51 protein-coding genes, 1 pseudogene and 1 riboswitch (1 of these 53 running past the window's edge) are annotated in these 56255 nt (G+C 70.4%); of the genes and pseudogenes, 16 read left to right on the top strand and 36 right to left on the bottom strand.

What is annotated here, in order from left to right:
* Positions 1 to 246: 246 nt before the first annotated feature.
* The 3 genes from ABZ876_RS26160 to ABZ876_RS26170 all read right to left on the bottom strand — a co-directional run bounded on the left by ABZ876_RS26160 (position 247) and on the right by ABZ876_RS26170 (position 2631).
* Positions 247 to 636 (bottom strand): hypothetical protein, encoded by a 390-nt coding sequence (locus ABZ876_RS26160; protein ID WP_361785909.1) that lies wholly within the window; start codon positions 634 to 636, stop codon positions 247 to 249.
* A 276-nt stretch (positions 637 to 912) separates the two neighbouring features.
* Positions 913 to 1257 (bottom strand): MerR family transcriptional regulator, encoded by a 345-nt coding sequence (locus tag ABZ876_RS26165; protein WP_361785912.1) that lies wholly within the window; start codon positions 1255 to 1257, stop codon positions 913 to 915.
* A 912-nt stretch (positions 1258 to 2169) separates the two neighbouring features.
* Entirely contained in the window at positions 2170 to 2631 is a 462-nt protein-coding gene (locus tag ABZ876_RS26170) for an ATP-binding protein (protein WP_361786298.1), read from the bottom strand.
* Between the two features lie 686 nt (positions 2632 to 3317).
* Here ABZ876_RS26170 and ABZ876_RS26175 point away from each other — a divergent pair.
* Entirely contained in the window at positions 3318 to 4292 is a 975-nt protein-coding gene (locus ABZ876_RS26175; RefSeq protein WP_361785915.1) for an L-threonylcarbamoyladenylate synthase, read from the top strand.
* A gap of 78 nt (positions 4293 to 4370) precedes the next feature.
* Here the strand turns inward: ABZ876_RS26175 and ABZ876_RS26180 are convergent, their stop codons facing one another.
* Positions 4371 to 5012, bottom strand: coding sequence for a carbonic anhydrase (locus ABZ876_RS26180; RefSeq protein WP_361785918.1), 642 nt, complete (start codon positions 5010 to 5012; stop codon positions 4371 to 4373).
* 379 nt (positions 5013 to 5391) lie between these two features.
* On the opposite strand from ABZ876_RS26180, the gene ABZ876_RS26185 reads away from it, so the two are divergent.
* A complete protein-coding gene (locus ABZ876_RS26185; RefSeq protein WP_361785920.1) occupies positions 5392 to 6651 on the top strand; it encodes a SpoIIE family protein phosphatase in 1260 nt (419 codons plus the stop codon).
* A 244-nt stretch (positions 6652 to 6895) separates the two neighbouring features.
* Here ABZ876_RS26185 and ABZ876_RS26190 read toward each other — a convergent pair whose 3' ends face one another.
* Together ABZ876_RS26190 and ABZ876_RS26195 are read right to left on the bottom strand one after the other, a co-directional pair.
* Complete coding sequence (locus ABZ876_RS26190; protein WP_361785923.1) at positions 6896 to 7492, bottom strand: cation transporter; 597 nt, start codon at positions 7490 to 7492, stop codon at positions 6896 to 6898.
* Between the two features lie 43 nt (positions 7493 to 7535).
* Positions 7536 to 7844 (bottom strand): hypothetical protein, encoded by a 309-nt coding sequence (locus ABZ876_RS26195; protein ID WP_361785926.1) that lies wholly within the window; start codon positions 7842 to 7844, stop codon positions 7536 to 7538.
* Between the two features lie 195 nt (positions 7845 to 8039).
* On the opposite strand from ABZ876_RS26195, the gene ABZ876_RS26200 reads away from it, so the two are divergent.
* Positions 8040 to 8777 carry a hemolysin III family protein gene (locus ABZ876_RS26200; RefSeq protein WP_361785929.1) on the top strand — a complete coding sequence of 246 codons (738 nt, stop codon included), beginning with the start codon at positions 8040 to 8042 and terminating at the stop codon, positions 8775 to 8777.
* Between the two features lie 96 nt (positions 8778 to 8873).
* Here the strand turns inward: ABZ876_RS26200 and ABZ876_RS26205 are convergent, their stop codons facing one another.
* Positions 8874 to 9212 (bottom strand): MerR family transcriptional regulator, encoded by a 339-nt coding sequence (locus ABZ876_RS26205; RefSeq protein WP_361785932.1) that lies wholly within the window; start codon positions 9210 to 9212, stop codon positions 8874 to 8876.
* Positions 9213 to 10309: 1097 nt separating this feature from the next.
* Here ABZ876_RS26205 and ABZ876_RS26210 point away from each other — a divergent pair.
* Positions 10310 to 10669 carry a hypothetical protein gene (locus ABZ876_RS26210; protein ID WP_361785935.1) on the top strand — a complete coding sequence of 120 codons (360 nt, stop codon included), beginning with the start codon at positions 10310 to 10312 and terminating at the stop codon, positions 10667 to 10669.
* An 85-nt stretch (positions 10670 to 10754) separates the two neighbouring features.
* Positions 10755 to 12016 (top strand): annotated as a pseudogene (locus ABZ876_RS26215) (IS30 family transposase).
* 72 nt (positions 12017 to 12088) lie between these two features.
* On the opposite strand, the gene ABZ876_RS26220 reads toward ABZ876_RS26215, so the two are convergent.
* The 4 genes from ABZ876_RS26220 to ABZ876_RS26235 form a co-directional block, all read right to left on the bottom strand.
* The gene (locus tag ABZ876_RS26220; protein ID WP_361785938.1) at positions 12089 to 12415 is read right to left on the bottom strand and encodes an SCO5918 family protein; all 327 of its coding nucleotides are present in this window, start codon (positions 12413 to 12415) and stop codon (positions 12089 to 12091) included.
* 50 nt (positions 12416 to 12465) lie between these two features.
* Entirely contained in the window at positions 12466 to 12867 is a 402-nt protein-coding gene (locus tag ABZ876_RS26225; protein ID WP_361785941.1) for a CBS domain-containing protein, read from the bottom strand.
* A 45-nt stretch (positions 12868 to 12912) separates the two neighbouring features.
* The gene (locus ABZ876_RS26230) at positions 12913 to 14409 is read right to left on the bottom strand and encodes a DEAD/DEAH box helicase (protein WP_361785944.1); all 1497 of its coding nucleotides are present in this window, start codon (positions 14407 to 14409) and stop codon (positions 12913 to 12915) included.
* A 358-nt stretch (positions 14410 to 14767) separates the two neighbouring features.
* The gene (locus tag ABZ876_RS26235) at positions 14768 to 14971 is read right to left on the bottom strand and encodes a cold-shock protein (protein WP_014145516.1); all 204 of its coding nucleotides are present in this window, start codon (positions 14969 to 14971) and stop codon (positions 14768 to 14770) included.
* A gap of 463 nt (positions 14972 to 15434) precedes the next feature.
* Here ABZ876_RS26235 and ABZ876_RS26240 point away from each other — a divergent pair, with 463 nt between their 5' ends.
* Complete coding sequence (locus ABZ876_RS26240) at positions 15435 to 15914, top strand: hemerythrin domain-containing protein (RefSeq protein WP_361785947.1); 480 nt, start codon at positions 15435 to 15437, stop codon at positions 15912 to 15914.
* A 396-nt stretch (positions 15915 to 16310) separates the two neighbouring features.
* Here ABZ876_RS26240 and ABZ876_RS26245 read toward each other — a convergent pair whose 3' ends face one another.
* Positions 16311 to 17639, bottom strand: coding sequence for a TRAM domain-containing protein (locus tag ABZ876_RS26245; RefSeq protein ID WP_361785949.1), 1329 nt, complete (start codon positions 17637 to 17639; stop codon positions 16311 to 16313).
* A gap of 121 nt (positions 17640 to 17760) precedes the next feature.
* Positions 17761 to 19812, bottom strand: a complete 2052-nt coding sequence (locus ABZ876_RS26250) for an APC family permease (protein ID WP_361785952.1) — start codon at positions 19810 to 19812, stop codon at positions 17761 to 17763.
* Between the two features lie 194 nt (positions 19813 to 20006).
* On the opposite strand from ABZ876_RS26250, the gene ABZ876_RS26255 reads away from it, so the two are divergent.
* Entirely contained in the window at positions 20007 to 20678 is a 672-nt protein-coding gene (locus tag ABZ876_RS26255; RefSeq protein WP_234513984.1) for a TrkA family potassium uptake protein, read from the top strand.
* Positions 20678 to 21355: a TrkA family potassium uptake protein gene (locus tag ABZ876_RS26260; protein ID WP_361785955.1), complete on the top strand. Its 678-nt coding sequence runs from the start codon at positions 20678 to 20680 to the stop codon at positions 21353 to 21355. The genes ABZ876_RS26255 and ABZ876_RS26260 overlap by 1 nt, the downstream gene beginning before the upstream one ends.
* Before the next feature lie 248 nt (positions 21356 to 21603).
* Here the strand turns inward: ABZ876_RS26260 and ABZ876_RS26265 are convergent, their stop codons facing one another.
* From ABZ876_RS26265 to ABZ876_RS26295, 7 genes are all read right to left on the bottom strand, one after another.
* A complete protein-coding gene (locus ABZ876_RS26265; protein ID WP_361785958.1) occupies positions 21604 to 22356 on the bottom strand; it encodes a DUF3159 domain-containing protein in 753 nt (250 codons plus the stop codon).
* 3 nt (positions 22357 to 22359) lie between these two features.
* Positions 22360 to 22758, bottom strand: a complete 399-nt coding sequence (locus ABZ876_RS26270; RefSeq protein WP_361785961.1) for an OB-fold nucleic acid binding domain-containing protein — start codon at positions 22756 to 22758, stop codon at positions 22360 to 22362.
* Between the two features lie 64 nt (positions 22759 to 22822).
* A complete protein-coding gene (locus tag ABZ876_RS26275; protein ID WP_361785964.1) occupies positions 22823 to 23506 on the bottom strand; it encodes a response regulator in 684 nt (227 codons plus the stop codon).
* Positions 23503 to 26046: a sensor histidine kinase KdpD gene (locus ABZ876_RS26280; RefSeq protein WP_361785967.1), complete on the bottom strand. Its 2544-nt coding sequence runs from the start codon at positions 26044 to 26046 to the stop codon at positions 23503 to 23505. The genes ABZ876_RS26275 and ABZ876_RS26280 overlap by 4 nt, the downstream gene beginning before the upstream one ends.
* A 233-nt stretch (positions 26047 to 26279) precedes the next feature.
* Positions 26280 to 27047: a DUF3710 domain-containing protein gene (locus tag ABZ876_RS26285; protein ID WP_361785970.1), complete on the bottom strand. Its 768-nt coding sequence runs from the start codon at positions 27045 to 27047 to the stop codon at positions 26280 to 26282.
* Position 27048: 1 nt separating this feature from the next.
* A complete protein-coding gene (gene dut, locus ABZ876_RS26290; protein WP_361785973.1) occupies positions 27049 to 27564 on the bottom strand; it encodes a dUTP diphosphatase in 516 nt (171 codons plus the stop codon).
* Positions 27561 to 28145: a PaaI family thioesterase gene (locus tag ABZ876_RS26295; protein ID WP_361785976.1), complete on the bottom strand. Its 585-nt coding sequence runs from the start codon at positions 28143 to 28145 to the stop codon at positions 27561 to 27563. Before ABZ876_RS26295 ends, dut begins: the two co-directional genes overlap by 4 nt.
* A gap of 58 nt (positions 28146 to 28203) precedes the next feature.
* On the opposite strand from ABZ876_RS26295, the gene ABZ876_RS26300 reads away from it, so the two are divergent.
* A complete protein-coding gene (locus tag ABZ876_RS26300) occupies positions 28204 to 28665 on the top strand; it encodes a DUF3093 domain-containing protein (RefSeq protein ID WP_361785979.1) in 462 nt (153 codons plus the stop codon).
* A gap of 40 nt (positions 28666 to 28705) precedes the next feature.
* On the opposite strand, the gene ABZ876_RS26305 is transcribed toward ABZ876_RS26300, so the two are convergent.
* The 4 genes from ABZ876_RS26305 to ABZ876_RS26320 form a co-directional block, all read right to left on the bottom strand.
* Positions 28706 to 29605: a hypothetical protein gene (locus ABZ876_RS26305; protein ID WP_361785982.1), complete on the bottom strand. Its 900-nt coding sequence runs from the start codon at positions 29603 to 29605 to the stop codon at positions 28706 to 28708.
* A 13-nt stretch (positions 29606 to 29618) separates the two neighbouring features.
* A complete protein-coding gene (locus ABZ876_RS26310; protein ID WP_003993510.1) occupies positions 29619 to 29915 on the bottom strand; it encodes a DUF4193 domain-containing protein in 297 nt (98 codons plus the stop codon).
* A gap of 393 nt (positions 29916 to 30308) precedes the next feature.
* Entirely contained in the window at positions 30309 to 31541 is a 1233-nt protein-coding gene (locus tag ABZ876_RS26315; RefSeq protein WP_361786301.1) for a HAMP domain-containing sensor histidine kinase, read from the bottom strand.
* Between the two features lie 5 nt (positions 31542 to 31546).
* On the bottom strand, positions 31547 to 32200 hold the full coding sequence (locus tag ABZ876_RS26320; protein WP_234513723.1) for a response regulator transcription factor: 654 nt from the start codon (positions 32198 to 32200) through the stop codon (positions 31547 to 31549).
* Positions 32201 to 32627: 427 nt separating this feature from the next.
* Between ABZ876_RS26320 and ABZ876_RS26325 the strand changes: the two genes are divergently transcribed.
* Positions 32628 to 32801 (top strand): hypothetical protein, encoded by a 174-nt coding sequence (locus ABZ876_RS26325; protein ID WP_234513720.1) that lies wholly within the window; start codon positions 32628 to 32630, stop codon positions 32799 to 32801.
* A 136-nt stretch (positions 32802 to 32937) separates the two neighbouring features.
* Here the strand turns inward: ABZ876_RS26325 and ABZ876_RS26330 are convergent, their stop codons facing one another.
* Positions 32938 to 33756, bottom strand: coding sequence for an inositol monophosphatase family protein (locus ABZ876_RS26330; RefSeq protein ID WP_361785987.1), 819 nt, complete (start codon positions 33754 to 33756; stop codon positions 32938 to 32940).
* An 8-nt stretch (positions 33757 to 33764) separates the two neighbouring features.
* Positions 33765 to 34892 carry a ferrochelatase gene (locus tag ABZ876_RS26335; protein WP_361785990.1) on the bottom strand — a complete coding sequence of 376 codons (1128 nt, stop codon included), beginning with the start codon at positions 34890 to 34892 and terminating at the stop codon, positions 33765 to 33767.
* A 363-nt stretch (positions 34893 to 35255) separates the two neighbouring features.
* Between ABZ876_RS26335 and ABZ876_RS26340 the strand changes: the two genes are divergently transcribed.
* The 3 genes from ABZ876_RS26340 (at position 35256) to sepH (ending at position 39398) form a co-directional block, all read left to right on the top strand.
* Complete coding sequence (locus ABZ876_RS26340; RefSeq protein WP_361785993.1) at positions 35256 to 36494, top strand: MFS transporter; 1239 nt, start codon at positions 35256 to 35258, stop codon at positions 36492 to 36494.
* Positions 36454 to 37773, top strand: a complete 1320-nt coding sequence (locus ABZ876_RS26345; protein WP_361785996.1) for a D-arabinono-1,4-lactone oxidase — start codon at positions 36454 to 36456, stop codon at positions 37771 to 37773. Before ABZ876_RS26340 ends, ABZ876_RS26345 begins: the two co-directional genes overlap by 41 nt.
* A 587-nt stretch (positions 37774 to 38360) precedes the next feature.
* Positions 38361 to 39398: a septation protein SepH gene (sepH, locus tag ABZ876_RS26350; protein WP_361785999.1), complete on the top strand. Its 1038-nt coding sequence runs from the start codon at positions 38361 to 38363 to the stop codon at positions 39396 to 39398.
* A 152-nt stretch (positions 39399 to 39550) separates the two neighbouring features.
* On the opposite strand, the gene ABZ876_RS26355 is transcribed toward sepH, so the two are convergent.
* The gene (locus ABZ876_RS26355) at positions 39551 to 40396 is read right to left on the bottom strand and encodes a sulfurtransferase (RefSeq protein WP_361786002.1); all 846 of its coding nucleotides are present in this window, start codon (positions 40394 to 40396) and stop codon (positions 39551 to 39553) included.
* Positions 40397 to 40724: 328 nt separating this feature from the next.
* Here ABZ876_RS26355 and ABZ876_RS26360 point away from each other — a divergent pair, with 328 nt between their 5' ends.
* Entirely contained in the window at positions 40725 to 41528 is an 804-nt protein-coding gene (locus tag ABZ876_RS26360) for a VOC family protein (RefSeq protein WP_361786005.1), read from the top strand.
* A gap of 24 nt (positions 41529 to 41552) precedes the next feature.
* On the opposite strand, the gene ABZ876_RS26365 is transcribed toward ABZ876_RS26360, so the two are convergent.
* From ABZ876_RS26365 to ABZ876_RS26380, 4 genes are all read right to left on the bottom strand, one after another.
* On the bottom strand, positions 41553 to 42203 hold the full coding sequence (locus ABZ876_RS26365) for a thymidine kinase (protein WP_361786008.1): 651 nt from the start codon (positions 42201 to 42203) through the stop codon (positions 41553 to 41555).
* A gap of 92 nt (positions 42204 to 42295) precedes the next feature.
* Complete coding sequence (locus ABZ876_RS26370; protein WP_361786011.1) at positions 42296 to 43486, bottom strand: nucleotide pyrophosphatase/phosphodiesterase family protein; 1191 nt, start codon at positions 43484 to 43486, stop codon at positions 42296 to 42298.
* On the bottom strand, positions 43486 to 44073 hold the full coding sequence (locus tag ABZ876_RS26375) for a DUF5998 family protein (RefSeq protein ID WP_361786014.1): 588 nt from the start codon (positions 44071 to 44073) through the stop codon (positions 43486 to 43488). Before ABZ876_RS26375 ends, ABZ876_RS26370 begins: the two co-directional genes overlap by 1 nt.
* Before the next feature lie 51 nt (positions 44074 to 44124).
* Positions 44125 to 46929 carry a GNAT family N-acetyltransferase gene (locus ABZ876_RS26380; protein ID WP_361786017.1) on the bottom strand — a complete coding sequence of 935 codons (2805 nt, stop codon included), beginning with the start codon at positions 46927 to 46929 and terminating at the stop codon, positions 44125 to 44127.
* 175 nt (positions 46930 to 47104) lie between these two features.
* On the opposite strand from ABZ876_RS26380, the gene ABZ876_RS26385 reads away from it, so the two are divergent.
* On the top strand, positions 47105 to 47386 hold the full coding sequence (locus ABZ876_RS26385; protein WP_361786020.1) for an HPr family phosphocarrier protein: 282 nt from the start codon (positions 47105 to 47107) through the stop codon (positions 47384 to 47386).
* Positions 47387 to 47621: 235 nt separating this feature from the next.
* On the opposite strand, the gene ABZ876_RS26390 is transcribed toward ABZ876_RS26385, so the two are convergent.
* The 4 genes from ABZ876_RS26390 to ABZ876_RS26405 form a co-directional block, all read right to left on the bottom strand.
* Positions 47622 to 48320, bottom strand: coding sequence for a GntR family transcriptional regulator (locus ABZ876_RS26390; RefSeq protein ID WP_361786023.1), 699 nt, complete (start codon positions 48318 to 48320; stop codon positions 47622 to 47624).
* Positions 48321 to 48519: 199 nt separating this feature from the next.
* Complete coding sequence (locus tag ABZ876_RS26395) at positions 48520 to 49272, bottom strand: M23 family metallopeptidase (RefSeq protein WP_361786026.1); 753 nt, start codon at positions 49270 to 49272, stop codon at positions 48520 to 48522.
* Between the two features lie 12 nt (positions 49273 to 49284).
* Positions 49285 to 49464, bottom strand: a riboswitch (cyclic di-AMP (ydaO/yuaA leader).
* A gap of 235 nt (positions 49465 to 49699) precedes the next feature.
* Positions 49700 to 51088: a pitrilysin family protein gene (locus tag ABZ876_RS26400; protein ID WP_361786029.1), complete on the bottom strand. Its 1389-nt coding sequence runs from the start codon at positions 51086 to 51088 to the stop codon at positions 49700 to 49702.
* A complete protein-coding gene (locus ABZ876_RS26405) occupies positions 51085 to 52464 on the bottom strand; it encodes a pitrilysin family protein (RefSeq protein WP_361786032.1) in 1380 nt (459 codons plus the stop codon). Before ABZ876_RS26405 ends, ABZ876_RS26400 begins: the two co-directional genes overlap by 4 nt.
* A gap of 297 nt (positions 52465 to 52761) precedes the next feature.
* Here ABZ876_RS26405 and ABZ876_RS26410 point away from each other — a divergent pair, with 297 nt between their 5' ends.
* The gene (locus ABZ876_RS26410) at positions 52762 to 55218 is read left to right on the top strand and encodes a DNA topoisomerase IV subunit A (protein WP_361786035.1); all 2457 of its coding nucleotides are present in this window, start codon (positions 52762 to 52764) and stop codon (positions 55216 to 55218) included.
* Between the two features lies 1 nt (position 55219).
* Here ABZ876_RS26410 and ABZ876_RS26415 read toward each other — a convergent pair whose 3' ends face one another.
* Positions 55220 to 56255, bottom strand: the 3' portion of a protein-coding gene (locus ABZ876_RS26415) for a GTP-binding protein (protein WP_361786038.1). It continues 101 nt past the right edge of the window; only the last 1036 of its 1137 coding nucleotides appear in the window; its start codon lies off the right edge, out of view; the stop codon is at positions 55220 to 55222.

Below are 56255 nucleotides of genomic sequence, written 5' to 3' on the forward strand. Positions count from 1 at the left end.
GCCCACCTTCGGCAAGGGGCGGCGCGGCTTTCAGCTCGGGATGCGGATGACTCATACCCTGACGGTACCCGGAGAGCGGGACAGGGTGATCCACTACCTCCTCCCTACAGGGTCGGGGCACCACAACGGTGTCCGGGGACGATCTGATGACGCCGGCGGCCGGACAGGGAGGGGTCAAGGCGGGGTCCAGCCAAGGTGAGCTCAAAAGCCGCCACGAGATGATCTTGGAGTCCTGAAGGCGGCTGGTCAGGATGCGGTAGGCATCGCGCGGGCGAGCGGCGCCAGGTTTCCGTACAGGGCGGCGTGCAGGGCGGCTGCGCGTTCGCGGGCCCGGCTCTCGTCTGCCACGTCGTGCAGTACGAAGCAGACCGGCCCCGCGGAGGAGTCCGTGCGGATCTCGCCGGCGCGGATCATCTGGATGACCGCGGCGCGGATGGCGTCGTACACCGAGTCGGCGACGGCGTGCCGCGGGGCGGTGATCATGTCGGCCGTCACCGTCCAGTGCTCGCCCAGAGACTCGATGGCGACGAAGACGGCGTCCTGCTCCTTGGCCTGCCGGTACGCCGCTTCGAAGGCCGCCATGCCCGTCGCGCCGGGAATGAGGTCGGCGGGGTAGGGAGCCGGCAGCGGCTGCATGAGAACCACCGTGCCAGGCGCGCGGGACGGCACGGACGTCGACACGCCAGGCGTGTGCCTCACTGGGCCTGGCAGGCCGCCGATGGGCAACCGGCGTGCTGGCAGGGCTCCGGCCCGGGACTGGTGGAACCGTCTCGGACAGAGAAGGACCCCAGCGTGGTGATCGCCGGGGTCCTTGCCCTGCGGGAGTCAGGGGCGCTCGTTTCAGGGGCCGATGGTGGGGTCCGGTCGGTGGCGGGCCGGGAGCGCCGTCCGTGTCTTCGTGCCGGCGTCCGGTCAGGCTGAGGTCTTCGACTGCGGATCGGGGCCTTGTGTGCGCATTTGCTCGTTGATGCGCTGCGCTTCTTCGAGTTGGTCTTCGAGGACGATGATGCGGCAGGCGGCTTCTATGGGGGTGCCCTGGTCGACGAGTTCGCGGGCACGGGCAGCGATGCGCAGCTGGTAGCGGGAGTAGCGGCGGTGGCCGCCTTCGGAGCGCAAAGGTGTGATCAGGCGGTGTTCGCCGAGGGCGCGCAGGAAGGCGGGGGTGGTGCCGAGCATGTCGGCGGCCCGGCCCATGGTGTAGGCGGGGAAGTCGTCGTCATCGAGAGGGGTGACGGCGCGGGAACTGCCAGGGGGCATAGACCTCTTCTTCCGGGGGACGCGTCGGGGGGCCCGGGCGCCGTACTGGCACCCGGGCCCCGAGCTTTCAACACCATCTACCGGCGAACTGCGCCGGCCTTGTACGTCCGCAGGGTCCGCCTGGGAGGGCGGGACTGCGGGGATCGCGGATGCGTGACCGGGGACCACCTTCCAATCCGGGGCCTGCGGTACCCGGGCGGACTGCTTCCTCGCCCGGGCGATCCTGATGGCGTCTCGCTCCTTACCTTCGGTTACTCGGTGGTACTGCTGGGTACCGCGGGTACTGCTCACGACCCTCTTGGGCCGTGTCCTGCTTGACCTGCCGGCATGGCAGTTCGTGTCTGCCGTGCCCACTTCGACTTCCTGAGTACGCAAATACAGTAACCCAGCGACGGGCCAATGTCTACTGTCGTCACGACAGGTTTTCTCCATGGTCAGTGCCTGGAGTTCTTCCGCAGATACACACGGGTCAGGGCCTGGAGTTCTTCCGCAGATACACACGGAAGAGTGCTGTCCCGGGTTGCTTCCCGGCTCGGCGACCACATGCTGAGCCTGGAGGCACAAAACCGATCCAGGGCGGGGTGACAGCGCATGACCGCCATGGAGACCGGCCGTTACATCGGTACAGCCGTTGACGCTGAGATTGATCATGGCCCTGAGTTGAGGACTGCCGCCGCCCCCGGGCCGCCGAGGTACGCGCCGAACGGGCCATGGGATGATCTTGTCCCGTGAGTGATCCGCAGGGTTCCGGTGTGCGCGGAGGCTGGCCGGCCCGCTTCCATGAACGACGGCGGGAGGCTCGCCGCAGCAGGGGGGCCGCGGCGGCGGTCGCTGGAGGAGGCTGCCCAGCGGGCGGCCGACGACCTGGAGGGCCGGTAGACACCTGCGCCAGGTTCCGGCGCCCAGGGACGGTCACAGCAGGCCGCCGGCCGGATCTCCGCCGGGGTCGTCGGCCAGCACGATGGCGGCCCTGACTCGCTTGCCCACCGACTCGCGGCGCACCTCGAAGCTCTGGCACACGGCCATGATGATCTCCAGGCCGTGCTGCCCGACCCGGCCCGGGTCTGCGGGGCAGGCCGCGGGCAGTGTCGGGTCGGTGTCCCAGACGCTGATCTGGACGGCGCCTTCGCTGACCTCCAGGCCCAGCAGGCAGGGGCCGGGCGCGTACTTGTAGGCGTTGGTGACCAGCTCGCTGACGGCCAGCTGCACGGTGCCCATCACGGGGTCGGAGACCGGGATGCCGTGTACTGCCTGTACGTCGGCCAGGAAGCGGCGGGCCGCGCTGCGGGCCTCGGCGATCGGTTCGCTGCCCTCGAAGGCGAGGGCCGACAGTATCGGGCGGCGGGCCGGCGGCTGGTCCTCGTTTCCGTGCACCACTGGGCCCACATCGCCACCCTCATCCTCAGCAACCTGGTCAAGGCGCACGAATACCCCCGAAACGACATGGCACGCATCCGCAGGACCGGCCCCCGCCCGGCGTGACTTTCCTGTGGCAGTGCGCGTTGGACGGTGTGACACGCGCACTCCACCGGCCCTCCCGCCGGAACACGTGTGGTGACGGCCCCTTGATCCCGCCCGGCGGCAGGGGGCCGTCGTCGTGAGTGGTGCCGGGTGGTGGTCAGCGGCGGGGACGCCAGCGAGTGAAGACGCACTGGTCACTTCTGCGCGATCTGCGGCACCGTTGGCCCGCAGGCTACCGGTGTACGCGGCCATGTCGTCGTCGACGACCTTCGGATGAGCACCGTTGCCGGACGCGGTGAGCGGCAGGCTCTCGAACGGGTCTGACGCTGCCGATGGCCCGACCGTCAAGTCGGGGAAATGCGCAGGCCAGAGCAGTCTGCAGTGGAAACCGATGCCGTTGCAGCCTTTGCACATCCCGAAGTGCGGTTCACTCGGCCGCCGAACACACAGACGACGGTGAGGGGGTGGAGCGTGTCGCCGAGATAAGCACCAAGGCCACCCATAGTTGATCTTGAGCGGCCCGGGGCCGATGAGACCGCAGTTGGCGCTGAGATTGATCAAGACCGTCGCCGGTCCTTGACGCACCTAGGATTGCGAGGGTGACGGCAAGAACCAGTGACATCGAGAAGGCGGCCGGTGTGCTGCGCGCCGGGGGCCTGGTGGCTCTCCCGACCGAGACCGTCTACGGTCTGGGCGCCAATGCCGAGGACCCCGCCGCCGTCTCGCGCATCTTCCAGGTCAAGGGACGTCCGCCTTCCCACCCGCTGATCGTCCACATCGCCGGCGCGAAGCAGCTGGACGACTGGGTCCAGGACGTGCCCCAGGCGGCCCGCCTGCTGGCTGAACACTTCTGGCCGGGGCCCCTCACCCTGGTCCTGGGACGTGGGCAACGGGTGCCCCTGGAAGCGACGGGTGGCTTGGAGACGGTGGCCGTGCGTGTGCCCGATCACCCCGTCGCGCTCGCGTTGCTGTCGGCCTTCGGCGGCGGTGTCACGGCGCCGTCCGCCAACCGCTTCGGCTCGGTTAGCCCCACTACGGCGGACCATGTCCGTGCTGAGCTCGGCGAGGCGGTCGACTTCGTGCTGGACGGCGGCCCCTGTGAGGTCGGGGTGGAGTCGACCATCGTCGACGCCACCGGGGAGATCCCGAGCATCCTGCGGCCGGGCGGGGTGACGCGCGAGGACCTCGAAGCGGTGTTGGGGTGCCCGATCGCCGTCCCTGCGACGAGCCGTGTCCGGGTGCCGGGCCAGCATCCGTCCCACTACGCGCCGCATGCGCGAGTCGTCCTCGTCGAGCCGGAGAAGGTCATTGCCGAGGCGGAGCTGGCGCAGGAGCTGGGGCACCAGGTGGGCGTCTTTCTGCCTGCCTCCTTCGCCGACGCTCCGGTGAAGGCGCACGCCGTGGTGACGGTCCCGTCTTCGATGGCCGCCTACGCGCGCGGGCTGTACGGGTTCCTGCGCAAGCTCGACCAGCAGGGATGCGACCTCATCATCGCGTCCCTGCCGGTGGAGGAGGGGCTGGGACTGGCGATCGCCAACCGGCTTCGCCGCGCCGCCGGACCCCGGCCCTCATAAGTCACCAGTCGCTTCCCTGGTCGCCGCCTCCGCCAGTGACGGCCGTGGCCGCCTAGGATGCTGTGGGCGCTTCGGCGGTCACGATGCCGTGGTGACGGGTGCGTCGAGGCCGCGGGTCGCGACGAGGCGTGCAGTGCCGTCGGCCAGGCCGTAGCACAGGCCCACGACGGCGGCCTGTCCGGCGGCGACCTTCTCGGCGAGCAGCCGGGAGCGGTCCAGCAGCAGGTCGACGGTGTGCCGGATGTGCTCGTCCAGGATCTCCTCGCCCTTCACCCGGCCGGCGGCCCGGGCCGAGAGCACGCTGGGCGTCACCCGCTCGACGACGTCGCGCACGTAGCCGGCCGGCGCCACCCCGTCCTCCAGGGCGGCGCATGCGGCGCCGACGGCACCGCACGCCTCGTGGCCCAGGACCACAACCAGGGGACAGTTCAGTATGTCGACGCCGTACTCGATGCTGCCGATCACTTCCGGTCCCATGACGTGGCCGGCAGTGCGCACCACGAACAGGTCGCCCAGTCCGCGGTCGAAGATGATCTCGGCGGCCAGGCGGGAGTCGGAGCATCCGAACAGCACGGTGAACGGTCGCTGGGACGCGGCGAGCTCGGTGCGGCGGGCGGCGTCCTGGTTCGGGTGTTCGGGGATTCCCGCGACGAATCGCTGGTTGCCGGCCATCAGCAGTTCGAAGGCTTCACGGGGGGTTGCGGCCTGGGTCTCGTTCATGGCAGAAGCCTAAGGTCCGCCCTGCGGCGTCGAGCCGCCAGGTCCGCTCGTGCCCGAGCCGAGCGCGTCGCTGCTCCGCACCGTCCAGATGCCCCGGCGCCGGGCGATGTCGGCTTCGGTCTGGGTCCGCGGCCGGTGGCGGAGCTGGGCACCCCCGTAGGAGCAGGTCCCTGCGTGGAGCGGGGCGAAGATGTCACCGCGGCCGTGAAACCGTCGTTCGCTGTCCGTCCTCACGCATCACCCAACGGGGCGGGCCCCGGTCGGGGTGTACGCAGGCTGAGCGGTGCGCAGCGGCCACCTGACGCCACGAGCGGGCTCGGCGGGCGCGGGAGGTGGGCACTTCGTACATTGAAGGAGGGATCGACTGGCTGGAACGCGTGTGACACCGCAGATCGACTACGTGGCGCTGTTCGCCGCCCTTCCGAGCCCGTGTCTGGCGCTCGGCACGGACCTGGTGATCGTTGATGCCAACCCGGCGTTCTGCGAGGTGACCGGACGCGGCCGGGCCGAGCTGCTCGGGCAGTACCTCTTCGACGCCTTCCCGGACAACCCCGCCGATCCGGAGGCCGACGGGGTAGCGACGCTGAAAGCCTCCCTGCACAGGGTTCTGTCCAGCGGCCAGACCGATCACGTGGCGTTGCAGAAGTACGACATCCCACTCGCCGGCAGCCCCGGGGTGTTCAAGGAGCGCTGGTGGTCCGCGATCAACGTGCCCGTCCTGGGGGCGGACGGGCAGGTCGCCTGGATCATCCACCGGTCCGAGGACATGACCGACGTCGTCCGCGCCCGCCGCGCGGCGTACCTGCCGTCGGTCAGCCCTGGCCGGGAAGCCGCCATGGAGGCTGAGCTGTACGCCCGGGCGCGGCAGCTGCAGCAGCTGAACGAGGAACTGCGGCAGGCCCACGCCCGTGAACGACGGATAGCCGTCGCCCTGCAGGAGGCCATGCTGCACGTCCCGGACCTGACCGGGCACCCGGACGTCGCGGTGCGCTACCTGCCCGCGGCCGGATCACTGAACGTGTGCGGCGACTGGTATGACACGGTCGACCTGCCCGCGGACCGCTTCGCCGTCGCGGTCGGTGACGTCGTCGGCCACGGGCTGATGGCCGCCACCGTCATGGGCAGGCTCCGCAGCGCGCTGAGCGCCGCCACCCGCGCCGTCCACGGCCCCGCCCAGGCCCTGGAGGTCCTCGGGCTGTACGCCCGCTCGGTCGAGGGAGCCCTGGCCGCCACCGCCGTACAGGTCCTCGTCGACTGCCACGACCACCTGCTCATCTACAGCAGCGCCGGCCACCCCCCGCCCGTCCTGCTGCACCCCAACGGCACCTGCGACCTGCTCGACCAGGCCACCGACCCACCCCTGGGCGCTCGCTCCGAACACGTCCCCCGCCCCCAGGCCAACACCACCTACACCCCCGGCGACACCCTCATCCTCTACACCGACGGCCTGATCGAACGCCGCGATGAGGACATCGACACCGGCCTGATCCGCCTGATCTCCACCCTCGCCACCTGCACCGACTTCGGCCCGGAACACCTCGCCGACGCCCTCCTCGCGCGCCTCCACCTCACCGGCGGGGCAGGCGACGACATCGCCATGGTCGTCGTCCGCCTCAACGGAACGACCCGGCCGTCCTGACCGGGGCGCCGCCTTGGGGTCCCGCCGGTAACGCTGCTGGATTGAACGCCAAGGAGTGACCTCGATCCCTCGCCGCAGGTGGAGATGATGGCGCTTCAGAACACGATCGAGAACTCGAACGTGCTGCTGAACATGCTGAAGTCGGCGGGCTTGTAGGGCCTGTGAGGCTCTACGCTGGGCGGATCCGTCCCGGTGGCCTCCCCCGTGCCGCCGTGACGGCCTTTGTATGTGAGGGGGAGGTTGGTCAGTGCTGGGCGGCGAAGATCTCCCGTACCTCGCGGATGGCGTAGTAGACGAGCACGTACCCCGCGGCGGGGTCGGCCCACCAGAAGCCGAAGGCGGCGTTGAGGACCAGGCCGAGCAGGACTGCGGCGGCCAGCAGCCCGTCGATGAGTGTCACCCGGCCCTCGGTCTTGAGGACCGGGTTGTCCAGCGCGGTGCCGGTGCGGGCTTTGCCCGCAGCGAGGGCGAACATCACGGCCGCGGTGATGGCCGTCCATCCGATGCCCAGCGGTGAGTGGTGGGGGCGGTAGTCGGCGGCCAGCACCCAGGTGGATTGCACCACCAGATAGACGGCCAGGAGCGCGAAGCCGATACCGATCAGCTTCAGCGCGCGGCGCCGGCGGGCCTCGCCGGTCCCGGACAGTTCCCAGATCACCACGGTTGAGGCACCGATTTCGATCAGGGAGTCCAGGCCGAACCCGGCCAGCGCCACGGACCTGGCGGAGATCGCCGCGAGGGCGAGCACGACGATCCCGACGACGTTCCAGGCGAGCGTGGCGTACTCCAGGGCGAAGCCCCTGCGGAGCAGGGTGCTGCGGGCGGTGTCGGCAGTGGTCACCGGCCCGATTCTGACAGGCGGCTTGGTGGTCACCGGCCAGGGGTCATGCGTCATCGTCTTCGGCGAGGATGCGGTAGACGGTGGCGACCGAGGGGTGTTCGCCCTTGTTCTTGCCCGAGGTGATGACGAGCCTGCTCGCGATCTGCGGCACGGGCACCCCGTTGGCGCGCAGGCTACGGGCGTAGGTGGCCATGTCGTCGTCGACGGCCTTCGGGCGTCCGCCGTGACGGCCGCGCTCGCGGGCGGACGCCCGTCCTTCGAGGGACTTGTCCCGGACGTACTCCCGCGCGGACTCCGCCATGCCGGCGAAGAACGCGAACAGCGCGGCGCCGTGCCCCGAGGGGTCGTACACGCCCTGGAGGGGGCCGGTAAGGCGTTCGTGCGCGCTCGGGAACCTTGGTCCCTCCCATGGCTAGGCGGCTTACACGGCTTCCGCAGGCCCAGTTGGTGGCGAGACCGACCTCGGCGGACGCTGTCACGGGCAGGCCCTTAGCATGATCGGATGGTTGCCGATGATGCCCAGAAGAACGGGACAGGACGGGAAGTTGTGTCTGGGGACGCCGTAGCCGGTCTCCCCGGCGGATCACATCATGGCAATGCCGGGGAGGAGTTTCACCCGGTTGCCGACCTGGTCGAGTGGGCGGCCGACCTGGTCGAGCCGGTCAAGCCGAAGCTGCGTGGCTGGCTCCATGCCGCGATGGTCCCCGCCTCGGTGAGCGCCGGCATCGTCCTCGTCTGCCTGGCTCGTACCCAGCAGGCGGCCCTGGCCTGCACCGTGTACTCCGTCACCGCCTGCCTGCTGTTCGGGACGAGCGCCGTCTACCACCTGGGTACCTGGGGGCCGCTGGGCGAGGCCGTCCTGCGTCGCCTCGATCACGCCAACATCTTCCTGATCACCGCCGGGACCTGCACCCCTCTGGCCGTGCTCCTCCTCCCTCCGGACCGGCGAAACCTGCTGCTGTGGATCGTATGGACGGGCGCGCTGACCGGTATCGCCTTCCGCGTGCTGTGGGTCAACGCCTCCCGCTGGCTGTACACCCCCTGCTACCTGGCCCTGGGGTGGGCACCGGTGCGTTACCTGCCTGACTTCCTGCACACCGGCGGTGCGGCCGTGGTCACCCTGACTGTGACCGGCGGTCTCCTCTACAGCGCGGGCGCGGTGGTCTACGCCGTCCAACGCCCCGCCCCCTCGCCCCGCTGGTTCGGCTTCCACGAGGTGTTCCACGCCTTGACCGTGGCGGCCTTCACCGCGCACTACATCGCCATCTCCCTCGCCGTCTACTGACGGGGGAACCGTTCGGACACGAGAACCATCTCTGCGCGCCGCAGCCCGGCCACGCGCGGGTGTGACAGCCCGCCGACACCGGCGGGCCCGCTCACCTCAGGCTGCGGCCGATGGACTGGACGATCCGCCGGTGCGGCGGTATTCGGCGTTGATGCGCTGGGCTTCTTCGAGCTGGTCTTCGAGGATGATGATCCGGCATGCGGCCTCGACCGGGGTGCCCTGGTCGACGAGCTCACGCGCGCGGGCCGCGATGCGCAGTTGGTAGCGGGAGTAGCGGCGGTGTCCGCCCTCGGAGCGCAGTGGTGTGATCAGTCGCGCTTCGCCGATGGCGCGGAGAAAGCCGGGAGTGGTACCGAGCAACTCGGCGGCCCGGCCCATCGTGTAGGCGGGGTAGTCGTCGTCGTCGAGACGGCTTAGCGACTCGTCTGCTGTCATCTCACCTCTTTGTGGAACGGGTAGAGGGGCCTTGGTGCCGTTTGGCACCAAGGCCCCGAAGGAACTGCAACACCATCTGCCGGCCCTAGTGCTGCGCCGGCCTTCTGTTTCCGCCCAGCCGCCTGATACTCCGACGGGGGTGCGGGGATCGCGGATGCGTGACCGGAGACCACCTACCTATCGATGTCCTGCGGTACCCGGGCTCGCGTCTTCCGCCCGGGCGATCCTGATGGTGCTCGACTCCTCCGTTCTTCCCTCGGAACCAATCACTTGCAAACAGGGACTGCGTACTACTGGTACTGCAACCGCGTCAACTGCGGTCCTGCTCACGGCGGCCCCTCATCACTTCAGGCCACCCGGTCCGGTCGTCAGTCCCGTCGCCGTCGTACAACAACCTGGCTTCGGAACTCCACCACCGCACCGTCATACGTGGACTGCTGCCCGGCAGTTCGTGTCTGCCGGGCCTTGCTCGATCTCGGCTACGAAAGAAACCATAATCACTGAGACATCGAATGTCTACTCCAGCGAGCATAGATTTGCTGCGGCTCGACGATGAGGTCTCCCGCTGTGCCGATCTGCGAATACTGGGGGCTGTCGGCAGCGCAGGTCCGACGCACGGATGAGACCCAGAGCCGCCCGCGGAGCTTCCCGTGGCGGCGCCAACCGGCGCGGCGCGTCGACCGGCGCGGCGCGTCGACCGGCGCGGCGCGTCGACCGCGATTCTCAGCCCCCTCCGGCGAGCACGGTGGCTCGGGTGGGTTGGCGGGCGGGGCGCAGGGTCGGTAGGCAAGGGCCGGGCATGAACGATCCGCAGAGGAGGGTGACCCTGATGAACACACTGTCCGTCAACGCCACAGCTGCCCCGTTCCACGCGGCCGTTGCCGACGCACGCGATACCGCACAAGCGTTCATCGAAGACCTGCGGCAGCCGAACGGCAGCAGACCAATGCCCCGAAGCACGCCCCTGGCTCGCAGCCGCCGCACATGCGCACCCCCGGCCTGTAGTGCGGCACCAGGGGAGCCGTAATGCGCCCGTCTCGCCCGGTTGCGCCATCGTCCAAGCCGCCCGGGCGTGCCGGTGCATAGAATCCGACCCCATGCCGAAGCTTGACGAGCTGCTCGTTGCGATAGCTGCCCTTGTGGAGTCCGGGCAGAGCAATCAGATGTCCCTGACCGTGGTCACCAGTGGTGCTGTCATCACCGGTCGGCTGGCTCCGGAAGCCATGTGGAGGCAGAGGGTGTCTGAGGTGCTGACGGACTCCGCCGACCTGGGCGAGTTCTCCACCGTCTTCGACACCCCCGCGAGGAAGGACGGACCGCCCACGCATCTGCATTTCCACGTCGCCCGGATCCTGCAGGGTACGGTGGGGATCCCGGAGACAGGCGGGATGTACCGCGTCGCGATCGAGGACGTCAGTGCCTGGACCGTGGGCGACTTCAGCTACTCCGACCACTGACTCACCGACCCATGGCACACAGTGAGGCCCCACCGGCACGCTTCCGTTCTAGTGGTCGTCGCAACACCCCAGTTCAGGGGGTGCGATGGACTTCGAGATCCGGAAGGATCTGCGGCCTCAGGGGCCCAGGAGATTGGACCCTGAGCGGGAGGAATACCTTCGGCTCGTGGATCTTGGAATAGGGAACACGGAAGCTTGCCGGATCATCGGCATCAACCGCCGCACCGGCAACCGCCGGCTCTACGGCCGGCAGGCATCCGCGAGGTACAGGGCAGCCCCGCCCATCGTGGACACGGGGCTGCCCTGGCAAGCACCCGAACCCCCGGCTCGCCCTGAGGAACCCGTCGGCCCGTCGCGCTACCTCACCGAGGCCGACCGCATCCACATCGCTGACCGGCTCCGGGAGAAGGCGTCCGTCCGGGCCGTCGCGGCCGAACTGGCCGCAGTCCCTCCACCGTAAGCCGGGAGATCCGCCGCAACCACGCGCTCATGTCAGGCGGCGGCTGGTCCTACCGTCCGCACGCCGCCCAGTGCCGCGCGGATGCCCGCGAACCGCGCCCCAAGCCCTGCAAGATCGGCCAGAACCCCAGGCTGCGGGACTTGCCTCCAGGACCACGTGATCAGGCGGTGGAGCCCGGAGCAGATCTGCCACGCTCTACGGGCACGTTTCCCCGACCAGCCGGAGATGCACGTGGTCCACGAGACGATCCTCCAGGCGCTTTACGTCCAAGGCCGCGGGGAACTGAGGCGCGAGCTGACCCGGGCCCTGCGGACCGGACACGCGATGCGCCGCCCGCACCGGCACTCGGCGGCCCGCCGATCGCGGTTCGTGCACCCCATGGTCATGATCAGCGAACGGGCCGCCGAGGCCGCCGACCGGGCTGTCCCCGGCCACCGGGAAGGCGACCTGATCGTCGGCAAGAACAACGGCTCCGCCATCGGCACCCTGGTCGAACGCAGCACCCGCTACCTGATGCTCGTGCACCTCCCACGCGACCACGGCGCCGCCGCTGTCCGCAACGCGCTCACCGAGACCGTCCAGACCCTCCCGCCTCACCTGATGCGGTCCTGACCTGGGACCAGGGCATCGAGATGGCCTCCCCTCGCGCCTTCACCATCACCACGGACATCCCGGTCCACTTCTGCGACCCGGCCAGCCCCTGGCAGCGCGGCTCGAACGGGAACACCAACGGCCTGCTGCGGCAGTACTTCCCCAAGGGCACCGACCTATCCCGCCACACCCGCGAGGACCTGGACGCCGCCGCCACCGAACTCAACAGCCGCCCACGCAAAACGCTCGACTGGGAAACCCCAGCCGAGCGTCTGTTTAAACTGCTCGCGGCTTGATCAACTCACCGCAGTGTTGCTACCACCCCTGGAATTCACCCACGCCGGTGGGGCCTCACTGCTCTGTTCGGCTCACACCTGTCCGTAAGTCAGGCGGACAGGCGGAGTGCCGAGCGTTGCGGAAGCCGGCCCGTACGGGTCGGCCAGGGGCGCAGATGCGGCGGTAGGGCGGGTGCGGCAGGTGAAGCCGAGTTGGGTCATGGCCCTGAGGACTTCGCCGGTGCTGAAATCGCGCCGGTCCTGGCGGGTGACGACCTGGCCGACCTGCTTGGCGGGGTAGTGGCGTCGTCCGATGATGACGAACTCACCGGTGACCGGCTCAGGTGTGACGCCCTTCATCGATTCCACCACGCCGCTCTTGGTCAGGTCGAACGGGAAGCGAGCGATGACACAGCGCATGATGCCTCCGGGGAGAGGAGAAGACGGGGCCGGGTAGGGGTGAGGGCGGTTCAGCGAGAGAGGGCGAGGACGCCCAGAGCGTTGCCGTGGCCGTCGACCACCGGCGGGGCCCCGAGCCGGCGGCAGCGCATCGCACGCTCGGCTTCGGCCCTCGTGGCCGGCGGCGAGGCGAAGGGCCCGATGACGTCGGCGATGTCACGCAGGCGGATCCGGTCCGTGTATCCGGAACCGTCACGAACGGCCGTGAGCCGGTCCCGGGTGACCAGGCCGGTGCACATACCGTCCTCGTCGCAGACGACCAGCTGACCTGTACGGGCGGCGGCCATCACGGACAGTGCCACCTCCACGGTCATGTCCTCCCAGACCTGCGGTCCGGCCGCGTCCGCGGGATCGGCCGCCGTCTGCACGGCGTTGGTACGTGTTGAGCGGAACTGCGTCTGGTCCAGCGTCAAAGGGTGCCTCCTGCGAAGTTGGGCGGGCTTCCTGACACGAAGGTTCTATGCCGCCGCACCGGCGGTGGACTGCCGTACGGGCGCGCGGCGGGCCGCCGAGACGGGGCGGCGTCGGCCGCGTGAGCCGGCGCCGCGCTTCTTGGGGCGTTCGACCACCGGTGCGGTGATGACGACCGGGATGCCGGAGGGGGCCTGGGCGCCGGTGATGCGGTGCAGGGCCTCTTCGCCGACGCGGACCTGGGTGGTCTGCGGGACGATGCCGGCCGCTGCCATGAGGCGGGTCATGCCGCGGCGCTGGTTGGGGGTGACCAGGGTGACGACGCTGCCGGACTCTCCTGCGCGGGCGGTACGGCCGCCGCGGTGGAGGTAGTCCTTGTGGTCGGTCGGCGGGTCGACGTTGACGACGAGGTCGAGGTTGTCGACGTGGATGCCGCGCGCCGCGACGTTGGTCGCTACCAGCACGTTGACGTGTCCGGTCTTGAACTGTGCCAGCGTGCGGGTGCGCTGCGGCTGTGACTTCCCACCGTGCAGGGCGGCGGCCCGTACCCCGCTGTTCAGGAGGTGTTCGGTGAGGCCGTCGACGGCGTGCTTGGTGTCGAGGAACATGATCACGCGGCCGTCGCGTGCGGCGATCTGGGTGGTTGCCGTGTGCTTGTCGGCGCCGTGAACATGGAGCACGTGGTGCTCCATCGTCGTGACCGCGCCGGCCGAGGGGTCGACGGAGTGCACGACGGGGTCGCTGAGGTAGCGGCGCACGAGCAGGTCGACGTTGCGGTCGAGAGTGGCGGAGAACAGCATGCGCTGGCCTTCGGGGCGGACCTGGTCGAGGAGGGCTGTGACCTGCGGCATGAAGCCCATGTCGGCCATCTGGTCGGCCTCGTCGAGGACGGTGATGGAAACCTGGTTCAGTCGGCAGTCGCCACGGTCGATGAGGTCTTTGAGGCGTCCCGGCGTGGCGACGACGATCTCGGCGCCGGCGCGCAGCGCGCTCGCCTGTCGGCCGATCGGCATTCCGCCCACCACCGTGGCCAGCCGCAGCCTCACGGAGCGGGCGTACGGGGCGAGCGCGTCGGTGACCTGCTGCGCCAGCTCACGCGTGGGTACGAGGATCAGCCCCAGCGGCTGCCTCGCCTCGGCGCGCTGCCCGGCCGTACGGGCCAGCAGCGCCAGCCCGAAGGCGAGGGTCTTGCCGGAGCCGGTGCGGCCACGGCCCAGTACGTCCCGGCCGGCGAGGGAATTCGGCAGGGTCGCGGCCTGGATCGGGAAGGGTACGGTCACGCCTTGCGAGCTGAGCGCGCCCAGCAGCGCCCCGGGCATCTCGAGATCGGCGAAGCCCTCCACGGCGGGGAGCGCAGGAGTGATCGTCCTGGGCAGCTCGAACTCCCCCTGGAGCGCGGCGGGCCTGCGGCCGTAACCACCGGAACGGCCCGGCCCGGCGGAGCGGCTCCTGGGCGACGAACCGAATCGGCTGTCACCCCTTCCGGATTCGGCACTGCCGTTACGGGTGCGGGTGAAGCGGTCGTTCGTGCGTGTGCGGTTCATGCGGAACCTTCCTCGATGCGGCACATATCAAGGAATTCCCGCAGTGATCAGCAGCACAGAGAATTGCAAGAATGGACCGGTGGAATGCGAAAGCGAATCTGACCGACGAAAAATCCGTGCGGCACAGGAGCTGGAATGAGTGGCGCGAAGCGGACGCAATGTTCGGGCGTCCGCCGCGATGAAGCTATGGATGAAGCTATGAAGGGATGCGTGCACCCCTGAAGGATGCCCCGTATGCGGTGAGCCTACGGGTTTCCTGGTTGTCGTGCGCAGGCGAGACCACTGCGGAAAATGCGAGTGGCTGGGGCCCGCACCCCGAAGGACGCGGGCCCCAGCTACAGCTACGCGACAGTCAGCGTCAGGCGAGAACGATGTTCTCGGCCGTCGGGCCCTTCTGGCCCTGCGCGATGTCGAAGGTCACCTTCTGGCCCTCCAGCAGCTCGCGGAAGCCCTGGGCGGCAATGTTCGAGTAGTGGGCGAACACATCAGCGCCGCCACCGTCCTGCTCGATGAAGCCGAAGCCCTTTTCCGCGTTGAACCACTTCACAGTACCAGCAGCCATATCATTTCTCCTTTGGGGCAGTGCATCGGGATCCGCACTGCACGAACCCCGTGTCGCCGCGATGATCACCCCGCCCGAAAAAGCCCGGATAACAAAAGTGCTTCCAGTGGCACAGGCGCCGCCCGGAGGGCACTTGAAGTTTTGGGAACCACAACTGCAACTGAGATCGACAGTAGCACGCCGAAGCGGCCTGTGTACGGTGAAGAATCCCACCCCCACTTAATGCGATAGAGAATCTGTCTGCCTGTTCTGTTGAAACCTCAGCTCGCGGGCACAGATTTCGACCCGGCCGGAGCGCAACGTTTCGGGAAGTTTTGGGGGCGCGCCCAGCGTGCAGGGTGGCTCCGACAAGCGTCACGGCCCGTCTCCGGCGCACGCACGGGAGCGGCCATATCGAAGACCATCAAGGACCAGACCGTCGATCAGCCCGGTGGAAGCAGCAGCATCCTGGTGCGGCAACGCCATGAGCACGAGGAAATGGCGGCTGACGGATCAGTACCTGACCCTCGACGACCTTCACCAGCGGGAACGCGTTCTGAAGCAGGCGGTGCAGCTGGTCTTCAGCCATGCCTTCGTGGAAGAGACGGTGCTGTGGCCCGCCGTACGAGCGTCAGGCCCGGACGGCGAGGAACTGACGGCCCGGGTCGAGGAAGAACATCAGCAGATCGACGATGTCGTCGCGGACATCGAACGTCTTCCTGCCAGCGATCCCGGGCGGGGGGAAAGGGTCCAGCGGGCCTTCGCGCTGATACGGCAGGACATCAGGGACGAGGAAGATCTCCTCCTCTCCCGGTCTCTCCCGATTGCAGGACACGATGGGCACCGGCCGGCTACGCACACTCGGCACCACCCGGGCGGCGGTACGACAGACCGCCCCGGCGCATCCGCACCCCCTCATCCCTCCGGCGGCCTCCCGGGAAAGCCCTGCTGGATGTACCGCTGAGCGATGCTCTGGGCATCGGCGGCTCCGCCTCACGACGCAGAAGGGGATCGCGGTCTGGCCGGGATACCCGCTGCCGCTTTCGTGGCCGTCGCGGCACAGCGCCCGAAGCGGAACCGCGCGCCCGGAACCGTGTTCCTTGCCCGCGCCGCGTCGATCATCGCCGGAGTGCTGCTCTCGACGCGCCTAGCCGCCATCACCACCGCGCAGGCTCCGCCAGTACGCCTGGGCAGCGGGGCACGCGGTGAAAAGGGCCTCGTCAGCGCTCTGATCGGAGAGCACCGCCTCGGCGATGCCGCACTCGGAGGCCCGGAGTCTCTGATCAGCGTGGCCAGCCCTGTCCGGTCGCCGCCCGAGACGCGACCGGCCCGGATCCTGGGAAACCGGGGAAACAGCAGGTCAGAGCCCCTTTGCGGCAGGCTCCAAAACAGCCACGCACTCCACGTGCGACGTCATCGGGAACAGATCGAACGCCCGCAGTGTCCGCACCCGGTACCCCCCGTCCCGGAAGTACGCCAGGTCCCGGGCGAGGGCCGCCGGGTCGCAGGCCACGTAGGCGATTCTGCGGGCGCCCAGCGACGACAGGTGGGTCACGGTTTCGCGCCCCGCGCCGGCGCGGGGCGGGTCGAGGACGATCAGGTCGACCTCCGTGATGCCCGTGCGCGGCAGGACCGACTCGACCTTGCCCTGTTCGATGCGTACGCGGGGGAAGTCGGCGAGGTTGTGGCGGGCGTCCTCCACCGCGCGCTTGCCGGACTCGATGCCGAGCACCGCGCCCTTCTCTCCGAGCCGGTCCGCGAGCGCGCCGGCGAAGAGGCCGACACCGCAGTACAGGTCGAGCGCGGTCTCGCCCTTGCGCGGCAGCAGGCCCTGCATCACGGCCGTCACCAGTGTGTCGGCGGCCTTCGGGTGGACCTGCCAGAAGCCGCCGCCCCCGACGCGGTGCGTACGGCCGTCGGCACGTTCACGGACGAAGGGACGGCCGTGGACGCGGTGCACGCCTCCGGTCTTCTCGTCGACCCGCAGGACCGACACGGGCTTGTCCAGTTCGACCAGCGGCAGCCGTGCCCCCGGCTTCGGCGTCAGGATCACCTGGCGGTCCTGCGACCCCGTCGCCGCGATCGCCTCGACGGAGTCCATGCCGGCCCAGTCGCGCTTCTCGATGCCCAGCTCGCTGACGCCCTGCGCGGCGATCATGCAGTGGTCGACCGGTTCGACCTCGTGCGAGCGGTGCCGGCGCAGGCCCGCCCTGCCGGACGGGTCCACCGCGTACTGGACCCGGGTACGCCACTGCGGCACCTCGCCCGCCGGAAGCTTGTCGCCCTCGGCCGGCACCACGGTGCCGTCCCAGCCCACCTCCTCGGGAGTCAGGCCCGCGAGCCGCCGCAGCTGCTCGGCGATCACCTCTCCCTTCAGCCGGCGCTGCGCGCCCGGCTTCGCGTGCTGCCAGTCGCAGCCACCACAGCGGCCGGGGCCCGCGTACGGGCAGGGAGCGTCAATGCGGTCCTTGGACGCCTCCAGCACCCGCACCGCGTCCGCGCGCAGGAAGCGGGCTCCTTCGTCGCCCTCCGTGATCCGGGCCACCACCCTCTCCCCGGGCAGCGTGTGCCGGACGAAGAGGACCTGGCCCGCGTCCGTACGGGCGATGCAGTGACCGCCGTGGGCGACGGGGCCGATCTCGACCTCGTACTCCTGGCCCACCAGTGACTTCTTCGGTTCTGCCTGCATGGTGGGGTGACTCCAGGGTGAGAGGGCGGGAGAGCGGGTCGAGTGCACGGCCGGTCCGGCCGGACGACAGCCCACCAGTCTACGTGGCTGTCACCCGGCCGTTCACCATGAGACGGGGGCCTCAGCTCCCCGAGGCCGACGACTCCTTGGCCCGCGTCTCCGCCGGGCCGCGGCGCACCGCACCGGGCGCGTTCCAGTCCTGCCGCCTGCGGGCCCGCTGCTTCGCCAGCTCGGACGACTGCAGCTGGTACGGAACCGAGGTCACCATGACGCCTGGCGTGAACAGCAGCCGGCCCTTGAGCCGCAGTGCGCTCTGGTTGTGCAGCAGGTGCTCGTACCAGCGGCCGACGACGTACTCCGGGATGATCACGGACACGGCGTCGCGCGGGGACTCACGGCGCAGGCTCTTCACGTACTCGATCACCGGTCGCGTGATCTCGCGGTACGGCGAGTCGAGGATCTTCAGCGGTACGTCGATGCCGCGCCGCTCCCACTCGTCCTTGAGCACCTTCGTCTCCGCCGGGTCGACGTTGACGCTGAGCGCCTCGAGGGTGTCGGTGCGCAGCAGCTTGGCGTAGGCCAGGGCGCGCAGCGTCGGGCGGTGGATCTTGGAGATGAGGACCACCGAGTGGACGCGCGAGGGGCGGGCGCTGTCGTCGCTGGGGCCCTCGGGTGCGGCCAGTTCCTCTGACACCCTGTCGTAGTGCCGGCGGATCGCGGTCATCGTCGCGTAGAAGATGCACATGCCGAGCAGGGCGACCCAGGCGCCGTGCGTGAATTTCGTGACCAGGACGACGACCAGGACCAGGCCGGTGAAGAAGGCGCCGAAGGCGTTGATGGCACGCGAGCGCACCATGTGCCGGCGCTTGGCCTGGTCGCGCTCGGTGGCGAGGTGCCGGTTCCAGTGGCGGACCATGCCGGTCTGGCTCAGCGTGAACGACACGAAGACGCCGACGATGTACAGCTGGATCAGCCGGGTCGAGTCGGCGCCGTAGATGAAGATCAGCATGGAGGCCGCGCCCGCGAGCAGCACGATGCCGTTGGAGAAGGCGAGGCGGTCGCCGCGGGTGTGCAGCTGGCGGGGCAGATAGCGGTCCTGGGCGAGAATCGAGCCGAGCAGCGGGAAGCCGTTGTACGCGGTGTTCGCGGCGAGGAACAGCACCAGCGCGGTGGCCGCGGCCAGCACGATGAACAACAGGCTGCCCTTGCCGAAGACGGCCTCGGCGACCTGCGAGATCACCGGGTTCTGGACATAGCCGGGGCCCAGCCCGACACCGTTGTGGAGCAGGTCGGCGGCCGGGTTCTCGGCCATGCGGACCTTGGTCGTCATGGCGAGCGCGATGATGCCGCAGAACATGGTGACGGCGAGCAGGCCCATCAGCGCGAGCGTCGTCGCCGCGTTCTTCGACTTGGGCTTGCGGAAGGCGGGGACGCCGTTGGAGATCGCCTCGACACCGGTGAGCGCGGCACAGCCGGAGGAGAAGGCGCGCAGCAGCAGGAAGACCAGTGCGAATCCCGCTATGCCCTGGTGCTCCGCCCTGATCTGGTACGACGCCGTGGGCGCCCGCATGGTGTCCCCGAGGACCAGTCCGCGGAACGCGCCCCAAAGGATCATGATGAACACACCCGCGACGAAGACATACGTCGGGATCGCGAACAGCGTGCCGGACTCCCTGACCCCTCGCAGGTTCATCAGCGTCAGCAGCACGACGACGGCGACCGCGCAAAGGACCTTGTGCTCGACGACGAAGGGGATGGCGGAGCCGAGGTTCTCGATGCCGGAGGAGATCGACACGGCGACCGTGAGGACGTAGTCGACGAGCAGGGCGCTGGCGACGGTGAGGCCCGCCTTGGGTCCGAGGTTGGTGGTGGCCACCTCGTAGTCGCCGCCACCGCTCGGGTAGGCGTGCACGTTCTGCCGGTAGGAGGCGACCACCGTGAACATCAGCACGACGACGGCGACCGCGATCCAGGGGCTGAAGTGATAGGCCGACACGCCCGCGATGGAGAGGACCAGCAGCACCTCGCCCGGGGCATAGGCGACTGAGGAGAGCGGGTCGGAGGCGAAGACGGGGAGTGCGATGCGCTTGGGCAGGAGGGTCTCCCCCAGCCGGTCACTGCGCAGTGCGCGCCCGATGAGGATGCGTTTGGGCACGTCGGTCAGTTTGGACACAAGAGAGGATCGTAAGGGTTCGTACTGGGGGTCGCCCACCCGCTGACAGAGATCTGCCTCACGAACGAAGCCGTGCGGCACGCGCGCACGGGGGTGCCCTACGCGGACCGCGCGTGTGTAGCTTGGGCGGCGGTCTGAGACCCTGTTCTTGGCGTTTCGACTGAGCCGTGACCATTGATATCGGAAGGACGGTCGTGCACATCGTCATCATGGGCTGCGGAAGAGTGGGCTCCGCTCTTGCCCAGACCCTGGAGCAACAGGGGCATACGGTCGCTGTCATCGACCAGGACCCCACCGCCTTCCGACGGCTGGGCTCCGGGTTCGGCGGCCGCCGTGTCACCGGAGTGGGTTTCGACCAGGACACCCTGCGTGAGGCGGGCATCGAGGAAGCCGGTGCCTTCGCCGCCGTCTCCAGCGGGGACAACTCGAACATCATCGCCGCGCGTGTGGCCCGCGAGATGTTCGGCATCGAGAACGTGGCGGCCCGTATCTACGACCCCCGCCGTGCGGAGGTCTACCAGCGCCTGGGCATCCCCACCGTGGCGACCGTCCGGTGGACGGCCGACCAGATGCTGCGCCGCCTGCTCCCCTCGGGCGCCGAGCCGTTGTGGCGCGACCCCACCGGCGGTGTGCAGCTCGCCGAGGTGCACACCTCGGCGGCCTGGGTCGGACACAGGATCAGCCGGCTCCAGGAGGAGACCGGTGTGCGCGTTGCATTCCTCACCCGGCTGGGCGAGACGATGCTGCCCACGTCCCAGACGGTGCTCCAGGAGGGCGACCTGGTGCACGTGATGATGCGGACGGACGACGTCGAGAAGGTCGAGGCGGCGTTCGCCAAGGGGCCTGAAGGAGAGGGCGGGCACTGATGAGAGTCGCCATTGCCGGTGCCGGTGCCGTGGGCCGCTCGATCGCGGGCGAGCTGCTGGAGAACGGGCACGAGGTCCTGCTGATCGACAAGGCACCGACCGCGATCTCGGTCGAGCGCGTACCGCAGGCGGAGTGGCTGCTGGCCGACGCCTGCGAGATCACGTCCCTGGACGAGGCGGCGCTCCAGCGCTGCAATGTGGTGATCGCCGCGACGGGCGACGACAAGGTGAATCTGGTCGTGTCCCTGCTGGCGAAGACGGAGTACGCCGTTCCGCGCGTCGTCGCCCGTGTGAACAACCCGAAGAACGAGTGGCTGTTCAACGAGTCGTGGGGCGTGGACGTGGCCGTCTCCACCCCGCGTCTGATGTCCGCGCTGGTGGAGGAGGCGGTGAGCGTCGGCGATCTGGTCCGTCTGCTCCGCTTCAGCCACGGCGACGCGAACCTGGTCGAGCTGACCCTGCCTCCGGAGTCGGCTCTGGCCGGCACGCAGGTCGGTGATGTGGAGTGGCCGCAGGACACGTCCCTGGTGACCATCATCCGCGGTACCCGGGTGCTGACTCCGTCCCGGGAGGACTCCCTGGAGGCGGGCGACGAACTGCTGTTCGTGGCCGCCCAGGCACGCGAGGAACAGCTGGAGGACCTGCTGTCGGTACGCCGGGAGGAGCCGGCGGGCTAGTTCCCCCTCCCCCACCCGGACCGGGGCGCTCCGACGATGTCGGGGCGCCTCCGCCATCTCCGCGGGCTCGGTTCCGGAGCCGGCGCTTCTTTCTAGAGCTGGGACTTCCGGAGCTGGGACGGCCGGAGCACTGCCGAAGCACTGCCGGAGCCGGGACCGCGGTGGAGCCGGGACCGCGGTGGAGCCGGGACCGCGGTGGAGCCGGGACCGCGGTGGAGCCAGGGTCGTCTGAGCCAGGGCCGCCGGCGCTAGGACTCCCGGCGGTGGCGGGCGGTCGAGGTCTCCCGGTCGGTGGCGGCCACCGCCTGCCGCTCCTCCTCGGCCTTCTCCTCCGCTTCCAGCTCCGCGAAGACGTCGATCGGCGCGGGCGCCTTCGCCAGGAACACCCAGGTGAGCCAGACGGCGAGCAGGAACGGCGGGATCTTGAGCGCGATCAGGACCCAGCCGAGCTGAGCGGTGTCGGCCCACCAGTACAGCGGGAACAGGATCGCGCACTTGGCGAGCAGGATCAGACCCCAGGCCCAGCTGGCCTTGGTGTACGCCTTCTTGCGGCCCGGGTTGCGGGTGCGCCAGGAGAGGTTCTCCTTGAAGACCGGGCCGAGCATCAGGCCGATCAGGGGCACTCCGGCGAGCGTGGTGACGATGTACGCCAGGGCCAGGCCCAGCGTGTAGAGCATGCCCGGCAGATAGAAGTCCTTCGCGTTGCCGGTCATCATCGCGAAGACCACGCCGAACGCGACACCGAACACTCCGCTGAAGGCGTGCTTCACGGTGTCCCGCATCACGAGGCGCACGACCACGAGGAGCAAGGACACCGCGAGGGCGGTGATCGCCGACCAGTGCAGGTTCTTGTTGATCGTGAAGATGGTGACGAAGAAGAGACCGGGCACCACGGTCTCGACCATGCCCCGCACCCCGCCGAACGCCTCGAACAGCGCGGCCTCGGTCACCGCCCGTGAATTGTGCTGGGGGTCTTCGGTCGGCTTCTCGAGTGACGTCACCGGCTACTCCCGTCCGAGCGGTCTGAGTTCGTACTTCGGATTGAACAGCACCCTGCGGCCCCGGCTCATCGAGATCCGGCCCGAGGCGATGAGCTTGCGTCCCGGTTCTATGCCGACGATGGAACGCCGGCCGAGCCAGACCAGGTCCAGTGCGGCCGAACCGTCGAACAGCTCGGCCTCCAGAGCCGGGACACCGGCCCTCGGGCGCAGCGTGACCGTGCGCAAGGTACCAGTAACCGTCACGATCTGCCGGTCGTGGCAGTCGCCGATGCGCGTACATCCCGCGGTATCGGCGTCCTCACGCAGCTCCTCGGACTCCAGATCCTCCTGCGACGAGGAAAGCCGGTCGAGCATGCGCCGGAAACGGCTCACCGGCTTTTCGGAACGAGAAACAGCGCTCATACCGAAAAGCGTACCGGGGTGGTCCGACACCGACGCGCACGCGCCATCGCCCCGGGCCTACGCCTCACTTCTCGAATCTGTACCCCATGCCCGGCTCGGTGATGAAGTGTTTCGGGTGCGACGGGTCCGCCTCGAGCTTCCGCCGCAGCTGGGCCATGTACACCCGCAGATAGTTCGTCTCCGTGCCGTAGGACGGGCCCCACACCTCCTGGAGCAGCTGCTTCTGGCTGACCAGGCGGCCGGTGTTGCGCACGAGCACCTCCAGCAGATGCCACTCCGTGGGGGTGAGGCGTACGTCCTTCCCGGCCCGGTTGACCTTCTTCGCGGCCAGGTCGACGGTGAACCCCCCGGTCTCCACCAGCACGTCGTCCTCGCCGGCGCCGGTCGGCTCGGCACGGCGGATGGCGGCACGGAGGCGCGCCAGCAGCTCGTCCATGCCGAACGGCTTGGTGACGTAGTCGTCGGCGCCCGCGTCCAGCGCCTCGACCTTCTCGTCCGAGGAGTGGCGGGCGGACAGGACGAGGATCGGCACCCGGGTCCAGCCCCGCAGGCCCTTGATCACCTCGACGCCGTCCATGTCGGGCAGTCCGAGGTCGAGCACGACGACGTCGGGGTGCCGCGCGGCGGCGAGCTGGAGCGCGGTCGCGCCGTCGGGAGCAGCGTCCACCTCGTACTTGCGCGCCCTGAGGTTGATCACGAGGGCGCGCACGATCTGCGGCTCGTCTTCGACCACGAGCACCCGGGTCATGTGGTTTGCCTTTCTGGTTCGGCGATGCGTACGGAGCGGTGAGGGCCCCGCGCGGCCCGGAGGGTGAGGACCATGGTGAGTCCGCCACCGGGGGTGTCCTCGGCGTTCAGGGTGCCGCCCATGGCCTCGGTGAAGCCGCGGGCGACTGCGAGGCCGAGACCGACACCGGCGCCGCGGGGGGCGTCGCCGTAGCGTTGGAAGGGCGCGAAGATCCGCTCTTTCGCTTCGTCGGGCACGCCCGGACCGCGGTCCACCACGCGCACCTCGACCCGGTCGGCGAGTGCGCTCGCGGAGACCAGCACGGGCGTACCGAGGGGGCTGTACTTGACCGCGTTCTCGACCAGGTTGGCGACCGTGCGCTCCAGCAGCCCGGCGTCGACGGCGACCATCGGCAGGCTCTCCGGGATGTCCAGCACGACGCTGTCCTCGGGCACCCCGCCGAGCGCCATCGGCACCACCTCGTCCAGGTCGATCTCCCGCACGAGCGGGGTGACGGTGCCGGTCTGGAGGCGGGACATGTCCAGCAGGTTGCCCACCAGGTGGTCGAGCCGGTCGGCGCCTTCCTCGATGGCCGCAAGCAGCTCGGCTCGGTCCTCCTCCGACCACTCCACGTCGTCGGACCTGAGGGAGGTGACCGACGCCTTGATCCCCGCGAGCGGGGTGCGCAGATCATGACTGACGGCGGCCAGCAGGGCGGTCCGGATGCGGTTGCCCTCGGCCAGTGTGCGGGCCTGTTCGGCCTCCTGCTGGAGGCGCTGGCGGTCGAGGACCACCGCGGCCTGCGCGCCGAACGCGGCCAGCACCCGGCGGTCCGAGGCGGGCAGGACCCGCCCGGACAGTGCAAGGGCCATGTGGTCGCCCACCGGCACGTCCACGTCCGCGTCCTCGGGGCGTCCGACCGCCGTGCCCGGACCCACGCTGCCCGCGCAGGTCCAGGGGTCGACGTCGCTCGTCCGCTCCAGCAGGGCCGCGGACTCCATACCGAAGGTCTCGCGCACCCGTTCCAGGAGCTCCTCGAGGCTGGTCTCGCCGCGCAGCACGCTGCCCGCCAAGAGGGAGAGGATCTCCGACTCGGCCCGCAGCCTCGCCGCCTGGTGGGTGCGCCGGGCGGCGAGGTCCACCACCGAGGCCACCGACACCGCCACTCCGACGAAGATCGCGATGGCGACGATGTTCTTGGGGTCGGCGATCGTCAGCCGGTGCAGCGGGGGCGTGTAGTAGTAGTTCAGCAGCAGGGAGCCGAAGGCCGCCGAGGCGAGCGCGGGGAAGAGGCCGCCGAGCAGGGCCGCCGCCACGGTCAGCGCCAGGAACAGCAGCATGTCGTTGGCGAGGCCGAGGTCGACGGTGTTCAGCACGAACGCGAGGACGATGGGGCCGACGATGCCGACCAGCCAGCCCGCGATGATACGGCTGCGGCCGAGCCGTGCGCCCCGGGCCACCGGCAGGCCGCGCCCCTTGGCGGCCTCTTCGTGCGTGACGATGTGCACGTCGAGGTCGGGCCCCGACTCACGGGCGACGGTGGCGCCGACTCCCGGCCCGAAGACGTACTGCCAGGCCTTGCGGCGCGAGGAGCCGAGGACGATCTGGGTGGCGTTCACTCCGCGTGCGAAGTCCAGGAGCGCCGCGGGGATGTCGTCGCCGACGACGTGGTGGAAGGTGCCGCCGAGGTCCTCCACCAGCGTGCGCTGGACGGTCAGTTCCTTCGGGGAGGCGGAGGTGAGCCCGTCGCTGCGGGAGATGTAGACGGCCATCACCTCACCGCCCGCACCCTTCTCCGCCAGCCGCACGGCACGCCGGATCAGCGTCCGGCCCTCCGGACCACCGGTCAGCCCGACCACGATCCGCTCCCGCGAACCCCAGATCGCCGACACCCGGTGCTCACTGCGGTACTCGTTCAAATACTCATCGACCCGGTCGGCCACCCACAGCAGAGCCAACTCCCGCAACGCGGTCAGATTCCCGGGACGAAAGTAGTTCGACAGCGCCGCATCGACCTTGTCCGACTTGTAGATGTTCCCGTGCGCCATACGACGACGCAGCGCCTGCGGCGACATGTCGACCAGCTCGATCTGATCCGCGCGGCGCACCACCTCGTCCGGAACCGTCTCCCGCTGCCGCACACCCGTTATGGACTCCACCACATCACCGAGGGACTCCAGATGCTGGATGTTCACCGTCGAGACCACATCGATCCCGGCAGCCAGCAACTCCTCCACGTCCTGCCAGCGCTTGGCATTGCGCGAACCAGGCACATTGGTATGAGCCAGTTCGTCCACCAGCGCGACCGCGGGAGAGCGCCGCAGCACCGCGTCCACATCCATCTCACCGAAGCGCGTGTCCCGGTACTCGATCTCCCTGCGCGGAACCTGCTCCAGACCGTGCAACATCACCTCGGTACGCGGCCGGCCGTGGAGCTCGACGAACGCCACCACACAGTCCGTCCCACGCTCGATACGGCGGTGCGCCTCCGACAGCATCGCGTAGGTCTTGCCGACGCCCGGTGCCGCACCGAGGTAGATCCGAAGCTTGCCGCGTCCCATGGCCCCATTGTCTTCCCAAGCACACCTGCGTACGCTGCGTCGACCTTACGGCCAAGAATCGCGGCGAATGCGCCGGGATGCGCCCGGACGTGTGACTTTGACGGAACCCTGATACGGAACCTTGATCCGGAATTCGATCCGGAAATCGATCCGGAAACCTCCGGCATGCTCACACGGCCGAGGCCGTACCCCCTGTGGGGTACGGCCTCTTAGTGGTGGTGTCCGCGGAGCGCTCAGCGCACCTCGGTGATCTCGGGTCCGCGCTGCAACTGGCCCATGCCGCCGGAGAAACGGGACGCGCCGTCCTCCTGCTGCACACCCTCGGGCACCATCTGCGCGTCGTTCGGCAGCTGAAGGACGATCGGGTCGCGCGGCGCCATCGGGCCCTCGCCCCGCACCACGACGGTGTCCCGGAAGATCTGCTCGAGCAGCCCCGCGGCCTGCGGCTGCACGGCTCCCTGGCCCGAGATCACACCTCGCAGGAACCAGCGGGGACCGTCCACGCCGACGAACCGCACGACCTGGAAACCGCTCGTGCCGTCCGGCAGCTGCACCGGCACCTGGGCCCGCAGCTCCCAGCCGAGCGGCCCCTCGACCTCGTCGACGATGCCACCCTGCTGGGTGATACCGCTGGCGATCTCCTCGCGGACCTCGCCCCAGATGCCCTCGCGCTTGGGCGCGGCGAAGGCCTGCAACTGGACGGCGCTGTCCCGCAGCACGACGGTCGCCGCGACGATCGCGTCGCCCGCGACCTCCACGCGCAGCTCCATGCCCTCGACCCCGGGCACGAACAGCCCGCCCAGGTCCACCCGGCCCTCGCCGGGCTCGCGGATCTCGGAAGCGTCCCAGGGGCCGTCGGGACGCGGCTCCGGTTCGAGCCTCACGCGCTCACGCTCGGCCTCTTCATCTTCATCCGCCTCAGTGTCGACACCGTCGACGACCTGCTCGGCCTCGCCGGCCGCGTCCTCGGCGGCACCCTTCTTCTTGCGACGTCCGAACACGTCACTGTCCTTCCCGGTCGGATACGACCGAAGCGTATCGATTCCCACCCGTTGCCCCGCCCACGGCGGCGTGACCGCCGGTGGACCCGAAGCCCCCCTCGGCCCGCGTCGAGCCGGGAAGCTCCGCGACCTCCTGGAAGCGGACCCTCTCGACCTGCTGGACGACCAGTTGGGCAATCCGGTCGAAGCGCTCGAACCGCACAGGTTCGTGCGGGTCGAGATTCACCACGATCACCTTGATCTCCCCACGGTACCCGGCATCTACCGTCCCCGGGGCATTCACAAGGGCGACACCGCAGCGCGCGGCGAGACCCGAACGCGGATGCACGAAGGCCGCGTACCCCTCAGGCAGCGCGACAGACACACCTGTGGGCAGAACGGCCCGTTCGCCAGGGCCCAGTTCGCAGCTCTCGGTGGTGCGCAGGTCGGCTCCCGCATCACCGGGGTGCGCGTACGCCGGAAGCGGTACGTCGGGGTCGACGCGCCGGATCAGCACGTTCACGGGGTCGCTGCTCACGGGTTCACCTCGAAGGCTCGTGCGCGCCGGAGCCGGTCCGGGTCACTCATGGCCGCCTTGATCTCCTGCGGACGGCCGTTGTCGACGAAGTGGTCGACCTTGACCTCGATGAAGAGGGCCTCGGCACGGATGGCGACGGGCCCGTCCGGTCCGCCGATCCGGCCGGCGGCCCTGGAGTAGATCTTCCGCCCTGCCACGGCCGTCACCTCGGCCTCCAGGTACAGCACGGTACCCACGGGAACCGGCCGTACGAAGTCGGTCTCCAGCCGCCCGGTCACCGCGATGGTGCGCAGCAGCCAGTTCAGCGAGCCGAGGGTCTCGTCGAGGGCGGTGGCGAGCACCCCGCCGTGGGCGAGGCCGGGCGCTCCCTGATGGGCGGGCTGGACCGTGAACTCGGCGGTCAGGGACACGCCCTCGCCCGCCCGCGCCTGGAGGTGCAGTCCATGGGGCTGACCCTCCCCGCATCCGAAGCACTGCCCGTAGTGCGCGCCGAGCAGCTCTCCGGGAGCGGGCGCGTCGGGGTGCCGCACGGGCGCCACGGCGTCGGCGGGGGGCGTCAGGGATGCGGAAATACCACTCACAGCCGCAGACCTTACCCGCGCACGAACGCCTCTCGGACACCGTGCCAAGCTTGTCTCCATGCAGCTCTCCGCGTCGCCGTACGAAGAACGCCTCACCGCGCCCCGCTCCTGGTGGCTGATGTGCCTCCTGATCGGCGTGGCCCTGGCCCTCGTCCTGGTTCCGTTCGGCACGCTGCCGCTGCTCGGCGGACTGGTCGGCGGCACCGCCGCCTCGGCCGTGGTGGCCAGCTCGTACGGCTCCGTCCGCATCCGCGTGCTGGGGGACTCGCTCCTCGCCGGCGAGGCGAGGGTCCCGCTGTCGGCGCTCGGCGACACGGAGGTCCTGGACCCGGAGGAGGCCCGCGCGTGGCGCACGTACAAGGCGGACACCCGTGCCTTCATGCTGCTGCGCGCGTACATCCCGACGGCTCTGAAGGTGAAGGTCACGGATCCGGCCGACCCGACGCCGTATCTGTATCTGTCGACGCGGGAGCCGGAGCGGCTGGCGGCGGCGCTCAAGGCGGCCCGGGCACAGGCATAGCAGGCGCATCGGCGCAACGGGCTGTGGTCTGTCCCCACGGTCAGGAGTCGAGCTCCAGGGGCTGGTTCGGTTTCTCCAGGGGCGGCAGCTCCGGCAGCGCCTCCCAGGGCACCTGCTGCCGTCGCAGATCCCTGCGGATACGGGCGGCGAGCCGCCTGGTGTCGCGTCGGTTCATGACCGCTCCGACCGCGGCCCCGACCATGAACGGCATCAGATTCGGCAGGTCCCGCACGACCCGCTTCATGATCTGCTGCCGCAGTTCCCGCTTCATCTGGCCGCCCAGGGCCGCGTCTATCGTCGACGGCTTGGACACGTCGATCCCGCGCTCCCCGGACCAGGACCTCAGATACGCCGTGCTGCGCTGAGTGAGGCCCCCGGGCGGCCGTACGCCGTACACCTCGTGCAGCTCTGCGATCAGCTTCAGCTCGACCACCGCGACACCGGTGATCTCCGCGGCCAGCTCGGTGGGCATGGCCGGCGGCACCGGCAGCATCGCGGCGGCGCCGACCCCGGCTCCGACGGTGGCCGTCGCCCTCGACGCGCCCGCCACGAGCTTGTCGGCCAGCGCCTCGGGCCCGAGCCCGGGGAACTGCCTGCGGAGGGTCTCCAGGTCCCGTACGGGGACCCGCGGGGCCAACTCGATGATCCGGTCGGCGAGGTACGCCAGGCCCGCCCTGGCCTGGCTACCGCCCTTGCGGACGCCTTCCCGGATCCCGGCCCGGACGGCGGCCGCACGGCGACGTGCGAGGGGTGCCGAGGGGTCGGCCGGCACCTCGGGCCCCTCAGGGGCCGCTGAGGCGGGTGCCGGTGCGAGCGAGGCTGTTCCCTCTTCGGAAGAGCCCCGCTCGTCGTCACGCACGCCGTGAGAGCCGCCGAGCGGCTCGAGGTCCGCCCCGATGCGCGGGAAGCGGCGCTTCCAAGGAGGGGTCGAGCCGGTCACGGCCGACCCCGCCTCAGTCGCAGTCGCGGCAGATCGGCTGGCCGTTCTTCTCCCGGGCCAGCTGGCTGCGGTGGTGCACCAGGAAGCAGCTCATGCAAGTGAACTCGTCCTGCTGCTTCGGGAGCACGCGGACGGCCAATTCCTCGTTCGAGAGATCGGCGCCCGGCAGCTCCAGGCCCTCGGCGGCCTCGAACTCGTCGACGTCGACGGCCGACGCGGACTTGTCGTTCCGCCGGGCCTTCAGCTCTTCCAGGCTGTCGGAGTCGACGTCGTCATCGGTCTTGCGTGGAGTGTCGTAATCGGTTGCCATTTCGCTCTCCCCCTCTGGGTGTCTGCGGGTGTCTCCAGCGCACGTAACGCGTGAGAGGCCGGACTTGTGCCCGCCTCGAGGCGGAGATTTTGCCTCACATCAAGGTCTGTTACTCAATCGACACCCAACCGGACTCCTCAAGAGTGATCGGGTTGGATGGCGAAGCGGACCGTACACGGTCCCCCCGCCGCACTTCAAAGCCGTTCCACCGTGTACTTCCCGTGATCAAGCCCCTGGAAAACCCGCACTTTCCAGACTTTTCGGGAGCCAGGGGATCACGGAGGGTAGATGGCCGGAAAGGAATGCCTGTGATCGATCACACATCTACCACCCGGATCCGGCCCCCGAAAATTCCGCCCAAAGCGAACACCGGCTGCCCTGGTCGGCCCGATCTCAGATCGGCAGCATGACGCGCATCACCAGTCCACCCCCCTCGCGGGGCTGCGCACTGATGTGGCCGCCATGGGCACGTGCCACCGATCTCGCGATGGACAGACCGAGCCCGACGCCCTTGTCGCTGCCCGTGCGCTCCGTCCGTAGCCGGGTGAACGGCTCGAACAGATTGTCGATCTCATAGGCGGGGACGACCGGTCCTGTGTTCGCGACGACCAGAACCGCCTGCCCATGCTGGACCAGAGTAGTCACATCCACCCAGCCGCCTTCCCGGATGTTGTAGCGCACGGCGTTCTGCACGAGGTTCAGGGCGATCCGTTCCAGCAGGACGCCGTTGCCCTGCACGATGGCCGGAGCACGCTCGCCGCGGATCTCCACGCCCTTGGCCTCCGCCTCGGCATGCACCTGGTCGACGGCCTGCGAGGCCACCTCGGCCAGATCGACGGGCTTGCGTTCGACGATCTGGTTGTCGCTGCGGGCGAGCAGCAGCAGGCCCTCCACGAGCTGCTCGCTGCGCTCGTTGGTGGCGAGCAGCGTCTTGCCGAGCTGCTGCAACTCCACTGGCGCCCCGGGATCGGACAGGTGGACCTCCAGCAGCGTGCGGTTGATCGCGAGCGGGGTGCGCAGCTCGTGCGAGGCGTTGCCGACGAACCGCTGCTGGGCCGTGAAGGCCCGCTGGAGCCGCTCCAGCATGTCGTCGAAGGTGTCCGCCAGCTCCTTCAGCTCGTCGTCCGGGCCGTCCAGCTCGATCCGCCGGGACAGATCCGAGCCGGCCACCGCACGCGCGGTACGGGTGATCCGGCCGAGCGGCGAGAGCACACGGCCCGCCATCGCGTAACCGAAGGCGAAGGCGATCACGGCGAGGCCGAGCAGGGCCAGCAGCGAGCGGCTGAGCAGGTTGTCCAGAGCGTGCTGGCGCTGCTCGTTCACACAGGCGTTCATCGCGTCGTTGAGCTCGCTCGCCGACGGGCGGGCCGGGAAGTTGCAGGTGTCGCTCGCGACCTGGCCCGAGAGGATCTTGAACGGCAGCTCGCTGCCCACGTTGAGCGCGTGTGCCGCGAACAGATAGATGATCGACAGCAGCAGGATGCCGGCGATCAGGAACATGCCGCCGTACAGCAGCGTGAGCCGTATGCGGATGGTCGGGCGCAGCCAGGGGAAGGGAGACTCCGGTCGGCGCGGGTCCCAGGTGGGCTTGGGTGGCGCCGTGGGCGGTGCGGGTGTCGTGGCCATGGTCATCAGATCCGGTATCCGGAACCGGGCACGGTGACGATGACCGGGGGCTCGCCGAGCTTGCGGCGCAAGGTCATGACGGTCACGCGCACCACATTGGTGAACGGATCCGTGTTCTCGTCCCAGGCCTTCTCCAGGAGCTGCTCGGCCGAGACGACGGCGCCCTCACTGCGCATGAGCACCTCCAGCACGGCGAATTCCTTGGGCGCGAGCTGGACCTCCCTGCCCTCGCGGAAGACCTCCCGGCGGTTGGGGTCGAGCTTGATCCCGGCCCGCTCCAGGACAGGCGGCAGCGGCACGCTCGTACGCCGTCCGAGGGCCCTCACACGGGCGATCAGCTCGCTGAACGCGAACGGCTTGGGGAGATAGTCGTCGGCGCCGATCTCCAGGCCTTCCACGCGGTCGCTGACATCGCCGGAGGCGGTGAGCATCAGGACGCGGGTGGGCATCCCGAGCTCGACGAGCTTGCGGCAGACGTCGTCGCCGTGCACCAGCGGGAGGTCGCGGTCCAGGACGACCACGTCGTAGTCGTTGACGCCGATGCGCTCCAGGGCGGCCGCACCGTCGTACACGACGTCGACGGCCATGGCCTCCCGGCGCAGTCCGGTGGCCACCGCATCGGCGAGCAGCTGCTCGTCCTCGACGACGAGTACGCGCACGTCGCTTGTCCTTCCTGTGTCCGCCCGTGCCGCCCGGGTGAAGGGCAGCCCACGGGTGGGTCTGTTCGTGGGTGAGACTTCCATCCTGCCCTTTTCGGCCGTAAACCGGCTGTAAGACGGGGGAGGGGGGCCGGGGGCGACGGTCCCCGCGCGGGCGCCGGCGCGGGGGATGAAAAATTTTCTCGTCCGGTTGAGGTTTCCCCGGAAGGACGCGGGGGGAGGACGGCTTTACACCCCGCGATCACGCTCTGCATATGCCACACCACCATGTGGTCGGCTGCTCACCGCTTCCCGTAGAGCGGGCGTGGGTGTCCGGCACCGTCGCCGCCCAGCCAGGGCAGCGCTGGGCACCCAGCAGATGTGATCGCCCCTTCCCAACGGCACACCCCGTGCCAACGACCCACGACCCAGGACGAGGGGGCGCAGCATGGACGCATTCACCGCAGGACTTCTGCAGCGCATACGGGCGACCGAGTCCGACCTGACGCGTGCCCGCGAAACCGGCGACGACTTCCTGGCGGACGTCGAACAGTCAGAGCTCGACGACCTGCACCGCCTTGCCGCCGAGCACGGTGTGGAAGTCGGCGCGACGCGCGTCTGATCAGCTCGCTCGAAGCGGGGCCCCGGCAGATCCAGACCGGGGCCCCGCTTTGCGTTCGGCGCCGAGCGCGCGGCAGCGCGTGACGGCTCGCGGGCGGCCACTCCAGGTTCCCTCAGGCCGTGCTCCGGCGGGCCGGTCAGTCGTGCCAGGCCCCCAGTTCGTCCAGCCTGGCCTGGAGCTGTTCGAACAGGCCCGGCGGGGCCGCGATGGTCAGGGCCGGGGAGAGCGGATCGCCGGGGCGGCCGCCGGTCAGGGCGCCCGCCTCCCGGGCGATCAGGTCGCCCGCCGCGTAGTCCCAGGGGTTCAGCCCCCGTTCGTAGTACGCGTCCAGGCGTCCCGCCGCCACATCGCACAGGTCGATCGCGGCGGAACCGCCCCGGCGGATGTCCCGCACCTCCGGGATCAGCCGCCGGGCCACCTCGGCCTGCCGGGCCTTGCGCTCGGCGAGATAGCCGAAGCCGGTGCTCACCAGGGCGAGCCCCAGCTCGGGCGCGGAGCGCACCCGCGCGGGGCGGTCGTTCACGAACGCGCCCTCGCCCCGGACCGCCCGGAAGATCTCCCCGCGCATCGGCGCATGCACGACTCCGACCAGCGTCTCCCCGTTCTGGCGGGCCGCGATGGAGATCGCCCAGCTCGGCAGCCCGTAGAGGTAGTTGACCGTGCCGTCGATCGGGTCGATCACCCATTCGATACCGCTGCGGCTCTCGACGCTGGCACCCTCCTCGCCGAGGAGGCCGTCCTCCGGCCTGCGGTCGGTGATCAAACCGGTGATCAGCTTTTCGGCGGCGATGTCCATCTCGGTGACGACATCGATGGCGCTGGACTTGGTGGCGGCCACCCCGAGGTCGTCGGGGCGCCCGTCGCGCAGAAAGGCCCCCGCACGGGTGGCGGCCTCCAGCGCGAGTTCCAGGAGTTCGGCCTTCAGCCGGTCGGACGGCTCTGCCTGCTCGGTCACGGTGCTCCTCACGCGTACGGGCTGTCGGCGCCCGCGGCGGCGGGCCTGGGGGTGCGGGCGGCGCAGCAGCCCACCGGGCAGACGTTGTGGCTCGGACCCAGCGCGCCGAGGGCACACGGGGTCACCTGCTGCCCGCGCTCGGTCGCGGCGCGCTCGACGACCAGATCACGCATCGCCGCGGCGAACCGCGGGTCGGCTCCGACGGTGGCCGAACGGCGCACCGGCAGCCCCAGCTCCTCGGCCTTCGCCTGGGCCTCCGTGTCCAGGTCGTAGAGGACCTCCATGTGGTCCGAGACGAACCCGATCGGTGCCATCACGACGGCCGGGGCCCCGGCGCCGTGCAGCTCCTCCAGGTGGTCGCAGATGTCCGGCTCGAGCCACGGGATGTGCGGGGCGCCCGAGCGGGACTGGTAGACGAGCCGCCAGGGGTGGTCCACGCCGGTCCGCTCACGCACAGCGTCGGCGATCAGCCGGGCCACGTCCAGGTGCTGCTTCACGTACGCCCCGCCGTCCCCGTGATCCTCGGCCGGGCCGGAGGCGTCCGCCGCCGAGTCCGGGATGGAGTGCGTGGTGAAGGCGATGTGGGCGCCGGCCCTGACGTCCTCGGGGAGGTCGGCCAGGGACTTCAGGACGCCCTCGATCATCGGCTCCACGAAGCCGGGGTGGTTGAAGTAGTGCCGCAGCTTGTCGATCCGCGGCAGCTCCAGGCCCTCGGCCTCCAGGGCGGCCAGAGCCCCCGCGAGGTCCTCGCGGTACTGACGGCAGCCCGAGTAGGAGGCGTAGGCGCTGGTGGCGAGGACCAGGATGCGGCGGTGACCGTCCGTGACCATCTCACGCAGGGTGTCGGTCACATAGGGTGCCCAGTTGCGGTTGCCCCAGTAGACGGGCAGGTCGAGGCCGTGGCCGGCGAAGTCCTTGCGGAGGGCGTCGAGGAGCGCGCGGTTCTGGCCGTTGATGGGGCTGACCCCGCCGAAGAGGAAGTAGTGCTGCCCCACCTCCTTCAGGCGCTCCTTGGGGATGCCCCGGCCCCGCGTCACGTTCTCCAGGAACGGGACCACGTCGTCCGGACCCTCCGGGCCTCCGAACGAAAGGAGCAGCAGGGCGTCGTACGGGCTGGCGTCTAGTGCGTCGGGCATGTCTACGATCCTGCCACCCACCACCGGCATCGCTTCCGCCACCCGCCCGTGACCCGGCCCGCGCCCCTGGCGCTTCATCCGCGCTCGACCGCGAGTTCAGGGGGAGGCAATGCCCCGGCCCGTCCACCTGCCGACCCGTCCACCAGTCGGCCGTCCACCTGCCGGCCCGTCCACCGGCCGGCCGGCGCCGCATCGACGGCATGTGCGCCCTCCCCGCTCCGGCGCGATCCTCCCGGGCCACCCTCCACCCGGACACCCTGTCCGAACACTGGTGCGTACACGGCATCCCGAATACGTTAGGGTCACCTAATTCGTAAGGCCCATGCTCCTTTTTCACGCCTTACCGGACGCATCGGAGACTCCGTGCCCAGCCCCTACCGCGCCCTTTTCGCCGCCCCCGGCACCAAGAGCTTCTCCGCCGCCGGCTTCCTCGGCCGGATGCCGCTGTCGATGATGGGCATCGGCGTGGTCACGATGGTCTCCCAACTCACCGGACGCTATGGGCTCGCGGGCGCCCTCTCGGCCACCATCGCGCTGTCCGCCGCCGTCGTCGGCCCCCAGATATCGCGCCTGGTCGACCGGTTCGGTCAGCGCCGGGTGCTGCGCCCGGCGACGCTGTGCGCCCTGACCGCGGGCACGGGGCTGCTCCTGGCCGCCCACCTCGCCTGGCCGGACTGGGTCCTCTTCGGGTGCGCCGCGGGCATCGGCACGGTGCCGAGCCTCGGCGCGATGGTCAGGGCGCGCTGGGCGGCCCTGTACCGGGGCACCCCGCAGCTGCACACCGCCTACTCCTTCGAGTCGGTGGTCGACGAGGTCTGCTTCATCTTCGGACCGATCATCTCCATCGGCCTGTCCACGAGCTGGTTCCCGGAGGCGGGGCCCCTTCTCGCCGCGGGCTTCCTCGCGACCGGCGTCTTCTGGCTCACCGCGCAGCGCGCCACCGAACCGGAGCCGCACCCGGGCGACCACCACACCGGCGGCACCGCACTGCGCTCACCGGGACTCCAGGTACTGGTCGCCACGTTCGTGGCCACGGGAACGATCTTCGGTGCGGTCGACGTCGTGACCGTCGCCTTCGCCGACGAGCGGGGTCACAAGGCGGCCGCCAGCGTCGTCCTGGCCCTCTACGCGGCCGGGTCCTGCGTCGCCGGCCTCGTCTTCGGGCTGCTGCGCTTCACGGGCGCCCCGGAACGCAGGTGGCTACTGGGCGTATGTGCCATGGCCGTGAGTATGATCCCCCTCCTACTGGTCGGAAACTTGCCGTTTCTGGCCGTGGCGCTGTTCGTTGCGGGCCTGACCATCGCACCCACCATGATCACGACGATGGCCCTGATCGAGCGGCACGTACCACGCGCGCATCTGACCGAGGGAATGACCTGGGTGTCCACCGGGCTCGCGGTCGGGGTCGCGATCGGCTCCTCCGCGGCCGGCTGGATGATCGACGCGGCCGGTGCGAGGACCGGGTACGGGGTTCCGGCCGTGTCCGGGGCCGTCGCGGTGGCGGTCGGTTTCCTCGGGTACCGCCGGCTCTGCAGGCCGGTTCCGCAGCGGGGAGGGTCCCATGAGCACCACAGCGAGCGGGAAGAGCGGCACGTGGCGTAACTGGGCGGGAAACGTCATCGCCCGGCCCCTGCGGGAGATCACCCCCGCCTCGGTCGAGGAGCTGTGCGATGCCGTGCGCAGGGCGGCCGAGGACGACCTCAAGGTGAAGGCCGTCGGCACCGGGCACTCCTTCACGGCCGCCGCGGCCACCGACGGCGTATTGATACGCCCTCAACTGCTGACCGGTATACGCCGGATCGATCGTGAGGCCGGCACGGTCACCGTCGAGGCGGGCACCCCGCTCAAGAGACTCAATGCGGCCCTCGCGCGCGAGGGACTGTCGCTCACGAACATGGGCGACATCATGGAGCAGACCGTGTCCGGAGCCACCAGCACAGGGACCCACGGCACCGGCCGCGACTCGGCCTCGATCGCCGCCCAGATCAGGGGACTCGAACTGGTGACGGCGGACGGCTCGGTGCTCACCTGCTCCGAGAAGGAGAACCCGGAGATCTTCGCGGCCGCGCGCATCGGCCTCGGCGCCCTGGGGGTCATCACCGCGATCACCTTCGCGGTGGAGCCGGTCTTCCTGCTCACGGCCCGCGAGGAGCCGATGCCCTTCGAGAAGGTCGTCGCCGAGTTCGACGAACTGTGGGCCGAGAACGAGCACTTCGAGTTCTACTGGTTCCCGCACACCGGGAACACCAACACCAAGCGCAACAACCGCAGCGCCGGCCCCGAGAGGCCGGTGGGGCGGCTGAGCGGCTGGTTCGAGGACGAGTTCCTCTCCAACGGCGTCTTCCGGGCGGCCAACTGGGTCGGCCGCGCCGCCCCCGGCACCATCCCGGCGATCGCCCGGATCTCCAGCCGCGCCCTGTCGGCCCGTACCTACACCGACATCCCCTACAAGGTGTTCACCTCTCCGCGGCGAGTGCGGTTCGTGGAGATGGAGTACGCCGTCCCGCGCGCGGCGCTGGTGGAGACGCTGCGCGAACTGAAGGCCCTGGTCGACCGTTCGAACCTGCGCATCAGTTTCCCCGTGGAGGTCCGCACCGCCCCGGCCGACGACATCGCCCTGTCCACGGCGTCCGGGCGGGACAGCGCGTACATCGCCGTACACATGTTCCGCGGTACCCCTTATCAGGCATACTTCACCGCCGCCGAGCGGATCTTCACCGCCCACGAGGGGCGACCGCACTGGGGCAAGGTGCACACGCGCGACGCCGAGTACTTCGCCGGGGTCTATCCGCGCTTCGGTGAGTTCACCGCCGTGCGGGACCGGCTCGACCCGGACCGGCGCTTCGGGAACGACTACCTCCGCCGCGTGCTGGGCTCGTAACGGGGGCTCATATCCAGCCGCTTCGCCCGTGTTTGCCGCCCGGATTCCGCTTCGGCACCGGCGTCCGGTTCCCCGCGCGTCCACGGCGCGCAACACCCTTCCCCCCTCAGCCGCCCACACAGGCCCGCCCGACCCCTTGAAGGTGATCGTCCGCCCGCGCGGGCAGGGACTCTGAACACCCTCACCATTGGTTCCGTTTCGGGGGGTTGGGTGAGGTGCGCCACGTTTGGCGGCCCCGAAAACGGCACATCGGGCGGCCAACTCGCGCAGCTTGCCAGAAGTTGGGCGGCGTGCCGATCCACGGAGGTGGCCCGAATGGAGTACTGTTGCGAGCCCTGGGTCCGGCCTCCCGCCAGGGTGTCCGAGGCCTTGCTGGACCGCCGGGAGGGGGCTAGTTGCACAGGGTGACGCAGTTGGTCACTTAGCGTTGCGGATAGGTAACCGTGCCATAACGGCGATGCAGGGCCCGCGCCCGACACGCCGGGCAACTCGGCAAGGTTGTGGCAGGCTGCACCCGGGCAGGCCACACTCGACTAGCGGAAGCAGCGACGCACGTGACGTCGGCAGGCACCACCCGGGAGGTCCCCATGCCCGAACTGCGTGTCGTGGCCGTCTCCAATGACGGCACACGGCTGGTGCTGAAGGCTGCGGACAGTACGGAGTACACGCTTCCGATCGACGAACGGCTCCGCGCCGCCGTGCGCGGCGACCGTCCCCGCCTCGGCCAGATCGAGATCGAGGTGGAGAGCCATCTCCGCCCCCGAGACATCCAGGCGCGGATACGGGCCGGTGCGTCCGCCGAAGAGGTCGCGCAGCTCGCCGGGATTCCCGTCGACCGCGTACGCCGCTTCGAGGGCCCGGTCCTCGCCGAGCGCGCCTTCATGGCCGAGCGTGCCCGCAAGACGCCCGTGCGCCGGCCCGGGGAGAACGCCGGCCCGCAATTGGGTGAGGCCGTCCAGGAACGGCTGTTGCTGCGTGGCGCCGACAAGGACACCGTCCAGTGGGACTCCTGGCGCCGCGACGACGGCACCTGGGAGGTGCTGCTCGTCTACCGGGTCGCCGGCGAGAGCCACTCGGCCAGCTGGACGTACGACCCGCCCCGGCGACTCGTCCAGGCCGTCGACGACGAGGCGCGTTCACTGATCGGGGAGTCCGACGACCTCGCGGCACCCGAACCGAGCTACCCCTTCGTACCTCGGATCGCACGTCTGCCCCGCGAAGGCCGGCTCGACCGCGCCCTGGACCGCCCGGCGGACCGGCCCGTCCTGCCCTCGCAGGCACCCGAGCCCCCGGAGGAGACCACGGGTGAGCGGGACTCGCTCACCAGCCTCCTGGAGGCGGTGCCGAGCTTCCGCGGCGACATGGTCGTGCCCGAGCGGCCAACGGAACCGCAGGAGGAGCCCGCCGAGGAACCCGCGGCGGAGGAACCCCCGGCGCCCGCGGCCTCGGCCGGTTCGGCGTACGCGGACGTCCTCATGCCGCGCACGGTCGCCAGCCACCGCGATCGTCTCATCGGCGCGACGGACCGCCAGGCCGAGGCGGACGGGGTCCGTCCCGGTCGCAGGGCGGCAGTCCCCAGCTGGGACGAGATCGTGTTCGGGACGCGACGCAAGAAGCAGGAGTAGGCGGACGCGCCGCCGGGAGCAAGCGGACGCGCCGTCAGAATCAGCGGCCGCACCGTCCGGAGCAGTGACCACACCGGCGCGGGGCCCGCGCGGTCGCGTGGCTCCCGCCCCCGTGTGGTCGTCCTGAACCGGTCCAACCGGCTACCCGGCGGTCACTGCGGGTCGGGGCCCACCGCGACCGGGCGGCTGCCGTTCGAGGACCACTCCGACCACGAGCCCGCGTACAACGCGGCGGGAACGCCCGCGAGCGTAAGCGCCAGGACCTCCTGTGCGGCGGAGACGCCCGATCCGCAGTACACGCCGACTTCGGTGCCCTCCGTCACGCCGAGCGCCTTGAAACGCTCGGCGAGTTCGGCGGCCGGCCTGAAGTGCCCGGTCTCCGTCAGGTTCTCCGTCGTCGGCGCGGACACCGCGCCCGGGATGTGACCGCCCACGGGGTCGATCGGCTCGACCTCGCCCCGGTAGCGCTCACCGGCCCGCGCGTCCAGCAGCACTCCCGTGCGGGCGAGCTCCGCGGCGCCGTCGGCGTCGAGCACCCGCAGAGCGCCCGCAACGGGCCGGAAGTCGCCGGGAGCGGGCTCCTCGGTTCCGGAGGCCAGGGGTCCCTCCCATGCGGCCAGTCCGCCGTCGAGCACCCGCACATCCGGGTGACCCGTCCAGCGCAGCAGCCACCATGCGCGCGCGGCGGCCCAGCCGGGTCCGCCGTCATAGACGACGACCGGCCGGTCCGAGGAGACGCCCGCGGCCCGCATGGCCGTGCCGAAACGATCCGTGTCGGGCAGCGGATGCCGGCCCGCGGGACCGGGCGGATCCGCGAGATCGGCGTCCAGGTCCACGAAGACGGCACCCGGAATGTGCCCGGCCGCATAGGCGGCGCGGCCGTCGAAGGGAGTGGAGCCGGCCGCGGTGGTGAGCTGCCAGCGGACGTCCAGGAGCGTCGGCGGACGCGGTCCCGCCAGGTCACTGGCGAGTTCGGATGCGGAGATGATGGCCTTCATGGCCCCATCTTTGCGTACGGGGTGGCCGCCTGGCCCGGGTCCGGCTACTCTGCTCCGCCGAACGGTCCGATCACCGATCGTGCGGGATCGGGCACACGCCGTACACCCGATGGACCGCTCCCGGCCCTCACACCGACACGGCCGGGACACACGGCTTCCGGCCGCCGCCAACCCGGGCGACGCGACGCGCCGCGCCGCGGCGCGGCCGCGGCGCGTGACGCGGACCGTGGTGCGAGCATCGGCACTGGCGTACATCTGCGCGTGCGCGTCACATGCGCACGCGGTGGAAGCCGAGCGGCCACCACGAGGGGCCGAGAAGAGAGTGACCATGACCGAGGCACGGAGACCGGCCGGCCCGAACGGCACAGGACATACGCGGCACTCGCCCGGCACACCCTGCTGGGCGAGTCTGATGGTGCATGGGATGGCCGTGACCCAGGAGTTCTACGGGGCACTGTTCGGCTGGGAGTTCCGGCCGGGCCCCCGGCCGCTGGGACCCTATGTGCGGGCCGTGCTCAACGGTCACGAGGTGGCCGGCATCGGCCGGCTGCCGCCGGACCGCCATCTGCCGATCGCCTGGACGCCGTACTTCGCCTCGGACGACGTGGACGCGACCGCCGAGACGATCCGCAGCTGCGGCGGAACGGTCGCGGTCGGTCCCCTGGACGCGGCCGGGGCCGGGCGTCTCGCGATCGCCTCGGACCCGATGGGCGCGGTGTTCGGCGTCTGGCGGGCGGCCGGACACCTCGGCAGGGGCCTGACGGGCGTGCCCGGAGCTCCCGCCTGGAACGAACTGCTCACCTACGACACGGAGGGCGTCGCCAAGTTCTACCGGACCGTGTTCGCCTCCGGACAGGAGCCGGTGCTGCGCGGCGGCCCCGACCAGGTCACCGTGCACATCGACGGGCGTCCGGTCGCCGGCATCCACGGCTTCGGCGCCGCCCTGCCCCCTGACCGTGGTTCGCACTGGATGACGTACTTCCAGGTCACGGACGTCGACGCGACGGCCGAGCAGGCCGCCGCAATGGGCGGGCATGTGGTGCGGCCCGGGTTCGTCACGGCCCTCGGCCGCGTGGTCACCGTCTCGGACCCGGAGGGCGCGACGTTCTCGGTGGTCAGCCGGGTCGACTGAGCCCGCGGGTGATCCGGTGGGCCGTCAGGTGGACGACACGGGCAGGACGTCGGGGGAGAGAGCGGCCGCCCGCGCCGTGGCCGCCGTCATGCGGCGCCGGTGGTGGCGGCGGCACAGCACCTCGTAGCCGACCTCGTCCGCGGACTGGTTGACATCGCCGACGACCACCTGGGCGCCCTCGACCACCATCGCACCGCCGACCGTGCGGGCATTGTGGGTGGCCCGGGCGCCGCACCAGCACAGGGCCTCCACCTGGAGGACCTCTATCCGGTCCGCGAGCTCCACCAGGCGCTGGGAGCCGGGGAAGAGCTTGGAGCGGAAGTCCGTGGTGATGCCGAAGGCGTAGACGTCGATGTCCAGGTCGTCCACCACCCGGGCCAGCTGGTCGATCTGCTCGGGCGCGAGGAACTGGGCCTCGTCCGCGATCACGTAGTCGGCGCGGCCGCCCTGGGAGAGATGGTCGACCAGGTAGGCGTAGAGGTCCTGCCCGTCCGCAACCTCCACCGCGTCCGTCACCAGGCCGAGCCGTGAGGACAGCTTCCCTTCGCCTGCCCGGTCGTTCCGCGTGAAGATCACGCCCTGTAGACCCCGCGCGGAACGGTTGTGTTCGATCTGGAGAGCCAGTGTCGACTTCCCGCAGTCCATCGTTCCGGAGAAGAACACCAGCTCGGGCATGGGAAGTGGCGGCCTTTCGGGGCAGTGCGGAGGGAGGGCGGGGTCAGGGCGGGGACACCGGGAGGGCGGCGGCGCGGGTGTGCGGCCCGCGCTCAGGTGCGGACTTCGAGCAGCGGTACCAGCTGTTCCACGGCCGTCATCGAGCCGTGGTTGCCGACCATCGACGACTCCTTCGGCTCCCGCTCCGACGCGATGAGGAGTACGTCGTCGTGGGCGGCCGCGACCACGTCACCGATGCGCGCGTACACCCGTTCGTCGATGTGGGGGCCGAACCAGCCGGCCGCGATCGCCTCGTCCCTCGAGGCGACCCAGAACTGCTCGCCGAGCACCTCGCGCCAGCAGGTCAGGACGTCGTTCTGGGCGCCGGGCAGGGCGTAGACGTGCCGGGCGCGTCCTTCGCCGCCCAGCAGGGCGACTCCGGCGCGCAGCTCCCAGTCCTCGTCGAAGTCGATGCGGTGCCGCTCGTCGAACGGGATGTCGAGCATGCCGTGGTCGGCGGTGACATACAGCGCGGCGCGCGGAGGCAGCTGTTCCGCCAGGCGCTGGGCGAGCCGGTCGACGTACATGAGCTGGCCGCGCCAGGTGTCCGAGTCGACGCCGTAGCGATGGCCGGCCCCGTCGAGCTCGGCGTAGTACGTGTACACCAAGGAGCGGTCGCCGGCGGCCAATTGCCCGGCCGCCAGGTCCATGCGCTCTTCGCCGGTCAGCCGGCCGTGGAAGGTGCCGCCGCTGAGCGCGACCTTGGTGAGGGGAGTGTGCTCGAAGGTCGGGGAGGTCACCTGCGCGGTGTGCACACCGGCCGCGTCGGCGAGCTGGAAGACGGTCGGGTAGGGCTGCCAGGCCTGCGGGTCGGTCCAGGGCTGCCAGCGAAGCTGGTTCATCAGCTCGCCGGTCGCCGGGTTGCGGACCGTGTATCCGGGCAGGCCGTGCGCGCCTGGTGGCAGACCGGTGCCGACCGAGGCGAGCGAGGTCGCGGTGGTCGCCGGGTAGCCCGCGGTGAGGGGGCGGCCGGTGCCGCCGCGGGAGGACGCCAGCAGCGAGGTGAGGAAGGGCGCCTCGTCGGGGTGCGCCTTCAGCTGCTGCCAGCCGAGACCGTCGATCAGGAAGACGCAGTTGCGGTCCGCGGCGGCCAGTTCCGTGATCGCGGGGGTCTGGCCCGGCACGCCCATGCCCGCGGCCAGGGTGGGCAGGAGGTCGGCGAGGGAACCGGATCCGTACTGGGGCAGGGGCGCGGACCCGGCGGCGAGCGGCTCCGGGTGGTCCTCCCAGGTGGGCAGCGCCATCAGCGGGTCAGATCCGCGGTCGCCTCGGAGAGGGACTGCGCGAAGGCGAGCGCCTGGCGCACCGTCTCCGGGCCGTCCCCGGCCTCGCTGACGCGCAGGCTGAGGTCGTCCGCCGTCGAGCTGCCCGTGTAACCGTGGTCCGCCTCGCAGTTGGGGTCGCCGCAGGCGGCGGGCTCCAGGTCGATGCGGGAGACGGCGCCCCAGCCGATGGTCAGGACGACCTCGCGGGGCAGGGTGCCCGGAGTGTAGGACTCCGGGTTGGCGACGACGCGGCTGACGACGACCGACGAGATCCGGCCGAGCTTCACCGACTCCGTCGACGTGGTGGCGTACGGCGTCGGGGAGGTGTCGTCCGCGGCCTGTTCGTCGGTGTGGCTGACGATGAAACGGGTGCCCGTGAGGACCAGCACGGTCACGTGGCGACGCACCTCGTTCGCGTCGAACGTGGTCTCCTGGTGGACCAGGTACGACCGGATGGGCTCGCCGCCCACCGCGGTTTCCACCGCTTCGGCCACGAGAGCCGGGTAGTAGCCGCTGCGCTCGATCGCCGTGCGCAGCCCCTGGGTCGTCGTACTGGTCTTGGCCATGGCGTCCATCCTACGGGGGCCCGCTGACTGCGAGGCACCGCTTGTCCCCGCTCAGTACGGCGGCAGCCTCCTCGGGCCGAGGTCGCCGCGGGCGGGCGGCGGGGCGAGCCGCACGGTGGCGCCGAGCACGCTCAGACCGCGGGGGGCGACGACGACGGGCTCCAGGGTGACGGCGACGACCTCCGGATGGTCGTCGACCAGGCGTGACACGCGCAACATCAGCTGTTCGAGGGCAGGCGTGTCGACGGGTGCGGAGCCCCGCCAGCCGAACAGGAGCGGGGCAGTCCGGATCGCTCGGACCAGGGAGGTTGCGTCGCGGTCGGTGACCGGAATCAAACGGTGCGCCATGTCGCCGAGCAGTTGCGAGGCGGCCCCCGCGAGGCCGAACGAGAGCACGGCCCCGGCCGCCGGGTCGATCACGGCGCGTATGAGCGTGTCCACGCCGCGTGGCGCCATGCCCTGCACGACCGGCCGCAGCTCTTCGGGCTTTCCGAACAGCTCGGTCAACTCGGTGTACGCGCGCAGCAGTTGCTCCTCGTCGGCCAGGTCGAGGCGTACCCCGCCCAGGTCGGCGCGGTGCCGCAGATTGGGTGCGGTGGCCTTGAGAGCGACCGGGTAGCCGATCGCGCGGGCGGCCCGGGCGGCGGCCTCGGGGGTGGGCGCGGGAAGGGCCCTGCGGACATGGATGCCGTAGCGCGCGAGCAGGTCGCAGGTCTCGTCCGTGCCGAGCGTGAGGCCCTGGCCCTCGGCGAGCAGCCTCGCGATCAGCGCGGCGGCGCCCTTCTCGTCGATGTCGTCGTACTCGGGCACCTTGCCGGGGTCGGCGGCGTCCCGTCGCCACTGGGCGTATCTGACCGCCTGGGCCAGAGCCCGGACGGCGCGTTCCGCGGCGGGGTAGGCGGGGATCAGGCGGGCATCGGCCGGGGCCTGAACCGTGGCCGGCGGCCGTTCCGCCGGGCGTGGGGGGTCGGTGCGCTGGGCCTGGGGCGAGGTGCTGGCCGCGGCGGACAGAGCCTCGGCGAGCCCGCCCAGCTCGACGTGGACCACGAGCACCGGCTTGGCGGGGGCAGCCGCGGCGGCCGAACGGAGGGCCTCCGCCAGGGCGGCGTCCCCGGCCGAGGTCTCCCCCACCGCCGGTATGGCCGTCACGACGACGGCATCGCAGGCGTCGCCGGCCAGCGCCGTGGTCAGCGCCCCGCGGAAGTCCTCGGCCGACGCCTCCGTCGTCAGGTCGAGCGGCGGCAACGGGCGCAGCCCTTCCGTCAGGCACGCGTCGTAGGTCAGCAGGCCCAGCGACTCGGAGTTGCCGAGGATCGCCACCCGGGGCCCGGCGGGCAGCGGCTGGCGGGCCAGCAGCAGCCCCGCGTCCACCAGTTCCGTGATCGTGTCCACCCGGATCACCCCGGCCTGCCGCAGCAGCGCGGAGACCGTGGCGTGCGGCAGGCGCGTGGCCCGTACGGCATGGCCCTGGGGGGCGCTTCCGTGCCGCGCGCCCTGCACCACGACCAGGGGCTTGGCCGCCGCCGTGCGCCGTGCGAGCCGGTTGAACTTGCGCGGGCTGCCGATGGTTTCCAGGTACATCAGGGCGACGTCGGTGTCCGCGTCCTCGTACCAGTACTGGAGGACGTCGTTGCCCGAGACGTCCGACCGGTTTCCGGAGGAGACGAACGTCGACACGCCGGTCACCCCGGTGACGCCTCCGCCGCGGCGGTGCAGCCGGGAGAGCAGTGCGATGCCGATGGCGCCGGACTGGGCGAACAGCCCTATGCGCCCGGTGCGCGGCATCTCGGGCGCGAGGGAGGCGTTGAGCCGGACGTCCGGCGAGGTGTTGATGATCCCGAAGGCGTTGGGCCCGATGATCCGCATCCCGTACGACCGGGCCTGCCGCACCAGCTCCCGCTGGCGCTCCCGTCCCTCCGGCCCGCTCTCGGCGTATCCCGCGGAGATCACCACGAGCCCCTGCACCCCGTGCTCGCCGCACTCGGCGACGACCTCGGGGACGTGCTCCGCGGGGACGGCGACGACCGCGAGGTCCACCGGCTCGGGGATCTCGCGGACGGAGCGGTGGGCGGGCACCCCGTCGAGTTCCATCGGGTCGGCCTCGAAGGCCTTGTTCACCGCGTACAGGTGGCCGGTGTAGCCGCCGTCCTTGAGGTTGCCGAGGAGGCTGCGGCCCACTCCCCCGGGTGTGCGGCCCACCCCGATCACGGCGACCGAGCCGGGCGCGAGCAGTCGCTGCACCGATCGCGCCTCGGCCCGCTGCTCCCGCGCCCGCTGCACGGCCAGCGACCGGTCGGTGGGCTCCAGGCCGAACTCCAGGTGTACGACACCGTCCTCGAAGCTGCGCTTCTGCTGATACCCCGCGTCGGTGAACACCTTGATCATCCTGGTGTTGGCGGGCAGCACCTCGGCGGCGAACCGGCGGATGCCACGCTCCCTGGCGACCGCCGCGATGTGTTCGAGGAGGGCGGACGCGACCCCGCGTCCCTGGTGCGCGTCCTGCACGAGGAAGGCCACCTCGGCCTCGTCGGCCGGCGCGGAGGCGGCCCTGCCGTCGGCCCCGATGCGGTCGTAGCGGACGGTGGCGATGAACTCGCCGCCGATCGTGGCCGCGAGTCCCACCCGGTCCACGAAGTCGTGGTGCGTGAAGCGGTGGACGTCCCTGGCGGACAGCCGGGGGTACGGAGCGAAGAAGCGGTAGTACTTCGACTCGTCCGAGACCTGCTCGTAGAAGCTGACGAGGCGCTCGGCGTCGCCGGCGGTGATGGGTCTGATGCGCGCGGTGCCGCCGTCGCGCAGCACCACGTCGGCCTCCCAGTGGGCGGGATACTCGTACCGGTCCGACGCGGTCTGCATGGGCCCCAGAGTACGGCTCGCGTCCGACAACAGCGCGAGGCAGGCTGGGGGAACCGAGCGGGCGCCGTCCAACATGCGGACCCGCCCGGGGAGGGGGCTTCCGCCCGGTCCGGGAACGCTTCATCATATGGAAAACTGGTCTAGACAACCCTGAACTCCTGAAGGGCAGCAACACATGGCTGAGCGCCGCGTCAACGTCGGCTGGGCCGAGGGCCTCCACGCCCGCCCCGCCTCCATCTTCGTCCGGGCAGCCACGGCCTCCGGGATCCCCGTGACCATCACCAAGGCCGGCGGCAACCCCGTCAACGCCGCCTCCATGCTGGCGGTTCTCAGCCTGGGCGCCCAGGGCGGCGAGGAGGTTGTCCTGGCCTCGGACGCGGAAGGTGCGGATGCCGCGCTGGACCGCCTGGCCAAGCTGGTCGCCGAGGGGCTCGAGGAGCTTCCCGAGACGGTCTGACCCTTCGCACACCACGGTCATGGAAGCCGCGCCGCCCTCGGGTCGGACGCGGCTTCCGCCGTCTTCGGGCACCACCGAATTGCGCCTCGGCCCGGCCGTACGAGAAATGCGGCACCGTCGCGAGAATTAAGCGCGGCACGCCGGAATCACGCACGCCGATTTGGTCGTGCGCATGAGAACGAGGACAGCGGAAATAGACCCCGCCGAATATCCCTCTTTGTATACGGCGTCCGTGTTAATGCCGGACCCCCGACACGTTTACGGCATGTTGCGAAGTCCTCACACGTTCCGCGCGGTCGCCCCCCGCGCCGGGGAAGCGCAGCCGGTGCGCGGCCGTCGCGCGCTCGGCGTGCAGCGCCGTGAGGGCGCGCGCCCGCTCACTGTCCCCGCGTGCGACGGCGTCCACGATGCCGCCGTGCTCGGCCCACGACTCCACGGGGTTGGCCGGCACCTCGACCGTGTACATCCAGGCGATCTTGTGCCGCAGCTGGCCGAGCGTCGAGGTGAGCGCGGGGCTCCCACAGGACTGGGCCAGCGTCTCGTGAAACCATCCGCCCAGAGAGCGCAGATCCTCGCCGGTGCCCCTCCTGGCGCGCTCCTGGCCCAGCCTGACCAGGCCGCGCAGCACCTTGAGATGGGCCGCGGTGCGGCGCTGGGCGGCCCGAGCGGCCCCCAGCGGCTCCAGCAGCATGCGCATCTCCAGCAGGTCGGCGGCCTCCTGATCGGTGGGCTCCGCGACACACGCGCCCGCGTGTCTGCGGGTGACGACGAAGCCCTCGGCCTCCAGGGTCCGCAGGGCCTCGCGCACGGGGACACGGGAGACGCCGTAGCGGCGGGCCAGGAGCTCCTCGGTGAGCCGGCCGCCGCGCTCGTAGACACCCGCGACGATGTCATCACGGATCGCCGTGCATACCGAGTGCGCCGGAATACGCATGACCGACCTCCGCCTTAAACCCCGTGAAACGTCGACGGTTGACGTGTGTTCCGTCGACTCTATTGCAGCGGGGCCGAATTTCCGACGGCAGACCGGATTCCATGGATATTTTTTGGACAGACAACAGTTCGAAACAATGATGGCCCCGGCCGGTGAGCCGGGGCCATCACATCCGGGCGCGCCGCACGGCGGCCGGCCGTCAGACGTTCACGCCGTGCGACCTGAGATAGGCGACGGGGTCGATGTCGGAGCCGTACTCCTGGCTCGTGCGCGCCTCGAAGTGGAGGTGGGGACCGGTGGTGTTGCCGGTGGCCCCGGACAGACCGATCTGCCGGCCGGGAGTGACGCTCTGGCCCACGGAGACACCGATGGACGACAGATGACCGTACTGCGTGTACGTGCCGTCGTTCATCTTGATGACGATCTGGTTGCCGTACGCGCCGCCCCAGCCGATCTCGACGACGGTGCCCGAGCCCACGGCGTGCACGGGCGTGCCCGTGGCGGCGTGGAAGTCGATGCCGGTGTGGGTGCCGGAGGACCACAGGGAGCCGCCGGACTTGTAGCCGGTGGAGACGTAGGAGTGGAAGACAGGCGTCACATACGCGTTGAGACGCTCGCGCTCGGCCTCACGGGCCGCGCGCTCCTTGGCCTCACGTTCCTTGCGCGCCTTCTCCGCGGCCTGCCTGCGCGCCGCCTCCGCGGCCTTCTTCTGCTCGGCGGCCTGCTTCTGGGCGGCTGCCTGGGCGTCGATCTTCTCCGCGACCGAGTCGCCGAGGGCGAGGGCCCGGATCAGTCCGGTCTCCTGGACGGGCTGCCCGGCGGCGAAGGCCGGGGCGGCGAGGGTGCCGATGACGCCGGTGGTGCTGAGCGCCGCGACGCCCATGGCGTTCGTGGTCGTACGCCGCATGCGGCTCGGACGGCGGTGCTTCCCGGTGGCGCAGGTGAACGCCATGAAGTGGCTGGTCCTTTCCTTCCCTCTCGCCTACCGGGTTAGCTGACGGGTTCGGAGCAGGAAGGTCTCCTACGGGCTGACGCCCGATTCACCCCAGGGACTGCATGAGCCCCCAGCCGCGAAGGCGCGAGGGCAAGGTGGGTCCCCGGCTCCCCTGGCTCGCGCCGTACGGGGACTCGGCGATGGCTGTCCGGTGCCGCGGGTGCGGCGCACTGCCTGACGGACAGCCCGACAGACGCTAGAAGCGCTCTCTTCGGGTCGGCAAACCGATCAGGGGGTTTGTAGCGCATCCCACAGGGCAGAGGGGCGGTCTCTGTGGCAATACGGACAAACTCACGAGTGAGCCCGAACGAGCGGGCCCTGGTGACGCAAGACGTCACCAGGGCCCCTTCGGAACGTCGCCGTCCCGGACGCGTACGAGGCGTCTCTACTCCGCCCGTACGACGCGGACTTCACCGATGCCGAGCGCCTTGACGGGCTCCTCGATCTGCGCGGCGTCGCCCACCAGGATGGTCACCAGACGGTCCACGGGGAAGGCGTTCACGACCGCGGCCGTGGCCTCGACCGTGCCCGTCTCGGCGAGCTTCTGATACAGCGTCGACTGGTAGTCGTCCGGCAGGTGCTGTTCGACCTGGTCGGCGAGCGTGCTCGCGACGGCCGCCGCGGTCTCGAACTTGAGCGGTGCCACACCCACCAGGTTCTGCACGGCGACGTCTCGCTCGGCGTCCGTCAATCCCTCGGCGGCGAGGGTGCGCAGCACCTTCCAGAGGTCGTCGAGCGCGGGGCCGGTGTTCGGCGTGTCGACGGAACCGCTGATGGCCAGCATCGCGGCGCCGGTGCCGTCGGGCACGGAACGCAGCACCTGGCCGAACGCCCGCACACCGTAGGTGTAGCCCTTCTCCTCGCGCAGGACGCGGTCCAGGCGGGAGGTGAGGGTGCCGCCGAGGCAGTACGTACCGAGCACCTGTGCGGGCCACACCCGGTCGTGGCGGTCGGCGCCGACGCGGCCGATGAGCAGCTGCGTCTGGACCGCGCCGGGGCGGTCGACGATGACCACGCGGCCGCTGTCGTCCGCGGTCACCGGGGGCGCGGGACGCGGCTTGGCGGGCGCCGCCGTCCAGGCCCCGAGCGTCTCGCCGAGGAGCGCGTCGAGGTCGACGCCGGTGAGGTCGCCGACCACGACGGCGGCGGCGGTCGAGGGCCGCACATGCCGCTCGTAGAAGGCGCGGACCGCCGCGGAGTCGATGGCCGCGACCGTCTCCTCGGTGCCCTGGCGCGGGCGCGACATCCGCGAGGACGCCGGGAACAGCTGCTTGGAGAGCTCCTTGGCGGCGCGGCGGGCCGGGTTGGCGGTCTCGTGCGGGATCTCGTCGAGGCGGTTGCGCACCAGGCGCTCGACCTCGCTGTCGTCGAACGCCGGTGACCTCAGGGCGTCGGCGAGCAGTCCGAGCGCCTTCGGAAGGCGGGAGACCGGCACTTCGAGGGACAGGCGCACACCGGGGTGGTCGGCATGCTGGTCGAGGGTGGCGCCGCAGCGCTCCAGCTCGGCGGCGAACTCCTCGGCCGAGTGCTTGTCGGTGCCTTCGGAGAAGGCGCGCGCCATGATCGTGGCGACGCCGTCGAGGCCGGCCGGCTCAGCGTCCAGGGGCGCGTCGAGGAGCACCTCGACGGCGACGACCTGCTGGCCGGGGCGGTGGCAGCGCAGCACCGTCAGACCGTTGTCCAGCGCGCCGCGTTCGGGCTCGGGGAACGCCCAGGGCCGGGCCGTGCCGGGCTGGGGCTGCGGGTGGAAGTCCATGGTCGCGAGCTCGGTCACTTCGCCGACTCCTCGTCGTTGCTGGTGCCTTCGGCGCCGGTGTTCTCGGCGGCTTCCGTGGTCTCGGCCCCGGCCGCGACCGGCTCGTACACGAGCACCGCGCGGTTGTCGGGGCGCAGGCGGGCCTTCGCGACCTCCCGCACCTCCTCGGCGGTGACGGCGAGCACCCGTCGCACGGCGGTCAGGGCGAGCTGCGGGTCGCCGAACAGCACGGCGTACCGGCACAGTTCGTCGGCGCGGCCGGCGACCGTGCCGAGCCGGTCGAGCCACTCACGCTCCAACTGGGCCTGGGCACGCTCCATTTCCTCGGTCGTGGGGCCCTCCTCGGCGAACCGGGCGAGCTCCTCGTCGATGGCGGACTCGATGACGGGCACCTCGACGTCGCCGGAGGTCTTCACATCCAGCCAGCCCAGCGAGGGCGCCCCGGCGAGCCGGAGCAGGCCGAAGCCGGCGGCGACGGCGGTGCGGTCACGCCGTACGAGCCGGTTGTAGAGACGGGAGGACTCGCCGCCGCCGAGGATGGTGAGGGCCAGATCCGCCGCGTCGCACGCGCGCGTGCCGTCGTGCGGCAGCCGGTAGGCGCCCATCAGGGCGCGCGCCGGGACCTCCTCCTCGACGACCTCGCGCAGCTGCTCGCCGATGACGTCGGGCAGCGAGCCGTCGCGCGGCTCGGGCTTGCCGTCGTGGGAGGGAATCGACCCGAAGTACTTCTCGATCCAGGCGAGGGTCTGCTGCGGGTCGATGTCGCCGACGACCGACAGAACGGCGTTGTTGGGCGCGTAGTACGTGCGGAAGAAGGCGCGCGCGTCCTCCAGGGTGGCCGCGTCCAGGTCCGCCATCGAGCCGATGGGCGTGTGGTGGTAGGGGTGGCCCTCCGGGTAGGCGAGCGCGGTCAGTTTCTCGAACGCGGTGCCGTACGGAACATTGTCGTAGCGCTGGCGGCGCTCGTTCTTCACGACGTCCCGCTGGTTCTCCATGGACTCGTCGTCGAGGGCGGCGAGCAGCGAACCCATGCGGTCGGCCTCCAGCCAGAGGGCGAGCTCCAACTGGTGGGCCGGCATGGTCTCGAAGTAGTTCGTGCGCTCGAAGCTCGTGGTGCCGTTCAGCGAGCCGCCCGCGCCCTGCACCAGTTCGAAGTGGCCGTTGCCCTTCACCTGCCCCGAACCCTGGAACATCAGGTGCTCGAAGAGGTGGGCGAGGCCGGTGCGGCCGTGGACCTCGTGACGCGATCCGACGTCGTACCAGAGGCACACCGCCGCGACCGGGGTCAGGTGGTCCTCGGAGAGCACCACGCGCAAACCGTTGGCCAGGCGGTGCTCGGTCGCTGTCAGGCCCCCGGAGCCTGCCTCGGCTGTGGCCGTGTGACCCATGGGCATGTACGTCCCTTCGATCGCGAAAGCTGTCGCGGAAACAGCGGTTTCCCGCCGGTCCTGTCACTGTATGCAAGCGTGCGGACCGGTGGCCAAGTTCCCGGGCTGCGTACGCCGAGAGCGAGACCGTGATTACGGGGGGTGGCGGACACCTTACGGTGTTGACGGCGCGGAAGCATGCCCGTCCCCGGGCCGGGACCTCGAGGGGACGGGTCCTGGTCCGCGTTGTCGGTGCGGCGGTCCACAATGGTCGGCGTCAGACATCCGTCATGCCCAGCACAGACTGTGAAGGAGCCGGCAGCAATGGCCCGCCGCAGCACGAAGACCCCGCCGCCCGACGATCCGTACGAGGAGAGGATCCTCGACATCGACGTCGTCGACGAGATGCAGGGCTCCTTCCTCGAGTACGCCTACTCGGTCATCTACTCCAGGGCCCTGCCGGACGCCCGCGACGGCCTGAAGCCGGTGCACCGGCGGATCGTCTACCAGATGAACGAGATGGGCCTGCGCCCCGAGCGCGGCTATGTGAAGTGCGCCCGCGTCGTCGGCGAGGTCATGGGCAAGCTGCACCCGCACGGCGACGCGTCGATCTACGACGCCCTGGTGCGCATGGCCCAGCCCTTCTCGATGCGTGTCCCCCTGGTCGACGGCCACGGCAACTTCGGCTCGCTGGGCAACGACGACCCGCCGGCCGCCATGCGGTACACCGAGTGCCGCATGGCCGAGGCGACGAGCCTCATGACCGAGTCCATCGACGAGGACACGGTCGACTTCGCACCCAACTACGACGGCCAGGAGCAGGAGCCGGTGGCGCTTCCGGCCGCCTTCCCGAACCTGCTGGTGAACGGCTCGTCGGGCATCGCGGTCGGCATGGCCACGAACATGCCGCCGCACAACCTGGGCGAGGTCATCGCGGCCGCCCGCCATCTGATCCGCCACCCGAACGCGGACCTGGACACGCTGATGAAGCACGTCCCGGGACCGGACCTGCCGACCGGCGGCCGGATCGTCGGTCTGTCGGGCATCCGGGACGCGTACGAGACGGGCCGCGGCACCTTCAAGATCCGCGCCACGGTCTCGGTGGAGGACGTGACCGCGCGCCGCAAGGGCCTCGTCGTCACGGAGCTGCCCTTCACGGTCGGCCCGGAGAAGGTGATCGCCAAGATCAAGGACCTGGTCGGCTCGAAGAAGCTCCAGGGCATCGCCGACGTCAAGGACCTCACCGACCGCGAGCACGGTCTGCGTCTGGTCATCGAGATCAAGAACGGCTTCGTGCCGGAGGCGGTCCTGGAGCAGCTCTACAAGCTGACGCCCATGGAGGAGTCCTTCGGCATCAACAACGTGGCGCTCGTCGACGGGCAGCCGCTCACCCTGGGCCTCAAGGAGCTGCTGGAGGTCTACCTCGACCACCGTTTCGAGGTCGTCCGCCGCCGCTCGGAGTTCCGCCGCGGAAAGAAGCGCGACCGCCTCCATCTGGTGGAGGGCCTGCTCACGGCGCTGGTGGACATCGACGAGGTCATCCGCCTGATCCGCTCCAGCGAGAACTCCGCACAGGCCAAGCAGCGCCTGATCGAGCGCTTCTCGCTGAGCGACATCCAGACGCAGTACATCCTCGACACCCCGCTGCGCCGTCTGACCAAGTACGACCGCATCGAACTGGAGACGGAGAAGGAGCGGCTCAACGCCGAGATCGCGGAGCTGACCCGGATCCTGGACTCGGACGCGGAGCTGCGCAAGCTGGTCTCGGCCGAACTGGCCGCGGTCGCCAAGAAGTTCGGCACGGAGCGGCGCACGGTACTGCTGGAGTCCTCCGGGGCCCCGGCCCCGACGGTCCCGTTGCAGGTCGAGGACGCCCCGTGCCGGGTGCTGATGTCGTCCACGGGCCTGCTGGCGCGCACGGCGAACGGCGACCCGTTCGAGGAGGACACCGAGGGCAAGCGCGCGAAGCACGACGTGATCGTCTCCGCGGTCCCGGCGACGGCCCGCGGCGAGGTGGGCGCGGTGACGTCCGCCGGACGGCTGCTGCGGGTGAGCGTGATCGACCTGCCGCGGCTGCCGGAGACGGCGGCACGACCGAGCCTCTCCGGGGGCGCTCCGGTGTCGGAGTTCGTCTCCCTGGAGGCGGACGAGACGGTGGTCTGCCTGTCGACACTGGACGAGTCCTCCCCGGGCCTCGCGCTCGGTACGGAGCAGGGCGTCGTCAAGCGTGTGGTCCCCGACTACCCGGCGAACAGGGAAGAGCTGGAGGTCATCACCCTGAAGGAGGGTGACCGGATCGTCGGCGCGATCGAGCTGCGCACCGGCGAGGAGGACCTGGTCTTCATCACGGACGACGCGCAGCTGCTTCGCTACCCGGCGTCCCAGGTGCGTCCGCAGGGCCGTCCGGCGGGAGGCATGGCGGGCATCAAGCTCGCGGACGGCGCGAAGGTCATCTCCTTCACGGCGGTGGACCCGGCGGTCGACGCGGTGGTCTTCACCGTCGCGGGCTCGCGCGGCACGCTCGACGACTCGGTGCAGACCACCGCCAAACTGACCCCGTTCGACCAGTTCCCGCGCAAGGGCCGGGCCACGGGCGGTGTCCGCTGCCAGCGGTTCCTCAAGGGCGAGGACTGCCTGTCACTGGGGTGGGCGGGCGCGATGCCGGCCCGGGCCGCGCAGAAGAACGGCATGCCGGCCGAGCTGCCCGAGATCGACCCGCGACGTGACGGTTCGGGTGTGTCGCTGCCCAAGACGGTCTCGGTGGTGGCCGGACCGGTGTAGGTCAGCCCGCGAGGTCATCGAGGTGGGCGGGGTCGGCGAAGGGATCGCTGACCCCGGGTGCCTCGGGGAGCTCGGGGACCTCGGTTGTCTCGCTGTCGTGGTCCTGGACGTAGCGAAGGACGCCCCACATGCCGCGCTCGTCGGTGTGTGGGGTGTCTTCCGCGCACGCCTGGAGTTCCTCGCGGAGGGCGGCGGTGTCGATGCCGGACCCGATGAGGACGAGCTGGGTGAGCCGCTCGTCGTCCGCGCTCCACGGCTCCGGGTGGAAACGCAGGAACCGGCCGACGGCGTGCACGGCGTACCGGTTGCGCCGGTCGGCGGCGCCGAAGTCGACATATCCCTTGATCCGGTAGAGCCCCTCGGGCCTCGTGTCCAGGAAGTCCAGCAGGCGCCTGGGGTTCATGGGCACGTCGGAAGCGAAGGAGAGGGCGTCGTAGGCCGTGTGCAGATGGGCGTGGTGCGGGCCGTCGTGCTCGTGGTCGTGGTGCCGGTGGAGGTCGTCGAAGGACAGCTGCCCGATCCGCTCCTCGGCCGGCCGGCAGTCGAACAGGAATCCGGGGTCGATGCGCCCGTAGACGGCCGGGAGGACCGCGGCCCCGTCGGTGAGCGCCCGCACGAGCCGAAGGACCCGTTCGCCGTCGTCGGCCCGGTCGGTCTTGTTGACGACGACGAGGTCGGCGAGGGCGAGATGCCGGTCGACTTCGGGATGCCTCTCGCGGATGGCGTCGAACTCGACCGCGTCGACGACCTCCACGAGTCCGCCGTAGACCACGCGCGGCTGCTCGCTGGCGAGGACCATGCGGACGAGTTCCTGAGGTTCGGCGAGCCCGCTGGCCTCGATCACGATGACGTCGATGCCGGCGGAGGGGTGGGCGAGCCGGTCGAGATACTCGTCGAGCGCACTTGCGTCGACGGCGCAGCACAGGCATCCGTTGCCGAGGGAGACCGTGGAGTCCCCGAGCGCACCGGCGACCGCCATCGCATCGATCTCGATGGCCCCGAAGTCGTTGACGATGGCGCCGATGCGGCTGCCTCCG

The sequence above is a fragment of the Streptomyces sp. NPDC046931 genome, assembly GCF_040644655.1.
Taxonomy (GTDB): Bacteria; Actinomycetota; Actinomycetes; order Streptomycetales; family Streptomycetaceae; genus Streptomyces.

Excerpts from the sequence above, each read along its gene's own strand:
- sepH (WP_361785999.1), top strand. The coding sequence starts at position 38,361 with ATGCCCGAACTGCGTGTCGTGGCCGTCTCCAATGACGGCACACGGCTG.
- ABZ876_RS26205 (WP_361785932.1), bottom strand. The coding sequence starts at position 9,212 with ATGACAGCAGACGAGTCGCTAAGCCGTCTCGACGACGACGACTACCCC.
- ABZ876_RS26230 (WP_361785944.1), bottom strand. The coding sequence starts at position 14,409 with ATGAACCGCACACGCACGAACGACCGCTTCACCCGCACCCGTAACGGC.
- ABZ876_RS26370 (WP_361786011.1), bottom strand. The coding sequence starts at position 43,486 with ATGGCGCTGCCCACCTGGGAGGACCACCCGGAGCCGCTCGCCGCCGGG.
- ABZ876_RS26280 (WP_361785967.1), bottom strand. The coding sequence starts at position 26,046 with ATGGGACGCGGCAAGCTTCGGATCTACCTCGGTGCGGCACCGGGCGTC.
- ABZ876_RS26165 (WP_361785912.1), bottom strand. The coding sequence starts at position 1,257 with ATGCCCCCTGGCAGTTCCCGCGCCGTCACCCCTCTCGATGACGACGAC.
- ABZ876_RS26390 (WP_361786023.1), bottom strand. The coding sequence starts at position 48,320 with ATGCGTATTCCGGCGCACTCGGTATGCACGGCGATCCGTGATGACATC.
- ABZ876_RS26410 (WP_361786035.1), top strand. The coding sequence starts at position 52,762 with ATGGCCCGCCGCAGCACGAAGACCCCGCCGCCCGACGATCCGTACGAG.
- ABZ876_RS26300 (WP_361785979.1), top strand. The coding sequence starts at position 28,204 with ATGCAGCTCTCCGCGTCGCCGTACGAAGAACGCCTCACCGCGCCCCGC.
- ABZ876_RS26310 (WP_003993510.1), bottom strand. The coding sequence starts at position 29,915 with ATGGCAACCGATTACGACACTCCACGCAAGACCGATGACGACGTCGAC.
- ABZ876_RS26315 (WP_361786301.1), bottom strand. The coding sequence starts at position 31,541 with ATGGCCACGACACCCGCACCGCCCACGGCGCCACCCAAGCCCACCTGG.
- ABZ876_RS26160 (WP_361785909.1), bottom strand. The coding sequence starts at position 636 with ATGCAGCCGCTGCCGGCTCCCTACCCCGCCGACCTCATTCCCGGCGCG.
- ABZ876_RS26245 (WP_361785949.1), bottom strand. The coding sequence starts at position 17,639 with ATGCAGGCAGAACCGAAGAAGTCACTGGTGGGCCAGGAGTACGAGGTC.
- ABZ876_RS26345 (WP_361785996.1), top strand. The coding sequence starts at position 36,454 with ATGAGCACCACAGCGAGCGGGAAGAGCGGCACGTGGCGTAACTGGGCG.
- ABZ876_RS26275 (WP_361785964.1), bottom strand. The coding sequence starts at position 23,506 with ATGACCCGGGTGCTCGTGGTCGAAGACGAGCCGCAGATCGTGCGCGCC.
- ABZ876_RS26270 (WP_361785961.1), bottom strand. The coding sequence starts at position 22,758 with ATGAGCGCTGTTTCTCGTTCCGAAAAGCCGGTGAGCCGTTTCCGGCGC.
- ABZ876_RS26395 (WP_361786026.1), bottom strand. The coding sequence starts at position 49,272 with ATGGCGTTCACCTGCGCCACCGGGAAGCACCGCCGTCCGAGCCGCATG.
- ABZ876_RS26375 (WP_361786014.1), bottom strand. The coding sequence starts at position 44,073 with ATGGCCAAGACCAGTACGACGACCCAGGGGCTGCGCACGGCGATCGAG.
- ABZ876_RS26335 (WP_361785990.1), bottom strand. The coding sequence starts at position 34,892 with ATGCCCGACGCACTAGACGCCAGCCCGTACGACGCCCTGCTGCTCCTT.
- ABZ876_RS26380 (WP_361786017.1), bottom strand. The coding sequence starts at position 46,929 with ATGCAGACCGCGTCGGACCGGTACGAGTATCCCGCCCACTGGGAGGCC.
- ABZ876_RS26360 (WP_361786005.1), top strand. The coding sequence starts at position 40,725 with ATGACCGAGGCACGGAGACCGGCCGGCCCGAACGGCACAGGACATACG.
- ABZ876_RS26325 (WP_234513720.1), top strand. The coding sequence starts at position 32,628 with ATGGACGCATTCACCGCAGGACTTCTGCAGCGCATACGGGCGACCGAG.
- ABZ876_RS26180 (WP_361785918.1), bottom strand. The coding sequence starts at position 5,012 with ATGAACGAGACCCAGGCCGCAACCCCCCGTGAAGCCTTCGAACTGCTG.
- ABZ876_RS26235 (WP_014145516.1), bottom strand. The coding sequence starts at position 14,971 with ATGGCTGCTGGTACTGTGAAGTGGTTCAACGCGGAAAAGGGCTTCGGC.
- ABZ876_RS26240 (WP_361785947.1), top strand. The coding sequence starts at position 15,435 with ATGAGCACGAGGAAATGGCGGCTGACGGATCAGTACCTGACCCTCGAC.
- ABZ876_RS26355 (WP_361786002.1), bottom strand. The coding sequence starts at position 40,396 with ATGAAGGCCATCATCTCCGCATCCGAACTCGCCAGTGACCTGGCGGGA.
- ABZ876_RS26220 (WP_361785938.1), bottom strand. The coding sequence starts at position 12,415 with ATGCGCTGTGTCATCGCTCGCTTCCCGTTCGACCTGACCAAGAGCGGC.
- ABZ876_RS26385 (WP_361786020.1), top strand. The coding sequence starts at position 47,105 with ATGGCTGAGCGCCGCGTCAACGTCGGCTGGGCCGAGGGCCTCCACGCC.
- ABZ876_RS26365 (WP_361786008.1), bottom strand. The coding sequence starts at position 42,203 with ATGCCCGAGCTGGTGTTCTTCTCCGGAACGATGGACTGCGGGAAGTCG.
- ABZ876_RS26210 (WP_361785935.1), top strand. The coding sequence starts at position 10,310 with ATGCCGAAGCTTGACGAGCTGCTCGTTGCGATAGCTGCCCTTGTGGAG.
- ABZ876_RS26260 (WP_361785955.1), top strand. The coding sequence starts at position 20,678 with ATGAGAGTCGCCATTGCCGGTGCCGGTGCCGTGGGCCGCTCGATCGCG.
- ABZ876_RS26405 (WP_361786032.1), bottom strand. The coding sequence starts at position 52,464 with ATGCCCATGGGTCACACGGCCACAGCCGAGGCAGGCTCCGGGGGCCTG.